The following is a 55,281-nucleotide window of genomic DNA, read 5'->3' on the forward strand; positions in this document are numbered from 1 at the left end:
GAGGACTAAAGCATCTTTTATTCCCCTCTCCTGATAGGAGGAGAGGGGCTAGGGGTGAGGTTGGTTTTATATTACATTCTAAAGTTGTTTATCTATAGTTATCAAAAATTTTAAAGAAGCTTATCATCATATCATTAATAAAGTGATTTTTCATCTAGTTTATAAAATTAGTGATTTTTAAGATATTAATTATTAGTTAGAATAAACTTAGTCTACACAAGAGATATTTAGACTTATCAAATGTAACTGAAGTATCATTCTACTAAAAAAGCAATATATTGACATATTTTTCATGGTAGATCTTGATTTTATAGAAATAATATAATTTGTGACTAATATTAACTTAAACAGAAGTTCTTTGGTGATGGCTATATATGGTTGTTTATTATATTTTTTTGCAGGAATTTCAAAAGTAAAGTCGAAGTTAGCAGAGTAAGTAAGTTTTAAGAGGGTTATTGATTTAATATCGACATTATTTTAAGCAGAGTATTATATGTATTAGTTCTAGTATAAAGTAGACTCTACTTATTTATGACTCAATTAAGGGGGGATATTAGATGAAAATATTTAATAATAGGAGTTTTAGTGTTTTAGAGAAGAGTTTAGATTCATTATCTAAAAATCATGATGCTATATCTAATAATATATCTAATGTAGATACACCTGGATATAAAAGAGAATATGTATCTTTTAGGAGTGAATTAGCCAATTTATTAGAGAATAGAAATGATTTAGCTGTAACTAATAAAAAACATATATCTATTAACTCTAAAGATTTAAGCACCTTTGAGGGGAAGGTTTTGACTGAAGAGAACACTTCTACTCGAAATGATGAGAATAATGTTGATATAGATGCAGAAATGTCCATGTTGGCTAAAAATACTCTAGAATATCAGGCACTAGTACAGAGAATATCTAGTAAGTTCAAAAACTTACAAATGGTTATACAACAAGCGAGGGGGTAGATATAAGTGGGACTATTTAATGGGATAAATATAAGTGCTTCTGGATTGACTGCACAGAGGTTAAGAATGGATCTTATTTCCAGTAATATCGCTAATGTCAATACTACTAAAGCTGAAGATGGAGAACCATATCGCCGTAAAATGCCTGTTTTTGCTGCTAAATTACAAAAAGAGATGGATAAGTTGGGTAAAGGTGATAGTGTTGGCAGTGGTGTAGAGGTGGTTTCTATTAAAGATAGTAAAGAACCATTTAAGTTGATGTATAATCCCAGCCATCCAGAGGCAGACCAAAATGGATATGTAAAGATGCCAAATGTCAACATTGTTTCTGAAATGACTGATATGATTTCAGCTACTAGAGCATACGAAGCTAACGTTACCGCGATGAATTCGGCCAAGGCGATGGCCCAAAGTGCTCTAAAGATTGGTGGCTAAATTTAGAGGGAGGTAGAAATGATGAAGGTTGACAATATAACTAATCAAAGTATTCTAAAATTAGATGCATTCGATAAAGATAATAAAAATAATAAGCGAACTTCTTTTTCCCAAATGTTAAAGGATTCTTTAAAAGATGTAAACAAATTACAAGAGGTCTCTAGTAAGGCAACTGAAGACTTAGCTTTAGGGAAGGTTGATAATATTCATGAGGTGATGATAGCTGGTCAAAAAGCAAAAACTTCATTAGAACTAACAACTGCTATAACAAGGAAGGCGATAGATGCATATAAAGAAGTTATGAGGATACAAGTTTAATGTATTTGTTCAGTGAGATTGGGGTGTAAACATGGTTAAAAATTTATCGCAAATAGGGAAGCAGATGCAAAATTTATGGAATAATTTTGACAAGAAGGCTAAAATAGTAATTGTTGTATCTGTTTTATTTACATTTGTTGGGATGTTATTATTAGCAAATTGGGCTAGTAAACCAGAATATACAGTTTTATTTAATAACTTAACTGTAAAAGATGCTGGTGGTATTGTATCTAAATTAAAAGAAAAACAGGTTTCTTATAAACTTGAAAGTAATGGTACCACAATCTTAGTTCCTAAGAAACAGGTTCACAATTTGCGATTGGATTTAGCTAGCCAAGGATTGCCAACTGGTGGTAGTGTAGGGTTTGAATTATTTGATCGTAATCAGTTAGGGACTACGGACTATGAAATGAAGATTAATCATATGCGTGCCTTATCTGGTGAGTTGACAAGGACTATTCAACAATTAGATAAGGTTATTTATGCTAAAGTCCAGATTACTCCAAGTAAAACTAGCCTTTATACTGATAATGAAGAGCCAGCAAAGGCATCTATAGTAGTAAGATTAAAAGAATACAGTAAACTGACAACTAAAGAGGTTAGAGCAATAGCTAATTTAGTTGCTAGTGGTGTAGAAGGTCTAACTCCTGAAAAAGTAACTATTGTGGATACATCAGGAAACTTGTTATCGGCTATGTTAGATAAAAATAAAGAGAAGTCTGATGTTAGTGATAAATTAGACTTAAAGAAGAAATTGGAAGATGATATAGAAAGAGATTTAAATGTGATGTTAACTAAGGTATTGGGAGTGGACAAGTTCTCACTGACAGTTAATGCAGATTTAAATTTTGATAAGAGAAATATAGAGAGTAAGAGATATCAACCAGTAGTAGGTGATGAGGGTATTGTTCGTAGTGAGCAGACCAAAGAAGAGAAAAGTGTAGGTACTACTATTGATCCAGAAGGTGTGCCAGGAACTACCTCAAATCTACCCCAATATAAAATCAATAATCAACAACAGAACCAGCATGAGAAAGAAGAGAAGATTGTAAACTATGAAATCAATGAAGAGGTAGAAAGATATGTTCAATCCCCAGGAACTATTGAAAGATTATCTGTAGCGGTAAGTGTTGATACAGCTCAAGATGAGTTAAGTGCGGAGAAGAAAGAAGCAATTACTCAACTTATCTCTACTGCAGTAGGTTATGATTCTAATCGAGGAGATCAAATTACTGTTATTGGATATGACTTCAATAATGATTTAGATCTTATGACTCAACAAGAGATTGAAGCAGAAGAAGCCAGAAAGAGAATTTTCTTATTCTCTTTATTAGGTATTGTAGGAATTTTAATTATCTTATTAATTATTATAATGGTTAGAAAGAGAAGGGCTCAGTCTCAAGATGATAATGATCAAGTAGGAGAGAATATCAATTACTTGATTGATGAGGCAGAAGATGAATTTGCTGTATCAGATAATTTGACACCAGAAGAGAGAGAAAGACAGAAATTACAGAATCAATTACGTAATATAATTAGTGAACAACCAGAAGAGATTGCTGGATTAATCAAAAGTTGGTTATCTGATGATTGATAGGAGGGAAGAGAGATGGCGAATTTAACTGGTAAAGAAAAAGCAGCTATATTATTAGTTTCTTTAGGACCTGATGCTTCGGCAGAAGTGTTTAAACATCTAAATGATGATGAGATTGAAGATCTTACTCTAGAGATAGCTAACTTGGACAAAGTTCCAGCAGATGTCAAGGATAGTGTGTTAGATGAATTTCATCAGATGTGTGTTGCCTATGATTATATCAGTCATGGTGGTATGGATTATGCTAGAGAGGTGTTAGAGAAGGCTTTGGGTCAAAACAAAGCTAATGACATTATAGATCGTTTAACTGCCTCCTTACAGGTAAGACCTTTTGATCAATTAAGAAAGACTGACCCTAGTCAGATTCTAAACTTTATCCAAAATGAGCATCCTCAAACTATAGCTTTAGTTTTGGCTTATTTAGATCCTCAACAATCTGCAATTATTATGTCTTCTCTACCTTATGATAAGCAGACAGAGGTAGCTAAGAGGGTTGCTACTATGGAGAGAACTAGCCCTGATGTGATTAAAGAGGTTGAAAGGGTATTAGAACAGAAGCTATCGTCTCTAATGACTAATGAATATACAGTTGCTGGTGGAATTGATTCAATTGTAGATATCTTAAACCTAGCTGACCGATCTACAGAGAAGAAGATATTAGAAGACTTAGATGAACAGAATCCAGCCTTGGCAGAAGAGATTAGGCAGAAGATGTTCGTCTTTGAAGATATCATAGTCTTAACTGATAGAGATATCCAGATTCTATTACGACAAGTTGATACCGATGATTTGGCACTAGCCCTTAAAACAGTAAGTGAAGAAGTTGCTGAAAAGATCTTCAACAACCAATCTAAGAGAGCTGCTGAGATGCTAAAAGAGGATATTGAATACCTAGGTCCTGTAAGAATAAGTGATGTTGAAGAGGCACAACAGAGGATTGTAGGTCAGATCAGAAAATTAGAAGAGGCTGGAGAAATCATCATTAATCGTGGTGGAGAGGATGAGGTCGTTGTCTAATATTATCAAATCACCTCTAGTTAAATCAGGTAAAAAAGTACTTCTTAATAATAATGGAATGGAAGAACTTATAGATAATAAGCAAGATAATGATGATAAGCAGCTTAGTGTAGAAAGAGATAAGTTACTAAGTGAGGCTAGAGAAGAGGCTAGCGAGATTATTAGCCAAGCTCAAGCCCAGGCTAATGAGATATTAATGAAGGCTGAAAAAGAGGCTGCCAATTTAAAATCTCAAACTCAGCAAGAACTGGAAAAGGCAGTTGAACAAGCTAAAGATGAAGGATATCAGCAAGGGTTACAGCTAGGAAGAGAAGAAGGTTTTAAGGAAGGAACTACTCAGTTACAAGGTTTAATAAGTGACTTTGATCAGAAAATAGCTGATTTTAAGCAAAGCTTAGTAGAGAGAGAAACAGAGCTTAAAGAAGATTTACTAAGATTGGCTGTTGCAATCAGTAAGAAGGTGATTGGTAGAGAGTTAAAGCTTGATACTGAATTACTTAAAGGGATAATAGATAGAACTATTAGCTTATTAGATGGAGAGGAAGAGATTTTAATCAGAGTTGCCCCTAGTGATTTAGAAGTCTTAGTTGATTATAAGCAAGAGTTGATATCTTCAAACAATGGTTTAGAGAGAGTTAAGATAGTTAGTGATGAAGGAGTTAAGAATGGTGGCTGTATTATAGAGACTGATTTTGGTGGTTTTGATGCTACAATAGAGTCTCAATTAGCAGAAATTGAGGCTAAATTATTGGAAGTTGATAATGATGAATAATCCATTGTTGAATGTAGATAATCTGGTTAGTAAATTAGAAGGTGTTAATACAATTAAAAGCTTTGGTAAGGTCAAAAGAGTAGTGGGGTTGATTATCGAATCTGAAGGACCTAATGTACATTTAGGTGAGAAGTGCTTGATTCAACCAAAATTTAGTCAAGATTTTATTCAGGCAGAAGTTGTGGGCTTTAAGGATAATACTGTATTGTTGATGCCCTTAGGTGAGATGAATGGAATTGGACCAGGCTGTAAGGTCTTGGCTACTGGTCAACCTTTGATGGTGCAGGTTGGAAATCAGTTATTGGGTCAAGTCTTGGATGGGCTAGGTAATCCTATCTCTGATTTTGAAGCTGATACAAAATTAGATGAGTATCCAGTATATAATACCCCTCCCAATCCACTGACTAGAAAGAGGATTACAGAACCGTTATCTTTAGGAATTAGAAGCCTTGATGGTCTTTTAACCTGTGGTAAAGGTCAAAGGCTGGGTATCTTTGCTGGTAGTGGGGTAGGAAAGAGTACAACTCTAGGAATGATTGCTAGAAATACCAATGCAGATATAAATGTAATTGCTTTAATTGGTGAGCGGGGAAGGGAGCTTAGAGACTTTATTGAACGTGATTTAGGGGCTGAAGGTTTAAAAAAGTCTGTAGTAGTTGTTGCTACTTCTGACCAACCTGCTTTAGTACGATTAAAAGGTGCCTTAGTGGCTACTACTATTGCTGAGTACTTTAGAGATCAAGGAAAAGATGTGATGTTGATGATGGACTCTGTAACTAGATTTGCTATGGCTCAACGTGAGGTAGGTTTGGCTGTAGGGGAACCACCTGCCACTAGAGGCTATACTCCATCAGTTTTCGCTATATTACCTAAGTTGATGGAAAGAGCAGGAACTAATGAACAGGGGACCATTACAGGACTATATACAGTATTAGTAGAAGGTGATGATATGAATGAGCCTATTGCAGATGCTGTTAGAGGTATTTTAGACGGACATATTATCTTATCGAGAAGTTTAGCAGCTAAGAACCATTATCCTGCTGTTGATATCTTAGAGAGTGCCAGTCGTGTTATGGGTGAGATTATTAGTGATGAGCATAAGAGGGCTGCTAGTGAATTAAGAAATGTTCTTGCAACCTATGAAGAAGCAAAAGACTTGGTTACTATAGGTGCTTATGAGGCTGGTAGTGATCCTAAGTTAGATTATGCTCTTGATAAATTAGATGAAGTAAATAGATTTTTACGACAAGGAGTTAATGAGGCTAGTAGCTATGAAGATACAATCAATTGGTTGACAAGTATCTTTGCTGGAGAGTGATCTAATTGAAAAAATTTAATTTCAGGTTACAGTCAATCTTAGATTTAAAGGAGCAAGAAGAGGAGTCTATTAAGAAGGAATTAGCTAACTTAATGCAACAGCGCCAAAAGGTAGAAGATGAGATTAATTCTATTATAAATGATAAGAAGCAAATACAGAAAAAATTAGAAGAATCTGAAGAAAGAGCTATCAATTTAATTAATGCTTTAGAATCTCGTAAGTATCTTAATTACTTACAAGATATGGTAGAAGATTTGACATTGAAGTTAGAGTACTGGGATGAAGAGATAAGTAAATGTCGTAAAAAGTTACTTGCTAAGACCAAAGAGAAGAAGGCTTTAGCTAAATTAAAAGAAAGAAAATATGAAGAGTATTGGAAGAGGTTTTTAGCAGAAGAGCAAAAATTAAATGATGAGCTTGCTACAAATAAATTTAACCGTAAAGATAATAGTTTGGATGGACTTATTTAATACCTTATAGAATGATTATACTTTGATTAAGACTTTATAATTATTACTTGTTCATAGATTATATTAATTTAAAAACCTATTTTGAGTTAGGTCTATTATCTAGATAAATATGAAATTAGGAGGAAGTCATCTATGAAAAAGATACTCCTAGGAATGTTGATGTTATTAATTTTAGCTGGAGCAACATTATTTTTATTAAATTATTTTAAAGTCTTTACATTTGAAACTATTAAAGAGCAGGTGTTAACAAAAGTGAAGAGTATTCCTGTAGTTGCTGAATACATAGTAACTAAGGATAAAAATAAAGGGTTGGAAGAGCAACTGAAGAATTTACAGGATAAATTATCTGAGGTAGAAGGTCAGAATCAAAGTTTATTAGCAGAGCTAAAGGCTCGTGATAGTAAAGTCGCAGGTCAGGAAGATACTATCAGTAATTTACAATCAGATATTGAAAAAATTACTGAAGATACAAGAGATTATAAGGCTAAAGTAAAACGTCTAGCAGATGTATATTCTGAAATGGAAGCAGCCAAATCTGCTGATATACTGCCTAAATTGGATATGAAACTGGTAATTGATATCTTAAATCAGATGGATGAAGAAATAGTAGCAGAAATATTATCTCAAATGGACACAAATATAGCTGCTGATATCTCTACTCAACTATCTTATTGAAAGGAGGTGAGAAGATAAGATGACTGCTATGGTTTCAATGATGAACTTAATGAGTACTAAGCCTACTTCTACACCCAAAAATAGTAGTGTAGAGAAGAATGATAAAAATAATGATTTTGTATCCTCATTACAGAGAAATATTGATAAATCTTCTAACAAAGATTCTAATAACTCTGAGGAAGATAAGGTCAAATTAGATGCAAAAGATATTGAAAAATTAGAAGAAGTAATTGAAAAAGATCCTAAAGAGCTTAGCCAAGAGGAGATAGAAGAGGCAATGACTGCTTTAACTAATATTATCAATCAGCTTAGTAACCTTAAGTTATCAACAGTTGGGAGTAAAGGTGAGAAACTAGAATTAAATCAATCACTTAAAGGTCTAATTAAAGGTTTGAAAGCCTTTAAAGCTGAATTGAAAAAAGTGGATTTAAAAGACTCTAAATTATTTGCTAAAGATGAGTTGCAGGAACTATTGACTAAGCTAAAAGGAAAAGTTGTTAGTGATAGTGATAATGAAAAACATCGAATAATACATCATAGAGCAATCAATCAAGCTAATATAGCTAAATTAAGTAGAGATAATCAAAATAAGGTAGAACGTAATATAAATATAGAAGGAAAAGAGCTAGCTTTAGATGACAAGCAAGGAATTATTAAAGGTGAACAGATCTTTACTGAAAAATTAAAAGATACTCTTGCTAATAGTGAACAGCAGGGAAGTAAAGAGATTGATTTTAGTTCTGTTAAGAACTTTGCTGTTAACAATTCTCAACAAGTAGAAACTACTACTTCTAATAAAGTAACTGTAGGAAATAAAGAGGTCGCCTTTAAGAACATAGTTAACCAAATTCAAGAGCAAGTTGATATGAGTTCTAGCACCAAAGGTAAAAATGTGACTATTGAATTAAGACCAGAAGCTCTAGGAAGGTTGCACCTTAAAGTTACTATTAAGGATGGGGTAGTGTCAGCTAAAATTCTGGCTGAAAATGGTCAAGTAAAGGATTTGCTAGAAGGTAATTTAGCTAAATTGAAGAATAGTTTAGGTCAAAAGAACTTACAAGTAGATAATTTTGATGTTTCTACAGGCCATAATGGCGAAGAGTTAGCCCAAAACTTTAGTGGGAATAGTCAGTTTGGATTCTCTCAAAACAATGCTAAGCAAAGTGGAAGTAGATTTAGCTTAGATATGGAAGATTTAGCTGATCTTGATGAGGAGTTTGTAGTAGATGAGGTTAAAGAGGAGACAGGAGTTATTGAGGATGATGATGTCGACTATGTTGTCTAGGAGGGGAAGAGATGAGTACAGAAGAAGCAACATGGCAAAATGTTAGTGATGTAACACAGACAAATAATACTACTAAGAGTACTAATACTGATAATGGGCTGGGCAAAGATGCTTTTTTAAAACTATTAATTACCCAATTGAAGTATCAAGACCCGATGAAACCAATGGAGGATAAAGAGTTTATTTCTCAAATGGCACAGTTTAGTTCTTTGGAGCAGACTCAAAATTTAAATAAAAATATGGAAAATTTCATGTTATTACAGCAGAGTAATTCGAAGTATCAAGAGATATTACAGTCAGCTAATCTGGTAGGAAAAAAGGTTACAGTCATTAAACCTGCAGAGACTGAGGATGCTGATAATACTGAGGATGCTGATAATACTGAGAGTGCTGAAGGTGCTGAAGGTGAAGAGAGTGAAAATGAAGAAAGTACAATTACTGGAGTGGTAGAAAGAGTAGACTTTTCTGAGGGCACTCCTCAACTAATTATTGATGGTGAGAATTATCCACTAGATAATATTCAAGAGATATTATCCTAGCAGAAGAGGGGGTGCTAGTGTGAATAGAATTTATTCCAACCACCCTTTGCATTTGTCCCAAGATTCCAACTTAAAATCCAGCAAGCTAAATAATAAAAAACAGACCAGTACATTTAAAGATTTATTTAATAATAAAGTCGAAGATAGAACTGATTTAAAACTATCAAAACATGCAAAAAAACGTCTGCAAGCAAGGAGTATAGACTTTACTAAAGATGAAATAAATAAATTAGAAACAGCAATTGATAAGGCCAAAAGCAAAGGTGCTAAGGAATCACTAGTTTTGATTAATAATAATGCGTATATTGTTAGTGTGAACAATAATACAGTAATAACTGCAATGGATAAAGATAGTATGCAAGAAAATTTATTTACCAATATAGATAGTGCAATAGTTATGAAATAACTGGACCCTAATGGGAGGTTATTAATCGTGGAATGATAGAAGCGATTAAAAAGTAGTGTAGAGTTGATAGTGTATAGTGAATAGTTAGAATCAAATAAATATAGATTTCAACTATCAACTATCAACTATCAACTATCAACTAAAAAACAGGAGGTTTTATATATATGTTACGTTCACTGTATGCTGGAGTATCAGGTTTAAAAGCCCATATGAGCAAGATGGATGTTATTGGTAACAATATTGCCAATGTTAATACTGCAGGGTTTAAAGGCAGTAGAGCTACCTTTAAGACAATGTTTAGTCAAACTATTCAAGGGGCATCAGCACCCCAAGAGGGAAGAGGGGGAACAAACCCTCAACAAGTTGGTTTGGGTGTATCATTAGGTAGTATTGATAAGAATATGGGGCAAGGTAACTTACAATATACAGGCATCAATACTGATTTGGCAATAGATGGTGAAGGGTTCTTTATTATGGAATCAGGAACAGGGCCTGTGTATAGTAGAGCAGGAGCTAGTGTTTTTGATAGAGATGGTTATCTGGTCAATTCAACTACTGGTTATAGAATGCAAGGTTGGATGGCAGATGCTAATGGAGATATTAATATTAATGGTAATTTGACAGATCTTAGTTTAAAACAATCAATGCCTGCTCAAGCAACAGACAAAATCCCTTATTCTGGGAACCTAGATGCTGATGCCGTAGTTGGCAAAGCTAAGGCAACTAATGTAACTACTGTGGATGTTTATGATTCTTTGGGAACAACTCATAAAGTACAGTTAGAGTTTACTAAAGAGGCTAATAATGAATGGAGTTATGAGATAACTGATATTGGTGGGGTAGATGATATTAATAATGCTACTTTAAATGGTAATGGAGATTTAACTGGTACTATCACTTTTGATGAGACTAATGGTAATATAGCAACTATTGATGGAAAATCAATCGAAGATATTGAAAATGGTAATGCAGAGTTTCCAGTGTTAAGTTTTACTCCTAGTGGAGGTGGTATCATTCCGACAGATCCTATTTCAGCAAATAGTCCAACTCCAATTACTTTAGATTTTTCTGAAATAAAACAACGTGCTGGTTCTATGGATGCTGATGCAGATACGCCAACAGGATATAAAGCTGGTTCGATTAAAAAGTTTGCTGTTGACAAATCAGGTACAATTACTGGACTTTATGATAATGGTATGAAGCAGACAATTGGTAGAGTGGCAGTGGCTACATTCAACAATCCAGCTGGTTTAACAGAAGAAGGGTCTACTGTATATAGAACTTCTAATAACTCTGGTTTAGCTAGGATAGGTTCACCAGGTGATAATGGGGTTGGTGTTGTATCAGCAGGTAGTCTAGAGATGTCTAATGTAGATTTATCAGGAGAAATGACTGAAATGATTACAACTCAGCGTGGATTCCAAGCCAATTCTAAGATTATCTCTACTGGTGATCAGATATTGGAGCAGTTAGTAAATCTTAAGAGATAAGTTTGGTTGAAATATCTAAATTTATGAGTAAAGGTATTATACCTTTACTCATAAATTGATATATTATGGAACTATAAATTTATTTATTATCTTATACTTGCTTGATAAAGGATGTGAGGGTTATTATAGAGTTAACTAGATTAAATGATTCTAAGTTAGTAATCAATGCAGAGTTAATTGAGACTATAGAGTCCACCCCTGATACTGTGGTTACATTAACTACAAATCATAGATTGGTAGTTAAAGAGGATGTTGAGGAAGTGGTTGAAAAGGCAATTAACTACAAGAGAAAAATAGCCTTTCGACCTGAATAAAAGTGAGGTGACAGAATGGATTTAGCATCAATTGTTGGATTAGCATTAGCGATTATACTGGTTTTAATGGGGATGTTTCAACAGGGGAGCTTGATGATGTTTTTGAACATTCCTTCTATTTTAATTGTAGTTGGAGGAACTTTAGGTGGAATTATTCTAGCTTATTCTTTTAAACAGTTAAAGAATGCTGTAGCATCAATGAAGATAGTATTCTCTGGTCAGAGTAATGAGGCTGGAGATATTATCTCTATTCTAGTAAGCTTTGCAGAGAAAGCAAGAAGAGAAGGATTACTGGCCTTAGAAGAAGAAGTATATGAATTAGATGATGAGTTTCTAAAAAAGGGAGTACAGTTGATAGTTGATGGTACAGACCCACAGCTTGTAAAGAGCATTATGGAGACAGAATTGAACTTTATAGAAGAGCGCCATTCAGTCAACAAAGGGGTCTTTGATACAGGGGCAGAGTTATCTCCAGCCTTTGGTATGATTGGTACTTTGGTAGGACTGATTGGTATGTTAGCTGGTTTAGATGACCCAAGCTCTTTGGGAGCTGGAATGTCGGTAGCTTTAATTACAACGTTGTATGGTTCTTTGATGGCTAATATGTTCTTCCTACCAGTAGGAGCAAAATTAAAGGTAAAAAGTGAACAAGAAATATTATCTAAAGAGGTTATGATTGAAGGGATTTTATCTATTCAAGCTGGAGAGAATCCAAGAATTGTAGAAGAAAAATTAAAAGCCTTCCTATCACCAAGTTCTAGAAGTGGCATCAGTTCTGAAGAAGGAGGGGGTATGAATGCCGAGGGATAAGAAACCTAAGCAAGAGGATAGTGGTGGTGCTGGTTGGTTAGCTACCTATGGTGATATGATGACACTGTTACTCTGCTTTTTCGTACTACTATACTCTTTTTCTAGTATTGATGCTGAGAAATTTCAGATGATGATGGAAGGTCTACAGGGAAAGCTTGGTGTATTGACAGGTGGTAAAACTATAGTAAAAGGTGCACTGATAGATACAGGGTTTGATGCTCAAAATCCAAGCTTTAAAGATTTTGAAAATTTACAAGGTAAGATCAGTAATTATGTTGAACAAGAGGGTTTAGCAGAGGATATTAGTTTAGAAATAACTGATCGGGGTTTGACTATTCACTTTACCGGAAAGGTATTATTTGACTTAGGTCAAGCAGAGATCAAAGATAGTGCTCATCAAATCTTAAATAAGATGTCTAGTTTTATTGAAGGTTTAGATAATAATATAGTAGTAGAAGGACACACTGATAATTGGCCTATTAGTAACTCTAAATATCCATCAAATTGGGAACTATCTACAACAAGAGCTACTAATGTAATTAGATATTTTATTGAAAAAAATGGGATTGATCCTGTTCGTCTATCTGCAGCAGGATACTCTAAATATAAACCATTGGTAGATAATGATACTGAAGATCATAGAGCAAGAAATCGACGAGTAGATTTAATAATATTGAGAATGGATGAAGAGGAGGGGATGAGTAATGAGTGAGGAAAAGGGAGGTAACAATATAATTATAATTATATTGGCTATCTTTATATCTGTCCTATTAGCTAGTGGAGCGTCATATTTTATGTTCACCAAATTTGCATTAGGAAATAATACAAATAATAGAGCACAGACTGATAATACTTCTAAAGAGTTAGGAACGACTACACCAATTGGTCAGTTCTTAGTCAATCTAGCTGATGGTAGAAGATTTATTAAAGTTAATATTGTCTTAGAGGTTAGTAATGATAAAGTAGTTGCTGAGCTTACAGAAAGACAACCACAAATAAGAGATGCAATTATAACAATTTTAAGAGGAAAAGATTATAATCAAATCAATTCTAATGAAGGGGTTAGAAAGTTAAGAACTGAAATTATGAATAAGATAAATCAAAACTTGATTAAAGGTAAAGTAACAAATGTCTTCTTTACTGATTTTGTGGTTCAATAGCTATTATTAATAAAAAATTATAATTTTTACTTGAAAAGTTTTTATTATATAAGAAAGATGATGATTTATGAAGGATTAAATATAATTATATTTAATTCTTTAATGGAGTAGGGGGAGAAATATGTCATCAAATAGAGTGTTATCCCAAAATGAAATAGATTCTTTATTGGAAGCATTATCCTCAGGACAGGTAGAAACAGAAGAGCTAAAAGATAATGGAGCAGAAGTAGTGGAGGTTTATGACTTTAAGCATCCTAATAAGCTATCTAAGGATCAGCTAAGGACTTTAAGAATGGTTTATGAAGGATTTGCTCGATTATTAAGTACTACTATTTCTACCCAATTGAGAACAATGACCAAGTTTGAGTTAGCATCAATTGATCAGTTATCCTATGAGGAGTTTGTAAGTTCTTTACCTCAACCTACAATTTTGTCTGTTTGTGATTTCTATCCTCTTCATGGAGAATTTATTATTGAGATTAACCCTAGAATAGGTTATGCTATTATTGAGCGTCTATTTGGAGGAAATATTGAGGGAACATTAAGTATGGTTAGGGAATTTACTGATATTGAAGAGGTAGTGTTAAAGAAGATTAATAAAAGTATTTTAGATAGTTTTAGTGAAGCATGGGAGAACGTGGTTGATTTAAGACCTAGAGTAAAGGAGCTTGAATCTAATCCACAGTTTACCCAAATTGTTCCTAATAATGACATGGTTATATTAGCTACTTTTGAGGCAGCAATTGGCAAGGTTGATGGACTGATAAATATTAGTATACCCTATATTGTTTTAGAGCCAATTGTATCTAAGTTAAGTGCTCAATACTGGTTTTCATCAGCAAGAAAGGATAAGGCTGTTGAGAGCTTAAATAAGATAAAACAAAGGTTAGGTAAAGCTAAGCTACCAATTGAGGCACAATTAGGTAAAACAAATATTACTGTAGCTCAATTATTACAGTTAGGAGCAGGAGACGTAATTAAGCTTAATACTAAAACGACTGAAGACCTGATAATATATATTAATAATAAGAAGAAATTTTCTGCAAAACCAGGAAAGCGTGGAAGCAAGTTGGCTGTAGAAATTACTTCAGCTATTCCTGAAGATGATTGGGAGGATGAAGACCATGAATGATGCTTTGTCACAAGAAGAAATCAATGCTTTGTTAAATGGTGGTATGGAAGACGAGGTAGATGATAATACTAATAAAACAGATATGGAAGATATATTAACAGATTTAGAGAAAGATGCTTTAGGTGAGGTTGCTAATATTTCTATGGGTTCAGCTGCTACAGCTTTATATGGTTTGTTAAATCAAAAAGTAGAGATTACAACGCCCCGTGTAGAGTTTAGTACAGTAGCAGACTTAGTCGACAGTTATAATAGGCCTTGTATCGTAGTAGATGTTCAATATGTTGAAGGCCTAAAAGGAAGTAATCAATTGATACTTGAGGTCAGTGATGCTGCAATTATTACTGATTTAATGATGGGAGGAGATGGAACTGCCCCTCCTGAGGAGTTAAGTGAGCTTCATGTTAGTGCTGTGGGAGAAGCGATGAATCAGATGATGGGTTCAGCATCTACTTCGATGTCTGACTTTTTCGAAGGAGATAAAATTAATATATCTCCACCTAAGGCAGAACTGTTAGAGTTAAGTAGTGATATTTTTAATCTAGAAGGTGTTAGTGATGATGATACAGTTGTAAAGGTAGTCTTTGATATGCATATTGGTGATTTAATTGATAGTCAAATTATCCAGGTTATGACTATTGAATTTGCCCAAAAGCTAGCAAGTGCATTAATGGGTAGTATGGATACTAGTGGGGAAGATGAAACTCCTGCTCAAGATCAAAAGCAACCTCCTAGTCAAGCACAACAGCCACAGCAAGGAATGAATCAACAAGGCTATCAACAACAAAATCAGCAACAAAGACAACAGCAAATAAACCAACAACAAGCTCCACAGCAGGGTCAACAACCTATGTATCAACAACCAATGTACCAACAACCAATGCAACAGCAGAATGTTGAGGTACAATCCGTAGAGTTTAATGAATTAGGTATGCCACAAGGACAGGGATTAAATAATGATATTAGATTAATTCATGATGTCCCCTTAGAATTGACAGTTCGTTTAGGAAAGACTAGAATGTCTATTAAAGATATTCTAGAATTAGGACCAGGCTCTGTTATTGAATTGGATAGATTGGCAGGAGAAGCAGTAGACTTATTGGTTAATGGGAAATTGATTGCTAAAGGAGAAGTTGTTGTTATTGATGAAAACTTTGGCTTTAGAGTAACTGATATTGTAAGTTCTGCTGAACGCTTAAGTAAATTATAATCTAAGGATTGATAATATGGAGTATGCTTTTGAACTAGTAAAGGTCTTATTTGCATTGTTAATCGTACTAGCTATCTTTTATCTTATAGTTAAATTTATGAAGGATAAAAGAAGTATCTTTAACCAAACAAATCAACTTCAAGTATTAGAGAAGTGTTATTTGAGTACTGACCATATTTTATATCTGGTTAAGGTAGTAGATAAGGTTTGGCTATTATCCTCTACTAAGGAGAAGATCGAATTTATCGAAGAGGTTGATACAATAAATTTAGAACTTCAAGGGAAAGGAGAATCAGCTCTCTTGAAGAATAGTAAGGAATGATTCGATGAAGCAGAGATGGGTGCAAATTTTAATATTAACTTTGATGATACTGATAATAGTACAAAATAATGCTTTTGCTGAAACTAGATTTACTATCCCCAATCTAAAGATTCAAATTGGTGATGGGACAGAAGGTGGGGGACCTCAGGATTTAGCTCTTTCATTAAAGATACTATTATTACTGACAGTATTAACTTTAGCTCCAGCAATTTTGATTTTGGTAACATCCTTTACTAGAATTATTGTTGTCTTATCACTATTAAGAAGAGCTTTAGCAACTCAACAGATGCCACCTAACCAAGTTATAATAGGTTTAGCAATCTTTATGACAATCTATATTATGGCTCCAGTTTGGACACAGATTAATGATCAAGCATTACAGCCATATTTGAATGAGGAAATAAGTCAAAGTGCTGCTTTAGAAAAAGCATTAAATCCATTAAGAGGTTTTATGTTTAAACAGACTCGTGAGAAAGATTTAGCACTCTTTGTTAATATGTCTAAGGTTGATAGACCTGATAATAAGGACGATATTCCAACCTATGTTTTAGTCCCTGCTTTTGTTATCAGTGAGTTAAAGACTGCTTTCCAGATTGGGTTTATGATTTATTTACCATTTATAGTGATCGATATGATAGTAGCAAGTACCTTAATGTCTATGGGAATGATGATGTTACCTCCGGTAATGATTTCATTACCATTTAAGATACTTCTGTTTGTTTTAGTTGATGGCTGGTATTTGGTAATTAAATCTTTGGTAGAGACCTTTCATTAAAGGAGGACTTTAGATGAATCAAACGTTAGTAATTGAGTTAGGGACAAGGGCATTAATTACAGTGATTAAAGTATCGGCACCTATGTTAGGTTTGGGTATGGCTGTGGGGTTATTGGTTAGTATCTTTCAAGCAACTACTCAAATTCAAGAACAGACTTTGACCTTTATTCCTAAGATTTTAGCAGTATTATCTGCTATTATCTTTTTTGGTCCCTGGATGTTAAATGTTTTAGTAGACTTTATGACTGAATTATTTACTAATCTCCCTAATTATATTGGCTGATAGGGGTGAGAAGAGATGCTAGCAGAAGAACTGACAAATCAAGTCTATTATTTTGTATTGATTTTAGCAAGGGTTTTGGGTTTTTTGGTAGTGGCTCCTATCTTTGGAAGTAAATCCTTACCTAATAGGTTAAAGGTAGGATTGGCAGTATTTATTACGATTATTATATTACCGATTACTTCTTTTGCAGGGATGAATGTTCCAGAAGGCTTATTAACTATTTCTTTTCAGATTATAGTTGAGTTATTTATTGGATTTATAATAGGGTTTATCATGCTATTAAATTTTATGGCCCTGCAATTAGCAGGACAGTTTATTGATACAAGAATAGGTTTTGCAATGGCTAGTGTAATTGACCCTCAAAATGGGATGCAAGCCCCTTTAGTTGGTCAGTTTAAGAATATATTGGCTACATTACTTTTTTTGGTTATCAATGGACACCATTATTTGTTAAAAGCATTAACTGATAGTTTTAATATAGTAGGAGTGACTAAATTTCACTGGTCGTCAGAGCTAGTATGGGCCTTATTTAGAATTGTTGGTGATTTATTTCCATTAGGTTTTAGATTAGCTTTACCAGTTATATCTATTCTATTTGTAGTAGATGTAGCCTTTGGTTTAGTAGCTAGAGTTGTTCCTCAAATAAATGTCTTTATGATGGGGATGCCTACTAAGGTGCTTATAGGTCTAATATTTTTAATTATTATTTTACCAAGTTATATAAATACCTTACAAGACCTCTTTAATGGGACAACTGATAGTATCTATAAGATATTAAAACTAATGAGATAGAAAGAGGATAAAAATATGGCATCAGGAGAGAAAACAGAAAAAGCCACCCCCAAGAAGAGAAGTGAGGCTAGAAAAGAGGGACAGGTTGCTAAGAGTAAAGAGTTGAATAGTGCTTTTACTCTCTTATTTAGTTTTTTGATGCTATCTTTTTGGTTTAGATATATGCTTCAAGAGATTATTACTTTTACTAATAAGGTATTTATTAATTATTTTGATATGGAATTATCTATTAATAACTTTCATACTTTGCTTATTGAGGTAATAGTTTTTATTGTAAAGATAGTTGCTCCATTATTATTAGTAGGAGCTTTTGTGGGAGTGGCAGTAAGTTGTGCACAAGTAGGTTTTTTATATACACCTAAAGCTATAGCCCCTAAATTCAGTAAGCTAAACCCCTTAAAGGGTGCTAAGCAGATGTTTTCTAAACGTTCTTTGGTAGAGATGCTGAAATCTATTATGAAGATAATTATTGTTGTTTCAATAGCTTATAGTACTATTAAAAAGGTTGCAAGTAAATTTGCAGTGTTAGTTAATAGTAGTTGGGCGAGTTCATTAAATTTAATAGGAGATACTGCCTATTCTTTAGCTATGAAGATAAGTGCAGTTTTTATTATATTAGGGATACTAGATTTTATGTATCAAAAATGGCAACATGAAGAAGATTTGAAGATGAGTAAAGAAGAGATTAAACAAGAAAGGGAGAATGCTGAGGGTAAGCCAGAAGTCAAATCTAAGCGTAGACAGAAGCAACAAGAGTTGGCTATGAGTAGGATGATGCAGGATATACCTGATGCTTCAGTTGTTATTACTAACCCAACCCATTTTGCTGTAGCTATTAAATTTGATATGGATGAGATGGATGTTCCAATTGTCGTAGCTAAAGGGCAAGATGAATTGGCATTGAGAATTAGAGAGGTTGCTAAAGAAAATAATATTGAGATTGTAGAAGAGAAACCCTTAGCTCGGGCTTTATATAGGATTGTGGATATTGGTGAAGAGATACCTCTTGACTTATACCAAGCAGTAGCTGAAGTTCTAGCTTATGTTTATCAATTAGATCAAGAAAGGAGGTCATAGTAATGGCTACACCTTTAGAAGGAGTACAGAGAAGTAACTTAGGTCAATATAGTGATGTATTATTTGCGATAGCTGTTATTTTAGTAGTAGTAATGTTCATCATTCCATTACCAACATTTCTATTAGACTTATTATTGACCTTAAATATTAGCTTAGGTTTAACGATTTTATTAGTATCAATGTATTTGGTAAATCCTTTAGAGCTATCGGTATTTCCATCATTACTATTGATAGCTACTCTATTTAGATTGGCTTTAAATGTATCGACCACCCGTTTGATTTTGGGACAAGCCAATGCTGGAAAGGTAATTGAAGCTTTTGGGGATTTCGTTGTTGGTGGTAACTATGTAGTAGGTTTTGTTATCTTCGTTATTCTAGTTGTTATCCAGTTTATTGTAATTACTAAAGGTTCTGAGCGTGTGTCTGAGGTAGCAGCTCGCTTTACCTTGGATGCTATGCCTGGTAAACAGATGAGTATCGATGCTGACTTGAGTTCAGGGTTGATTACTGAAGCTGAAGCTAGAAAGAAGAGAGAAGAGATCAGACAGGAGGCTGATTTTTATGGTGCCATGGATGGTGCCAGTAAATTCGTAAAGGGTGATGCTATTGCTGGGATTATTATCACCCTAATCAACGTATTGGGTGGTTTGGTTATTGGAGTTATTCAATTGAAATTACCTATATTGGATGCATTGCAGACTTATACTTTATTAACAGTAGGTGATGGTCTGGTAAGTCAGATTCCTGCCTTATTAATCTCTACTGCAACAGGTATTGTTGTTACTAGAGCAGCATCTGAGGGTAACTTAGGTCAAGACTTTACGAAACAATTATTTAATCAGCCAAAGACATTGATGATGGTTTCTGCTGTAATCCTTCTATTAGGAGTAGCAACACCATTACCAACCTTTCCTTTTTTGTTATTATCTGTAATTCTTGGAGTAACAGGTTATATGATGTATCAGGCTGGTAAAGAGAAGGAAGAAGAGATGGTCTCTGATCAAGAAGAAGAAGAGATAGAAGAATATCGAGAACCAGAGAACTTGTCTCAACTATTACAGGTTGACCCAATGGAGTTAGAGGTTGGTTATAACCTAATTCCTTTAGTTGTTCCTGAACAAGGAGGAGACTTATTAGATAGAGTTTCTATGATTCGACGTCAATGTGCTTTAGAATTAGGTATTATTATTCCTCCGATTCGCATTAGAGATAATATGCAATTAGAGCCAAACTATTATCGAGTTAATTTGAGAGGAATTGAGATCGCTCAACATGACATCAAAGTCGATGGTTATCTAGCTATGGACTCTGGAATGGTTAGCGAAGAGATTAATGGTAGAGAGACAACTGAGCCTGCCTTTGGATTGCCAGCTATTTGGATTGATGAAGATGATAGAGAAAGAGCTGAGATGGCAGGGTATACAGTAGTAGATCCTCCTTCTGTAATGGCAACTCATTTGACAGAATTAATTAAATCTCATGCTTATGAATTATTAGGTAGACAAGAGGTTAAGGAATTGATTGATAATATTAAGGAAGACTACTCTGCAGTTATTGATGAGTTGATTCCAGATCTATTAACAATTGGTCAAGTTCAGAAGGTATTACAGAACTTATTAAAAGAAGGTGTTTCAATTAGGGATTTAGTCTCTATCTTAGAGGTATTAGCTGATCAAGCTAAGAATACACATGATATAGGGATTCTAACTGAATATGTCAGACAAGAAGCCTTATCTAGGCATATTTCTAAGAAATATAAGGGAGATAATAATGAAATGTATGTTATCACCTTGGCGCCAGAGTTAGAAGAAGAAATATCCAATTCTATCCAGCATAGTGATCAAGGTTCATATATTGCTTTAAATCCAAACAAGGCACAGCAGATATTTAATAGTTTATCTGAAAAGATTGAACAAGTGACTACTCAGGGCATTGAGCCGATTGTTCTAACTTCACCGATAGTTAGATATCATTTTAAGCAATTGACTGAGCAGGTAGCACCAAATTTGACAGTATTATCTTTTAATGAGCTAGAGTCATACCTCAATGTTCAAACAGTAGGGATGGTGAGAGTATAGATGAAGATAAAAAAATATCGTGCAGAGACGATGCAAGAAGCTATCTTAAAAGTCAAATCAGATTTAGGAGCTGATGCAATTATTTTGCATACTCGTAAATTTAAACAAGGTGGCTTTTTTGGACTATTTGCCAAAAAGATGGTAGAAGTGATAGCTACAGTTGATCAGGATACTAAAAAGAGAAAAGAAAGTAAGTTAAATGATGGTAAGCAAATTACTGAAAATAATATTCTAAAGTTAGAGTTATCTCAGATGAAGAATATGATGAATGATATGATGGGAGAGATTAAAAGTAAGAATCAACAACCTCTGCATTTAGTGGTAAATCCATCATTAGAAAAGTTAATTGAGGCTTTATGGACTTTGGGGCTAAGTAGAAAGATGTCAAGAGAGCTGGCTGAGGAGATTGCTGATAAGGTAAGTTTGACAGAGTTAGATAATGAAGAGGTTAAGGATATCTTAAGAGAGAAAATCAAAGAAGAACTTATCGATATTCAACCAATTGAATTGGAAGCAGGTAAGACCAAGATTATATCTCTAGTAGGTCCAACAGGAGTTGGTAAGACCACGACTTTAGCAAAGCTAGCAGCAAGATTTTCATTATTTGAGAATAAGAAAGTTGGGTTAATTACTGCTGATACCTATAGGATTGCAGCAGTAGAGCAGTTAAAGACTTATAGTGAGATTATTAATTTGCCTTTAGAGGTTGTCTTTACTCCTCAAGAGTTACTAAATGCGATTGAGGGTTATGAAGGATATGATTTGGTTTTGGTGGATACCGCTGGTAGAAGTCAGAATAATCAGCTTCATATCTCTGAATTGAAAGGATTTATTAATAATGTCCCTATTGATGAGATATATTTAGTATTAAGTGCTACTACTAAAGTAGATGATCTGATGAAGATTATAGAAGTCTATAATGAAATTGATTTGGATAAATTGATTATTACTAAACTTGATGAAACTAACTCTTGGGGTACCATACTAGAGGCTACTGCCAAGGCTAAAAAACCTTTATCCTATATAACTGTTGGTCAAGATGTGCCAGAGGATATTAAATTGCCAGAATCTGAACAATTAATAGAAGATATATTAAAGGGGCTAAAGCTATGAATGACCAAGCATCCAAGCTAAGAAATCTAGTAGAAAAAATGAAGGTAGAAAAGGATAAAGGAAAAAAAGAAAGAAATACAAGAGGTAAAGGTGCTTATATTTATACTGTTACTAGTGGCAAAGGTGGGGTAGGCAAATCCAACTTCACTGCTAATTTAGCTTTAGCCTTGAATGCATTGGAAAAAAAGGTAATAGTTTTTGATGCTGATTTAGGTATGGCTAATCTGGATGTTATTTTGGGTGTAACCCCTACCTATAATTTAGAGCATGTAATTCAAGGGCGTAAGAACTTAGAAGAAGTTATTGTTGAAGGTCCTAATGGGCTATCATTAATTCCTGGAGGTTCAGGGATACAAGAGCTAGCTAACTTATCCCAATATCAAATTAATAATTTAATCAGTGATTTTGTTAGAGTTGGAGAAGAATTTGATATTATTTTGATTGATACAGGGGCGGGGCTAGCCCATAATGTAGTTAATTTTATTTTAGGTGCCGATGAAGCTATTGTTATCTCTACTCCTGAGCCTACTTCTATAACTGATGCTTATGGAGTTGTTAAGGTGATTAGTAAACATGATAAAGAAGCCAATATTAAACTTGTCATTAACCAAGCTGAGAATGAAAAAGAAGGAGAGAGAATAGCTAACCGCTTAATTAAGACTGCTTCTGACTTTCTTGAACTAGATATTGAACTGTTAGGGGTTATACCTAAAGATAATGCTGTAGTAAAATCTGTAATGAGTCGTAGCCCATTTCTCTTGGAATTTCCAAGAGCTAAGGCTTCTAAAAGTATTAATCTGACTGCTGCTAAGCTAATAGATACAGAAGTTTCTCAAGAAACTAAAGGAATTAGGGGATTATTTAATAAACTTTTAGGGATTTAATTGGGACTTGAGTAGGAGGTGCTAGGGTTTGAAGAGAAACGCCCAAGTAGTAAAGAGATTTGACCTTAATAGAAAATTGGATATTAATCAGAGGGTTGATGTTATTGTTCCTTTTGGAAATTATGAAGGAGAATATTCATCACAGATAGCTGATGTTAAAAATAGTTCTATTTTTGCTATAAATACACCTTTCTCAGAAGGTAGGGTTATTAATATAGCACTTGGAACTAAAATAGATGTTATGCTCAGAGAGAACACAGGGGTATATAAAATACCAGTAAAGGTTATTAAAAGGGAAGTTGAAGTCACACCTTTATTAATAGTAGAATTGATTGGAGAGGTCAGCAAGATACAAGAAAGGCAGTTCTTTAGATTAGATATCTATCAAGAGACAGAATTTAGAGTGATTGCTGATAATGCTGATTCAATTGACATAGATAATTATAATGAAGAGAATGACTCTTATGATGACTTAATAACATCTGATAAGGCTAATATGTATAAAAATGCTATCATCCAAGATGTTAGTGCTAGTGGGCTGAAAATGGTTACTAGAGATAGGTCTGTGGTTGAAGGACAGGTTTTAGAGATAGATTTTAGTTTTACTAACCTCTCTTTTGATAAAATCTTAGCGAAAGTGGTTAGGGTTTTTGCAGAGTTTAAGCAAGGAGTTAAGAGGTATAATATAGGAGTGGAATTTTTCCATCAAAGTACAAGTCAGCGTGATAAAGTTATGCAATGGTTATTTGCTAAACAGCGTGAACTAAGAAAAAAAGGTTTAATTTAGATATTAAATGATTATAGAGGTGAGAGTTGATGAATCATATTGATGATAAGTTGGCCAAATTAGGTCCTATACAGCTTGATGCATTAAGAGAGGTTGCTAGTATTGGTGCAGGAAATGCTGCTACCTCACTGTCGGAGATGCTAAATGACAAGATTCAGATGAAAGTTCCCAAGGTAAGCATCTTGCCTATAGATTTAGTTCCAGAGATTATGGGAGGGGCGGATAACCTCATAGCTGCTATTTTGGTAAGAATAATGGGAGATATTAATGGAGGTGTTTTATTTACATTAGGAAATAATAGTGCAAATAAACTAATTTCCCTATTAATTGGTGAAGAGGTCAATATTGAAGAGAATATAGGAGACCTAGAAGAGTCAGCACTTAAAGAAGTAGCTAATATATTGACAGGATCTAATTTGAATGCATTTTCTCAGATGCTTGATATTAAAATAATGCCTGATGTTCCAGCTTTAGCCCATGATATGGCTGGTGCTATTTTAGAGGTCGCATTTATAGAACTAGGTCAGATAGGAGACTATGCATTGGTAATTGAAACAGAGATTTTAGGGGATTTAGAAGTTAATGGTCAGTTCTTTGTAATTCCCAATCCTGAGTCTTTAGATTTTATGCTAAAGAGGCTAGGTGTTGATGTTGATTAGTAATAAGATTAGAGTAAGGATGGCTGACCTTAAAGTGGGAAAAGAGAGTGATGTTTTGATTACATCAGGTTTAGGTTCTTGTGTGGGATTGACTTTATATGATAGTATCAGTAAAATTGGTGGAATGGCTCATGTTATGTTGCCAGAGTTTCCATCTAATCGTAAACAGGGTAAGCCTGAAAAATATGCAGATACAGCAATAGATATTTTGATTGAAGAATTGAAAAAAGCAGGGGCTAATATTAGAAATTTAGAGGCTAAGATGGCTGGAGGAGCACAAATGTTTAATTTTTCAACTTCTAATGATAGAATTAGGATAGGTGCTCGTAATATTGAAGCTGTAGAGACTATTCTTAAGAAGAAAAGGATTAAAATAATTGGTGCTGAAGTAGGAGAAAATTACGGGAGAACGATGGAATTATATAATGATACAGGAAAAGTAATTATTAAGACAGTAAAACAAGATGATAGGATATTGTAATAATTCTGAGTCTGAGTTCAAGTATAAGTATGAGTATAACTTATACTCATACTTATACTTAAGTTATTAACTAAAAGGTAGTTTAGTATATTGCATTTATATTATAATTAATTAATAAAGGAGGGGATTATAAATAGTGAGTTCCCTTACCAAACAATTTATGATATTATTTGCTATTGTAGCTATTATTATAGTTTTAATGGTATCAACAATTATGCATTTAGATTTGATAACTATTATTAAAAGGATATTTATTGGATCGGCAGTTTTTAGTATAATAGGTGGGATAATAGGTCAATTAATAAATTCGAATTTAGATGATACTACAGAAGAAGAGATGGAGAGTTCAATCAATCAGGTAGCATCTAATGCAGAAAGTAATAATTCTAAAAATGAAGAGTTAGATAGTATGTCACCTTTAGAATTTGAAAGTATAGATAAGAAGAATATGAATATTATCAATGAGGATTCAGAGAAATTGGCAAAGGTTATCAAAGGTATAAAGCAGGAATAGTAGGAGGAATCCTTAAATGAATAAATTAGATAACTTAAAAGAAGATCTATTATGGAAAAAATATAAAAAGAGTAATTGTAAAAAGTCTAAAGAGGAGCTTATTCTAAGCTATACCCCTTTAGTAAAACATGTTGCAGGAAGAGTCATTACAAAAATACCTGATGGATTTACTTTTGACGATTTATTAAATTATGGTTTTTTGGGATTGATTGATGCTATGGATAGATTTGATATTAATAGAGGGATTAAGTTCTCTACCTATGCCGTTCCAAGAATAAGAGGTGCTATTTATGATGAGATTAGAAAGCTGGATTGGGTTCCTCAATCAATTAGAAGAAAGTCAAAAGAGCTTACTAATACTTATCGCCAATTACAGAAAAAGTTAGGGAGAAATCCTGATGATGAAGAGGTAAGAACAGAGTTGGGGTTGAATTTGGAAGAGTTTAATAAATTATTAGCTGAAGTTAATATTCCAGAGAATATCTCTTTAGAATCCTTCTTTAACCTTAAAGGTGGAGATAAGCTAGAATTAAGGGATTTAATTAGCGACTCTGCTGATAAAGAGCCTGATAATGTCTTTTTTTATGATCAGATGAAGGTTATTTTAGGTGAGGCGATAGATAAATTACCTGAAAAAGAAAAATTGGTTGTTTCCCTTTATTATTATGAAGATTTAACTTTGACAGAGATAGGAGAGATTATGGATTTAACAACTGCTCGTATTTCGCAGTTGCATACTAAAGCTATTTTCCGATTAAGGGGATATCTTAGCAGAAAGAAGGATTTATTATTTGCTTAATTTAATAGGGAGGAGGGGTTAAATGTGACAATCATTGAAAAGATTGAAATTGAAGCAAAGAATAAAGAGATTGCATTGGAAAAGGCTTATAAGGCATTTAATGAAAAAGTAGATGAAGAGATTACTTTAGAGGATATTTCTATAAAATTACTTGAAGAGAAGAAGAAAATTTTTGGGTTATTTGGTGGTTTAAATTCATATCAAGCTACTTTAGAGTTAACAGAGGAAGTTGAAAGCAAAGATGGTGAATTTAAAATTGATATATCTGATGAGGGAATATTTCTAATAGTAAAGCAGCCTGTAGGTAATGGTAGACAAGTAAAGATGGATACTATTGAAGAGACTTTGGAGAAGAAGGAAATAGTTGAAGTGGATTATGCTGCAGTTAGTGAAGCTTTAACCTTGAATGGAGAGAAGGTTAAGATAGCTGATAGAAAAACTGAATTAGACCGTGATGCTACTTTAGAATTTGAATTAAGTAATGATAAAATGAAAGCTTATATAAGCCATACTCCACCCCTTGGAGGAAGAGAATTTACATTAGAAGATGTAATGGAAGAGTTGAATAAGGAAGGTATAATATTTGGTATAAAAAGAGAGGAGTTTGCTGAAGCCTTTAATTCTAAAAAGCCACTAGAGGATTTCTTAATAGCAGTTGGACAAGAGCCTGTTTGTGGGAAAGATGGCAGAATCAATTTTGAATTTGATATTAATAGTTCTGAAAAGAAAGTCAATCTGTTAGATGATGGTAGTGCAGATTTTCGTAACTTAGGTAGAATTATTAATGTTGAAGCAGGAGACGTATTAGCTACTAAAACTTTAGCACTAGAGGGTAAACCAGGCAAAAATGTAATAGGTGATGAGGTGCCCCCTCCGCCTGTTAAAGATATAGACATACCTGTAGGTCAAAATGTACAATTAAGTGAAGATGGTATGTCATTAACTGCAGAAATTGAAGGTCAAGTAGTTTATAATCACAATTCTATCAGTGTCTTAGATGTTTATACAGTCAAAGGAGATGTTGATTTATCAACTGGAAATATTGATTTTACAGGTAGTGTCATAGTAAATGGAAATGTTAATGATGGCATGGAGATTAAAGCCCAAGGAAATGTTTTGGTAGAAGGTAGTGTTTATGGAGGACATATAGAAGCTGATGGTCAAATTGTTATTAAAAAAGGCTTTATTGGTGCAATTAAAGGGACTGTAAGAGCAAAAGGAGACATTAATATTAAGTTTGTTGAAAATGGAGTAGTTATAACTGAAGGCGACTTAGTAGTGCAAGATGCTATTATGCATAGTAATGTTGATGCTGGTAATAAGGTGGTTGTAGAGGAGAAGAAGGGATTAATTGTTGGCGGTAAGGTAAGGGCCACTAAAGAGATAGTAGCTAAGAACATCGGTTCTAATTTAGCTACCCCAACAGAGGTTTCTGTAGGAATAACTCCTGGCACAAGAGATGAGTATAATACTAAGAATAATCTCTTTAAAGATAAGCAAGATAAATTAGATCAAGTTATTAAGAATATAAAGTTATTAAAGGATCAGCGTGAAAAAAATGATGGTCATCTTTCAGCCAATAAGCAGGATTTGTTGAATCAGTTAACTAGAATGAGGTTTGCACTTGCTGCTGAGATTGAAGAGATAAAAAAGGATAGAAAGAATTTAAAAGCTAAGTTAGAAGAGGGTAAGAATGGAAAAATTAAGGTTCAAGATACTATTTATACAGGGGTAATTATAAATATGGGAACTTCTGTAAAAAGAATAGATGAGGTTGCTAAATTTGTTCAGTATTATTTAGATGATGATCAAATTAAGTCAAAACCTTACTCTTAAAGGAGGTGGGGCTTGTGGTAGAGCCTATCAATCCTAAGACTATACTTTCTCGATCCCTAGATATTAGTAAGCTAGAGCAGAGTAGAAAAGCTAAGCCAAATATTTATCAAAATCAATTACAGCAGGAATTAAACCAAAAGGATATTAAAAAGCAGGAGAGAGTAAATAAATCTGAAAAGACAGAGCATAAGAAGATTAAAAAAGAGGATGATAAGAAAGAAGAAAGAAAAAAGAGAAATAGAAAGAGAAGAATAGAAAATAATGAAGATGAAGAAACTCAAAAAGAAACTAAGCAATTAAATACAACAGGACGATATATTGATATTAAGGTATAAATGGGGGTAATAGACTTGGAATACATTTTGTTTATTGTAGGTTTAGTAGTAATTATAATCTCTTTATTTTTAACCTATCGTTCTCAACAGGATAATGATGATTATTATTTAGCAAATGAGATGTTATCAGAGATTAGAAATTTAAAAGAAGAGCTAGAAGGTGAAATTAATGCACTAGTAGGAAGCAATGATTTTGGTCAGATGCTCAACCATAAATTAGATAATGGTAGATATAAAGAAGAAATAATCATATTAAAAGATAGAGTTGAAAAACTAATTGATAAAGTTGATAATATTGATGTTAAATTAGATAAGTTAGATGAAAATATTGATAATATCAATCTAGTAAGTGATCAAATAAAGACTAAACCTACACTTAACCCTACTAATCAGAATCCTGCTTATCAACAGATAAAGAAGTTCAAGGCAGAAGGTTTAGGTATGGCAGAGATAGCAAAAAAGATGAATATGGGAAGTCGTGAAGTAGAATTAATTTATAAATTTAATAATCGGAGGGAGAATTAATGTTACGCCATACTCTGTTAGGAATAGGGATTACACTTGTGATTATAGCATTAGTATTATCTTTAGATGTAGATTTCTTTGCTTTGGATTTACAAAAAGAGAATATAATTACTGAAAAAGAGATTATAAAGGAAGCTAGAAGGTTAGGGATGACCTTTCCTGGAGAAAGTTATAGTCATGAGGATATTAATTTAAAGAAGAACTTTAATTTAGCAGAATCTTTAGCTTCATTAGAAAAGGATAATAATGAGACTAAAATCAAGGGTGAAGAATCAAAAGATAAAGGCATATTACTTCAAAATAATAATGAAGTTCAAAATGATAACTTAAAAGTAGGAGCAAGTAAGTCAACAGGGTTAGCTTCAGAACTTTCAACAAAGAATAAAGGTGAAACAGATCCAGTGATAGAAGAAGATGTAGAAAAGGTACAAGAAGATAATGATGCTACTCAGGAGAAATTCAAAGAAGAATTGACTAGACAATTAAAAGAACAATTGAAAGAAGAGTTAAAAAAAGAGATAAAAGAAGAGTTAGAGCAGGAGAATAAAAAGATTTTAGTAACTATTCCTAAGGGAATATCTAGTAGAGAGGTAGCCACTTTATTGATTCATCAAGGGGTAATTGAAGACAGACACCAATTTATTGTAGTAGCTGATAAGTTAAACCTTGAAACTAAGATTAAAGCAGGTACTTATTCCTTTCAGCTACCAATATCAGCTAAAGAGGTATTATTACAATTAACTTCAAATAATTGAATGATTTAATTATTTTGGGACATCATAATGATGTCTTTATTTTTTTGAACTTGCTCAGTCTTAACCTTAAGCTTAATCTAAATTATAACTTTAATCTCAAACTCTTTGTTGAATTTAAAAATAATTAAAAAACTTGTTGATATTATTTTTTTAATGTGGTATACTGTTTAATGGTGTTAGAAGAACATCAATCACACACACTTTTGGACTTTGCTAAAGGTGCCCTTAGGGTTTTAGCAAGGGAAGAAGAGAGTGGAGGATTAAAAACCGAGAGGAGGTGCCGCAGTAATGGGTGTAGTAAGTATGAAACAACTATTAGAATCTGGAGTTCATTTCGGACATCAAACTAAGAGATGGAATCCAAAGATGAAACAATACATCTTTACAGAAAGAAATGGGATCTACATAGTAGATCTACAGCAAACAGTTAAATTAGCTGAAGATGCTTATAACTTTGTTCGTGAATTAGCAACTGAAGGTAAAACAGTTCTTTTCGTAGGAACTAAGAAGCAAGCTAAAGAAACTATTAAGCAAGAAGCTGAAAGATGTGGAATGCCTTACGTTAATGAACGTTGGTTAGGTGGTATGTTAACTAACTTCAAAACTATTCGTAAACGTATTGATCGTTTAGAAGAGTTAGAACAAATGGAAGAAGATGGAATCTTTGAAGTCTTACCTAAGAAAGAAGTAATGCAGTTAGAGAAAGAAAGAACTAAATTAGTTCGTAACTTAGGTGGAATTAGAGATATGAATGGTCTTCCTGATGTGCTATTTGTTGTTGACCCTCGTAGAGAGGAAATTGCGGTAGCAGAGGCTAAGAAATTAGGTATCCCAGTAGTAGCTATTGTAGATACAAACTGTGATCCTGATGATATTGATTATGTAATTCCAGGGAATGATGATGCTATTAGAGCTGTTAAGTTATTAACTGGAGTTATCGCTGATGCAGTTGTAGAATCTCAAGAAGGCGAACAAGCTGAAATTGAAGAGGAAGCAACTACAGAAGACCAACAATAAGAATAATAAATAAAGGGCGTGTAATGAGGATGTGAATCGTCCTTATGAAGCGCCTTTTTTTTAAATAATCTTTTTCATAAATTATAAGGAGGTTCGATAATGGCAATTACTACAGCTGATATAAAAAAGTTAAGAGAAATGACAAATGCTGGAATTTTAGATTGTAAAAAAGCTTTACAAGAGACAGATGGAGATATGGATAAAGCTGTTGAATATTTAAGAGAAAAAGGTATTGCTTCTGCAGATAAGAAAGCTGGAAGAACTGCTGCTGAAGGTTTAGTAGCTTTTAAAACAGCAGATAATACAGCTACTATTTTAGAGGTTAACTGTGAAACTGATTTCGTTGCTAGAAACGAAAACTTTAAAGCAGTTGTTGATGCTTTAGCAAATCATGTATTAACAGAAAAGCCTGCTAACATAGAAGAAGCTCTTACTCAAACATTAGCTTCAGAAGGTAAAACAGTAGATAAATATTTAAAAGAGTCTATTGCTAAGATTGGAGAGAATATCTCTTTTAGACGTTTTGAAATCTTTGAAAAAAATGATGAGGAAACTTTTGGTACATACTTACACATGGGTGGTAACATTGGCGTTTTAGTTCAACTTCAAGGTGGAAATGAAGATGTAGCTAGAGATATTGCTATGCATATTGCTGCTGTAAACCCAAATTATCTATCAAAAGATGATGTTCCTAGTGAAGATCTTGATAAGGAGAGAGAAATTCTTACAAAGCAAGCTCTTGCAGAAGGAAAACCAGAACATATAGTAGAAAAGATGGTTGAAGGTAGACTAGGTAAATTTTATACATTAAATTGTTTATTAGAGCAAGAGTTTGTTAAAGATTCAGATATTACTATCCAACAATTAGTTGATCAAAACGATGCTAGTGTTGTAAACTATGTTCGTTATGAAGTTGGAGAAGGTATTGAGGTAGAAGAGACAGATTTTGCAGCAGAAGTAATGGGTGAAGTTAATAAATAATACTTATCTAAAAAAGAGGACACTCTCGTGTTCTCTTTTTTTAAAGTCAGCTAGCTTTCTAATTTTTATTGTCTATTTATTTTGCTAGGATTTAATCTTAAGTGCTAAGCTTAAAACCAGTGTGATAAAGTTAATAGGTAGTCAAATATAATATATTAGTACTTAATAATAATTATTAGATTAGTATATTAAATTTTTTAATCATAAAAAGGGATTTAGGGTACATTATAGAAATATAAAAGGGACTGGGGAGGTAGATTAATGTCAAGAGCAAAGTTTTCTAGAGTAATTATCAAGTTAAGTGGGGCTGCTTTAGCTGGTGAGCAAGATTATGGAATTGATCCTCAATTTATTAATTCAATAGCTAAAGAGATTAAAAATGTACTAACTACTGGTGTTGAAATAGCAATAGTGGTAGGTGGAGGTAATATATTTAGAGGTATTGCAGGAAGTGCTAAAGGAATGGATAGGGGAACTGCTGATTATATGGGAATGTTGGCTACGGTAATTAACTCTTTAGCCCTCCAAGATGCTTTAGAGAAGTTAGGTATTGATACTAGGGTACAGACTGCTATCGAAATGCGACAAGTTGCAGAGCCTTATATTAGACGTAGAGCAATGAGGCATTTAGAAAAGGGAAGAATAGTTATCTTTGCTGCAGGAACTGGTAACCCGTTCTTCTCTACTGACACAACAGCTGCTTTAAGAGCAGCAGAAATTAATGCCGATGCTATTTTAATGGCTAAAAATGTAGATGGAGTATATGATTCAGATCCAGTTAAGAATCCAAATGCTATTAAATACAAAGAATTAGAATATATTGATGTATTAAATAAAGGGTTAGGTGTGATGGACTCCACAGCTGTATCTTTGTGTATGGATAATAATATTCCATTAATAGTCTTTGGGGTAAAAGAGATGAATAATATTAAAAGAGCTGTATTGGGCGAAGAAGTAGGTACTTTTGTAAGATAATATATAAACATTTAGATAAAGGGAGGTTATACATATGATTAAAGAGGTTGCTAATCAGACTAAAAAAGACATGGATAAGGTGATTGAAAGTACTAAGCAAGAGTTTTCAAAAATACAGACAGGAAGAGCTAAGGCATCTTTATTAGATGGTATTAAGGCTGAATATTATGGTGCTCTTACACCAATCAATCAGATGGCAAAAATCTCTGCACCAGAGCCAAGACAATTACTAGTAGCTCCTTTTGATAAGACTGTAATAGGTGATATTGAGAAGGCTATTTTAAAGTCTGATTTGGGATTAAATCCTAATAATGATGGTGACTTGATTAGAATTAATATTCCTCAGTTAACTGAAGAGAGAAGAAAAAAGCTAGTTAAGGTTGTTAAACAGAAAGCAGAAGATGGTAAGATTTCTATTAGAAATATTCGTCGTCAAGCAAATAGTGATTTAGAAGAACTAGAGAAAGAAGGCGAGATTTCTGAAGATAATTATCGTCGTGGTCTAGATAATATCCAGGAAATAACTGATGAATATATTGCGAAAATAGATTCCTTGCTAGAGAATAAAACTTCAGATATAATGGAAGTATAATTATGAAAAATGTTATTGCCTTAAATTATAATTCTGCCAAGGAGTTATTGATGAGGGATAACTATAAAATTCAAACTCGACATACTAGGCCTCCTAGAAAGTTGGTTGGTTTAGGTGAGTTGAGAGTAGTTGGACAAAGGTTAATTGATAAAGAAATTGTGGAGTTAATAATCAGTAATGAAGATTATTATTTAGGGGTAGATGATAAATCATAACCCCGATTACTAAACCCCCTCTATATGGTTGAGAGGGGGTTATTTCGTAAATATAGGAGGATTATTAATGTGGGGTATTGTTGATAAGGCATTAAATAAATTCAAAACTAACAGTACTAAAGATAACAATACTTTTGAAGATTTATTATCAGAAATTAAGAAGAAAGAAGTACCTACACATGTAGCATTTATAATGGATGGTAATGGTCGTTGGGCAAAAGAGAGAGGTCTTCCTAGAAGCCTGGGACACCAAGCAGGGGTAAAGACCTTAAAAGAGATCACAAAAATATCTAAAAACTTAGGAATTAAATATATTACTACCTATGCTTTCTCTACAGAGAATTGGAAGCGACCTGAAAAAGAGGTTAATTTTTTAATGAAGTTATTTGAAAAAGTATTCTTAGAAGAACTTGATGAATTAGATCAAGAGGGGGTTAGGCTTAACATTATTGGATATAAGAACAGGCTACCTCAAGGGGTTAAAGAGAAAGTAGAACAGGCTATGGAGAGAACTAAGGATAATGATATATTAACTCTTAATATTGCTTTAGATTATGGTGGTAGAAGTGAAATTATCGAATCAGTTAGAGACATTGCAAAAAGCCTTATGGATGGTAAGATAGATCTTTTAGATATTGATGAGCAGTTAATATCTCAGGGCTTATATACTAATCAACAACCTGATCCTGACTTATTAATCAGACCTGGTGGAGAGAAGAGGGTTAGTAATTTCTTATTATGGCAACTTGCTTATACAGAACTACAGTTTACAGATATATATTGGCCTGATTTTAATAAAGAGGCTTTTTTAGAAGTTATAAAGGATTATCAAGAAAGGGAAAGAAGGTTTGGCGGACTTAAGAAAAAGTAGGTGATATTAATGTTGAAAACAAGGATTTTGAGTGCAGTAATAGCTATTCCTGTATTGATTATTATCTTAAAAATAGGTAACATTCCCTTTTTATTATTGAATCTATTGGTTGTTGGATTAGGGATGGACGAATATTTTAAGTTGGCAAAAGCTAAAGGAGTAAAGGTGAATAGGTTTTTAGGAATCCTTATTGGTCTAATTTTAGTTCTTCTTACATATCTAAATAGTAACAATTTATCAGTTGTATATGGATTCTTAATCTTATCTTTTTTAGTAATTTTATTAAAACAAGTGATTATTGGGGTAGATAATTCTGCTATTTTTACAACAGCTATTACTTTTTTTGGAGTCTTTTATGTTGCTGGTCTATTCAGCCATTTGATACTCTTATATAACTTAGAGTCTAGTGATGGTAGAGATATTGGTTCTTTGTTTGTTTGGTTGCCGATTTTAGCAACATGGATAACCGATACGGGAGCATATTTTACAGGAATGAACTTTGGTAAAAATCCTTTGGCTCCTAAAATCAGTCCCAAAAAGACTATAGAGGGAGCAGTTGGTGGCTTGGCCTTTAGTATAGTTCTTACTATGATTATTAGTATATATTTAGGTTTTGGATATTTCCATGGAATGGTATTAGGACTTCTAATTGCTCTTTTTGCTCAATTAGGTGATTTATGTGAATCGGTCTTCAAACGTGATGCTAATATTAAAGATTCTGGAGACATCATACCAGGGCATGGAGGGATATTAGATCGAATTGATAGCTTGTTATTTACTTTGCCTATTGTCTACTATTATTTACAATGGGTTGTATTGAAGTAAGAGGGGGCAGGTATGAAGAAGATTTATAAGTTGTCTTTAGGATTGGTCTTGCTATTGATTGTTAGTATCTTTTTCTTAAAGTATGCATTAAGCTACCTTCTTCCTTTTGTGATAGCAGTTATTGTGGCTAGTTTAATTGATCCTGTTGTAGAATTATTTGAACAAAGAGCTAATCTACCTAGGGGTCTTTCAATAGTTATTGTTTTATCTATAATAATAATCTTTATAAGCTTAATATTAACAATCAGCTTTTCTAGATTATTTGTTGAACTAAATAATTTGCTCAATAATTTACCAGATTATCAGAGCTTTGGCAAGCAACTAGATTGGATATCAGAGCGAAATCAACAATTAAGTAGAGTGATAGAAGAGTTGGAGATTCCAGAATCCTTTAAAGAGAGTATCAATAACAATTTTCAATACTTTTATGATAAAATAAAAGAGTTTATCCAATTGACTAGCTCCAATCTATTAGGGATAGTTAAAAAACTACCTAATTTTGCAACTGTTTTACTAATCAGTTTAATAGCTACCTTCTTTATTAGTAGAGATAAGGAGCTTATTGTAGAGGCTCTTTTAAAACCTTTTCCTAATAAATGGCGCCATAAGATAGAGCAGGTTCAAAGAGATATAATGAAAGCAGGTATTGGTTTTATTAGAGCGCAAATGCTTTTGATTACTATTACAACTTTGATTTCTATTATAGGGCTAAGCATTCTTGGCAGTAGTTACTCAATTGTGGTAGGATTAACTGGTGGGCTTTTAGATTTTATTCCTGTTATTGGTCCTAGTTTGATCTTTGTTCCTTGGGCAATTTATAATTTGATAGTAGGAAATGTTAGTTTTGCTATTGGACTCTTTATATTATATGGTATAATGGGAGCTACACGCCAAATATTAGAAGCGAAGATAGTAGGTCGAAGTATTGGTATCCATCCATTAGCTATTTTAGTTGCTATGTATTTAGGGGTTCAATTATTGGGGATTGCTGGGTTTTTTATCGGTCCAGCTTCATTGGTAGTTTTAAAAGCGGTATTTCAAGCAGGATTTATTTCAATTATTATTGATTAGTAGGGGGATGTTCTATGAAGAAGATAGCGATTTTGGGCTCAACAGGCTCTATTGGGCAACAAACGTTAGAAGTAGTTGAAGAATTAACTGGTCAGTTTAAGGTGGTGGCACTTACAGCTAATAGTAGTGTAGAAATTTTGGCTAAGCAGATTAACAAATTCAAACCTAAATATGCAGTTTTAATGAATGACTCTTTATTAAATGAGTTAAAATATAAGCTAAGTTATACTAAAACTCAAATATTAACGGGATTAGAGGGATTGATTAAAGTTGCTACATTAGATGAAGTTGACCTGCTTGTTAATGCTGTAGTTGGTGCTATTGGAGTAAAGCCTACTTTGGCAGCAATTAGAGCAGGTAAGGATATAGCTTTGGCCAATAAAGAGACATTGGTTACAGCAGGGGCCATTGTAATGAAAGAGGTTCAAGAGAATAATGTTAAGATATTACCTATAGATAGTGAACACAATGCTATTTTTCAAGCTTTGCAAGGAGAAGATAGAACAGGAGTTAAGAAGATTATCTTAACGGCTTCTGGAGGGCCTTTTAGAACTATATCGGCTGATAAGTTGGCAGAAGTCACAGTAGAAGAGGCTCTTAATCATCCTAATTGGGATATGGGTGGGAAAATTACTATCGATTCCGCTACTTTAATGAATAAAGGTTTAGAGGTTATTGAGGCTAAGTGGTTATTTGATCTAGACTATGATCAGATAGATGTTGTAGTTCATCCACAGAGTATAATTCATTCCTTAGTAGAGTATAAAGATCATTCAATACTTGCTGAATTAGGTCTTCCAGATATGAAAGTTCCAATTCAATATGCATTGACCTATCCACGCAGAAATAGTAATAATTTAGAGAGCCTTAATTTAGCTAAGGTTGGAGAGTTGAATTTTGAAGAGCCTAGAAAAGATCTTTTCCCATGCTTAAATTATGCCTATGAGGCTGGAAGAAGAGGTGGAACAATGCCAGCAGTTTTAAATGCTGCTAATGAGATTGCTGTTAGTAAATTTTTAGACGGAAAGATAAAATTTATGGATATTCCTAAATTGATTAAAAGGGTTATGTCTGCTCATGAGGTTGTAGATAATCCAACTCTAGATCAGATTATAGAAGCAGACACTTGGGCTAGAACAGAGGCCCAGAAGGAAGGTGAGAAAGCTTGTTAACAACTATTGTTTCATTCATAATTGTTTTAGGGATTTTGGTCTTTTTCCATGAGTTGGGACATTTTATGGTGGCTAAATATGTAGGGGTTCAGGTAGAAGAGTTTGCTATTGGAATGGGCCCTAAACTTCTTGGCAAACAGTATGGAGAGACTTTATACTCGATTAGATTGCTACCCTTAGGTGGTTATTGTAAAATGACCGGGGAGATGCCTGTTGATGATGAAGATATTAATCAAGAAGAGGTAGAGCTTTATCAAAAAGCATTTAGAGAAGAAAGGTGTTTGTTTCAAAAGAGTGTTTGGCAACGTTTTTGGGTTATCTTTATGGGACCAGTTATGAACTTCTTATTAGCAGCACTCTTTTTTACTTTGATTTTCAGTATTTATGGTGTTGAAGTAAATACTTCTCATAGTACAGTAATCGGTCAAGTATTCCCTGAACAACCTGCTTATAAGGCTGGATTAAGAGATGGAGACAAGGTAGTATCAGTTAATAATCAAGAAGTAAATACTTGGGAAGAATTAGCTGGGATGATAAATAAGAATCCTAATCAAGAGATTACTCTACAGGTAGAGAGAGGCAATCAAACCTTTAATTTAAATGTCGTTCCTAGACTTGATGAGAATAGAGAGGTTGGTGTTATTGGAATTATTCCTGTCTATAATAGAAAATCTGTTAACCTCTTTAAAGCTATTTGGCTAGGCATTCAAAGAACTGGTATATATATATATGGGATTATATTAGGTTTGTGGAAGATGATAACTGGTCAGATGGCTAGTGATGTTAGTGGACCAGTCAAGATAGCCCAGTTTGTTGGGGATGCAGCTCGTGCAGGTATGTTAAGGCTCATGCAGTTTTCTGCATTGATTAGTATAAATCTAGGCATAATGAACCTACTACCTATACCTGCTTTAGATGGAGGAAGATTGGTCTTTTTGGGATGGGAATTGATTACAGGCAAACCTGTTGATCCTGAGAAGGAAGGAATGGTTCACTTAGTAGGTTTTGTATTACTAATGGTTTTGTTTGTTGTAATTATGATTAAAGATATAAGATCGATAATATAAGTTTAGGCTTGAGTTTAAGGTTGAACTCAATTAATTTTTGCTTAGGCTCAGGCTTTATACTTAAACTTAAACTCAGTTGAGGTGATAGATATGGCTAAACAAAAGAATAGACGTGGTAGCAAATGGTTAGATCCAAATAGAGTTACAGGGCGTAGAGCCAAAAGGTATTGTAAATTATGTGGAACAGAGGCTACACAGGTTAGAATTTTAAAGAATGAGAATATTTGTGAGAATTGTGTGAAAGAGCTGGAGAAGAAGAAAGATGGATATTATGCATGCAAAGCATGTGGTAAGGTAGCTCCTAAGCAGGTACAAGAGAATAAAGGATATTGTAAAGATTGTGTATGCCGTGCTTGCGGTAAAGCAGATCCTAAGTTTGTACAAAAGCATGGATTTTGTGAAACTTGCTTTGAAATTATGGGTACAAATTGTCGTAAATGTGGTAAAGAGGCTTATGCTCAAGTCCAGAGAAATGATGGACTTTGTGATAAATGTGCAGGAAAAGAGTGAACAGTGAAGAGTGAATAGTGAATAGAAGAAATAAGGAAAGAATTTGATAATAGTTATTGTTGTACTCATTACTTATTACTAGTCACTCATTACTGAACTTAAAGGAGTGATACTATGTTTGATAGGCATGTAACTTTAGAATCTTTGATTACTGATAGTGTTGCTAAAAAACATTTACCAAAGGCTGGTTATGCTCATATAGTGGCAGCTACAGAATATGCTTTTGAGTTAGCAATTGAGAGGAAGGTCTGTGTAGATTTAGCTACTAAAGCCACCTTATTACATGATATAGGTCATACTAATTGGGAAAGGCATGGTGAATGGGATTTTGAATCCTACAATGAATTCGATATTCATACTATTAAAGGTGCTGAGCGGGCTCATGAACTGCTAATTTTAAAAGGAGAAGACCTTGGCAAAGCAAGAGAGATTGCTTTAGCTATATTATTTCACAGTGGTTCCAGTCCTGTTAGTAAGAATGTCAAGTTAACACCTTTACAGAAATTAGTATCTGATGCTGATGATATGGATGAACAGGAAGATGGAGCTCATCATAAGGTCAAAATTGATTTTAGCGAGGCGGTACAAAGAATTAGGAGATTAGATATGTTAGTACATCCTTATAGAAAAGAGTGCAATGATGATTGTGAAAATTGCGATAGCTTAAAGTAGGTGAAATTAATGGTAAGAAGAGAGTCAAGAGCAGTAAAGATGGGAAGTATACAGATTGGCGGAGATGCACCTATCTCCGTTCAATCTATGACAAATACAGATACAAGAGATGTAAATGAAACCGTTGCTCAGATTAAGAGGTTAGAAGAGGCGGGTTGTGAATTGATTAGAGTGGCCATTCCAGATATGGAGGCTGCATCAAAGGTAAGTCAAATTAAAAATCAGATTAAGATACCTCTCATTGCTGATATACACTTTGACTATAGGTTAGCTCTAGAGGTATTAGAACAGGGAATTGATGGCTTGAGAATCAACCCTGGGAATATAGGTAATGAAGAGAAGATTAAATTAGTAGCTCAAAAAGCTTTGGAGAAGAAGGTGCCAATTCGAGTAGGGGTAAATGCAGGTTCATTAGAGCAAGAATTACTTAAAAAATATGGACATCCAACTGCTGAGGCCATGGTAGAGAGTGCTTTAAAGCATGTAAGTTTATTAGAAAGATTTGGATTTTATGATATTATAATTTCTCTTAAAGCATCTAATGTTATGAAGACTTTAGAGGCTTATCAATTAATAGCTAAAGAGGTTGATTATCCACTACATATTGGAATTACTGAAGCTGGAACTATTAAATCTGGTACTATTAAGTCTGCCGTAGGAATAGGAGCGATCTTGTCACAAGGTTTAGGAGATACTATTAGAGTCTCTTTGACTGGAGATCCTGTTGAAGAGATAGAGGTTGCTTATAGTATACTTAAGTCTTTGGATTTAAGAAGGGGTGGAGTAAATATTATCTCTTGCCCAACTTGTGGACGGACTGAGATTAACTTAGTTGAAATTGCAAATCAGGTAGAAGACAAAATCAAGGGGTTAGATAAAGATATTGAAGTTGCCATTATGGGTTGTGTAGTAAATGGTCCTGGAGAGGCTCGTGAAGCTGATTTAGGAATTGCTGGTGGCAAAGATGTAGGATTAATCTTTAAAAAGGGAGAGGTTATCAAAAGAGTACCGGCAGCAGAGCTAGTAGATGAATTAATGAAAGAGATAGAGAATTTAGATTGATTAATATATACCAATCTATTATGTTAGTCAAACTGAGATAATATCGGATTATGGACATATTGCGACACTTTAAGTTTTAGCTACGGGTTTTAACCCGTAGTGTAACATATCACCATCACCACAGGTTGAAACCTGTGGCTAGTAAATTTATCATTTTTTATAGAATTTTAAGATAGACTTAGGATAATAGAGGAGGATTTTGGTTATGAAGATGTCACAAATGTATATACCAACATTGAAAGAAACACCAGCTGATGCTGAGGTTATTAGTCACCAATTGATGTTAAGAGCTGGTCTAATGAGGAAATTAAGTTCAGGAATCTATACATATTTACCTTTAGGATATCGTGTTATTAGAAAATTTGAGGATATTGTTCGAGAAGAGTTAAATAAGGCTGGAGCCCAAGAGTTATTATTACCAGCTTTACAGCCAGCAGAGTTATGGGAAGAGTCTGGTAGATTTCAAAATTATGGCCCAGAATTGATGAGATTAAAGGATAGACACGGCAGGGACTTTTGTTTAGGACCAACACATGAAGAGGTAATTACTGATTTAGTACGTGATGAGGTTAGATCTTATAAAGAGTTACCTTTAAATCTCTATCAAATTCAAAGTAAGTATCGAGATGAAATTAGGCCTCGTTTTGGAGTTTTACGTGGTCGAGAGTTTATTATGAAAGATGCTTATAGCTTTGATGTTGATGAAGATGGTTTACAAGAAAGTTATCAAAAAATGTATGATGCTTATTGTAATATTTATAGTAGATGCGGTTTGAAATATAGACCTGTAGAGGCAGATACTGGAACAATTGGTGGAAGCGACTCCCATGAATTTATGGTATTAGCTGATGCTGGGGAGGATATTGTAGTTTATTGTGAAGAGTGTGATTATGCAGCTAATCTAGAGTTGGCTAAATCTAAGAGTGAGACTCCTCAAAGTATTGAAGATACTAAAGAATTAGAAGTTGTTGATACTCCAGAGCTTAGTACAATTGAAGAGTTGGTAGCAGAATTAGATTTACCAGTAGAAAAGATGATTAAAGCTGTATTATACCAAGGAAAAGATGAAATAATATTAGCATTAGTAAGAGGTGATTACCAGGTTAATGATATTAAATTGGGGAATTTACTAGATATAGTTAATCTGGAACTTGTGACTGATGAGGCTTATGAGAATTTAAATACAGTTAAAGGGTTTACTGGTCCAGTTAATCTGAATGATGTTAGAATTATTGCTGATGAATTGGTAATGGAAGTGGTTAATGGTGTGGCTGGAGCAAATCAAGTTGATAAACACTATATCAATGTTAATCCACAGCGTGATTTTGAAGTAGTAGAGGTTGCCGATATTCGAGAGGTAAAAGAGGGAGAACAGTGCATCCACTGTGGTGGGCACTTAAGTTTAACTCCAGGTATTGAAGTAGGTCAAGTGTTTAAACTTGGTACTAAATATAGTGAGCCTTTAGGTGCTACTTTCCTAGATGAGAATGGTAAGAGTAAGCCGATGGTAATGGGATGTTATGGAATTGGAATTACTCGAACTGTAGCAGCAGCAATTGAGCAGAATTATGATGAATATGGAATTGTTTGGCCTAAAGCTTTAGCTCCTTTTCTAGTAGAAATTTTGGTTTTGGGTAAGAATGATGAAGTAAATGAAAAAGCCGAACAAATTTATCATGAATTAACTTCAGAGGGAATAGATGTATTATTAGACGATAGAAAAGAAAGAGCTGGTGTTAAATTTAATGATGCTGACTTAATTGGATGCCCAATTAGAATTACTGTTGGAGGACGTTCATTAAAAGAGGGTAGATTAGAAGTTAAGATTAGAAAGAATGGTGAAGAACTAAAGGTTGAAATTGATCAGTATTTATCTCAAATTAAAGAATTGATTGCTCAGCTGGATTAATCTTTTAGGAGGAAATATTTGATGAAAATTACTGCTGTTATCCCAGCATATAATGAAGAAAAGACGATTAAAGAGGTAGCTAGTATAGTTAAAGGGCATAGGTTAGTAGATGAGGTGATTGTTGTCAGCGATGGCTCAACAGATAATACTGTTAAAGTAGCTACTACAGTAGGGGTTAAGGTGATTGACTTAGCCACTAACAAAGGTAAGGGGGCTGCTATGAAAGCGGGGGTTGAACAAAGTCAAGCTGATATAATTCTCTTCTTAGATGCCGATTTATTAGGGTTAAAGAAAGAACATATTGATAGATTATTAATCCCTGTAATTACAGAAGATGTTGAAACGACTATAGGTATCTTTGCAGAAGGTAGAATGTTTACTGATTTGGCTCAGAAGATAGCACCTTTTCTATCGGGACAACGAGCAGTAAAAAGGAGTATATTAAATAATATACCTGATTTGGATATGACCCGCTTTGGTGTGGAGATGGCATTAACTCAATATATTAAAGTAAATAATATTAAGTTGAGAGAAGTTGTTTTAGAAGATTTATCCCATGTAATGAAAGAAGAAAAGCGGGGATTTATCAAAGGTTTTATGTCAAGGCTAAAGATGTATTGGGAGATTTTAAAGAATCTTTCTAGTACTAGAAAGATTAGGTAATATCTCTATTGACAACTTATTATAATGATTAATTTATAATGTTGGTTATTAATAACCAACATTATAAATTTTTAGGGATGTGGTAAGTCAGTGTCAGAAAAAGAGATTGTATTAAGGTTGGTTTTAGCATGTGTCTTAGGTGGGGCAATTGGTTTTGAGCGGGAAAGAAATGCTCGACCAGCTGGTTTTAGGACTAATATTTTAGTATCTTTAGGTTCGACTTTAGCTATGATTGTCTCTATTAAATTATTTCTAGAATTTAATCATATACGACCTGTAGATCCAGGCAGAATTGCAGCTCAAGTTATCAGTGGTGTTGGTTTTTTAGGAGCTGGTACAATAATCAGAGAGGGCTTTTCTGTCAAAGGTTTAACAACATCAGCAGGGCTATGGGCTGTAGCTGGTATTGGTTTATCTTTAGGGGCAGGATTTTATTTAAGTGCTTTGGTGGCAACTTTATTGGTTATCTTAACTTTAACTTTATTGAGTAAAGTAGAGAAGACTATCTCAAATGTTCATAGGAAATATTTGATTAGGGTCAAAGCTTTTGATCAACCAGGCCCTTTGGGAAAGATTGGTTCCGTTTTAGGAGAACATGATATTGTTATTAGGGATATAAGTATAGAACATTGCTATAATGAACCAAATTTATATATAAATTTTAGAGTTAAGAAACCAAAACAGATAGAGGTAAATTATTTATTTGTATTATTAACGGAGATAGCGGGTATAATTGAGGTGCAGATTAAAGAGTTAGATTGAAGGAGAGATAAAGATGCCGAGAGTATTAATTAAGGCTGAAGATACTAATGTTTTTAAAGAGAAACTAAAAGAAAAATTGGACATTTCTGAAGGATTACTAGATACAATTAAGATTGGAAGAGTGGAAGTTAATCTAACAGATAATTATTGTAAAGTTGACCTTAAGGTTCCTGAAAGTATCGATTTAGATCCTGTAGTGAAAGATATAGGTGATGGAGTATTTGCTGAGGGTGAATTTTTATATACCCTCAATTATTATGACCCTGACTTACCTCTGGAATTGATTTTAAAGAATTATTGGGAAGAGATAATTCAAAAAATAAGAGAAGAGGTTCCACAGACCAATGGTTGGTTATCTTTATCCCGCTGGAATTTGGAAAATGATATTTTAATTGTTGAGGTTAAGAATAAAGTAGCTATTGAGGTTTTAAATACTAAAAAATGTGATAATATCTTACAGAAGATTATTGAAGAAGAGTATGGAAAGAGGGTTAAAGTTGACTTTGCATTAGGTGATTTTTCAGAAGAATTGTCAGAGATGGAAGATGAGATGGCTAAAGAGAAGGATGAATATATGAATAGTCTGGTGCAAAGTATTAGTAATATTGAAAAGAGTTCTAATAATTCAAATGGTTCATCCTATAACTATAAAGGTAGGTCTAAAAGTAGCAATGATCCTAATGTCTGGTTAGGTAGAAAGTTTAATGGTGATCCTATTGCTATTTCTGAGATTGTTGGAGAAGATAATAATATTATCTTACAAGGTAAGATATTTGAAATAGATATTAGAGAGTTAAAGAGTGGTAGAAATTTAGTAATCTTCTCAATTAGTGATCAAAGTGATTCTATTACTATTAAGGTCTTTGAAAACAAAGGGGATAATTTATCAGAGAAGATAAGTAAGGGTAAATGGGTTAAGGTTAGAGGTAGAGTGCAACATGATAAGTATGATCAAGAGTTATCAATGATGGCTAATGATGTTATCCCAATTACCGTTGAAGGTAAAGAAGATGAAGCAGAGGAGAAGCGAATTGAACTTCATCTCCATACTAAGATGAGTGCTATGGATGCTATAGTCGATGTTAAAACTGTTGTTAAGCGGGCTATTGAGTGGGGGCATCCTGCTATCGCTATTACTGACCATGGAGTTGTTCAGAGCTTCCCTGATGCCTATAATGCTGCAAAAGGTGAAGATATTAAGGTTATTTATGGTTTAGAGGCTTATTTAGTAGATGATGGTGAACCGATTATCATTAATCCAGTTGCTAAAAGTTTAGATGAAGAGACTTATGTAGTTTTTGACTTAGAGACCACTGGTTTTAATCCTCATAATAATGAGATTATAGAGATTGGTGCAGCCAAAGTTCAAAATGGTGAGATTATAGACATATACCAAACTTTTGTAAATCCTGAAGAAAGTATTCCAGCTAAGATTACAGAATTAACAGGGATTAATGATCAGATGGTAGCTGATGCTCCTAAATTGGCAGAGGTAATAGATGACTTTTTAGAGTTTATCGATGGGACTACAATAGTTGCTCATAATCTTTCTTTTGATTTGAGTTTTATTGAGGACAAGCTAAGAAGATTAGATAAGGCAGACTCAAGCAATTCGGCAATGGATACATTAAATTTAGCTAGGGCACTTGTGCCAGATTTAAAAAGCTATAAGCTAAATAAATTAGCTAATTATTTTAATAAGGATTTGGAGAATCACCATAGGGCTAGTGATGATGCTAAAGTTACTGCTGAGATATTATTAGAATTAATTGAGCTAATGAAAGAAGAGGAGATTGCTAACTTAACAGAGATTAATCAATTGACAAGTGAAATTGATTATAAACGAATTTATCCACATCACACTACTATCTTGGTTAAAAATCAAAAAGGTCTTAAGAATCTTTATAAACTTGTCTCTAAATCTCATATTGACAATTTTTATAAAAAGCCTCGTATTTTAAAAAGTGATTTATTGGAGAAGCGAGAAGGACTAATTGTTGGTTCAGCCTGTGAGGCAGGATTATTATATAAAGAGATTTTACGTGGAAAGCCTGATAATGAACTAGAAAAATTGGCTAAGTTCTATGATTACTTAGAAATTCAACCGATAGGTAATAATAAATTCTTATTGGAAAAAGGAGAGGTTAACTCTTTAGAAGAGTTACGGAATATTAATCGTAAAATTTATGAGTTAGGTAAAAAATTAGGAAAACCAGTAGTTGCAGCTGGAGATGTTCACTTCTTAGACCCAGAAGATAGTATCTATCGTCAGATTTTGATGGAGGGTCAAGGTTTTAGTGATGCGGCAGATCAAGCCCCTTTATATTTTAGAACTACAAATGAGATGCTAGCAGAATTTGATTACTTTGGAGAAGATATAGCCAAAGAGTTGGTTATTTATAATCCTCAAAGGATAGCAGATATGGTGGAAGATGTTGAAATTATCCCTGATAAATTATTTACTCCAACTATAGAAGGTGCTGATCAAGAGGTTAGAGAGATGGCTTATAGTAGGGCTAAAGAATGGTATGGGGAGCAATTACCTGAGTTAGTAGAGCAGAGATTGGAAAGAGAGTTGAACTCTATTATCGGTAATGGCTATGCTGTTATCTATTTGACATCCCAGAAACTTGTAAAAAAATCCTTAGATGATGGCTATTTGGTAGGTTCTCGTGGTTCTGTTGGTTCTTCTTTTGCAGCTACTATGACAGGAATTACTGAAGTTAACCCATTGCCACCTCATTATAGGTGTTCTGAATGTAAACATTCAGAGTTTATTACAGATGGTTCAGTGGGTGTGGGGGCTGACTTAGAAGATAAGACTTGTCCAGAATGTGGAGTACCATTGATTAAAGATGGTTTCGATATTCCTTTTGAAGTATTCTTAGGGTTTAAGGGGGATAAAGTACCAGATATCGATCTTAACTTCTCTGGAGAGTATCAACCAGAAGTTCACAAGTATACAGAGACTCTTTTTGGTAAAGACTATGTATATAGGGCAGGTACTATTTCTACCATTGCTGAACGAACAGCTTATGGCTTTGTCAAAGGTCATGCTGAGGACAATGCTCTGATATTAAGAAAGGCTGAAATTAATCGTTTGGCTTCTGGATGTACTGGAGTCAAAAGGACAACTGGACAGCATCCAGGAGGTCAGATTGTAGTACCTAGTGATATGGAAATTTATGATTTTACTCCAATCCAAAAACCAGCTAATGATATGGATACCGATACTTTAACAACTCATTTTGATTTCCACTCTATCCATGATAATTTATTAAAGCTGGATATACTTGGGCACGATGATCCGACCAGTATTAGGATGTTACAGGATATTACAGGAGTTGATCCAAAAGATATTCCTTTAGATGATCCCAAAACTATGGCTATCTTCTCTAGTGTTGAGCCTTTAGGAGTGACAAAAGAAGAGATTGGAGTTAAGATAGGGACTTTAGGTATTCCTGAATTTGGTACTAGTTTTGTACGGGGGATGCTCCGTGAAACTCTGCCAACAACCTTTGCCGAATTGATCCGTATTAGTGGTCTTTCTCATGGTACCGATGTATGGCTGAATAATGCTCAAGACTTTATTAAGGCTGGAGTAGCTGAATTATCTGAGGTTATTTCGGTACGTGATGATATTATGAACTACTTAATTCATAAAGGTATAGAGCCTTCCGATGCCTTTTGGATGATGGAGCATGTCCGTAAAGGTAGAGGATTGACAGAGGAAGAAGAGCAGGTGATGAAAGAACATAATGTTCCAGATTGGTATATTGAGTCCTGTAAACGAATTAAATATATGTTCCCAAAAGCTCATGCAGCTGCTTATGTAATGATGGCCTTTAGAATTGCTTACTGCAAAGTCCATTACCCTGAAGCTTTTTATAATACGTACTTTACAATCAAAGCTGATGATTTTGATGCTCAGATTGTATTACAGGGTAGGGAGTTTGTTGAGAAGAAGATTCAAGAGATTAAAATGAAGGGTAATGATGCAACAGCTAAAGATAAGAATACACTAACTGTACTTGAAATTGTTGTTGAAGCAATGGCTAGAGGTATTAAGTTTACCCAGGTAGATGTCTATAGGTCAAAGGCTAAGGAGTTTCAAATTACTGAAGATGGTTTATTACCACCATTTATTAGTTTGCAAGGATTGGGACAGAGTGCTGCTGAAAACTTGGTTACATCCCGCAAAGAAGGAGAGTTTACTTCTATTGAGGATTTGAGTAATCGAGCTGGTTTAAGTAAGACTGTAATTGAAGTTATGAAGGAGCATGGTTCTTTAGAAGGTTGGCCTGAAACCAATCAATTATCCCTCTTTGGGTAAATTAGTTGCAAATTCATTGATAATATGCTAAAATGTAGTATGCATATTAATCGATAGTCAGTAGGTAAAAGAGTGGGTTTTGACCCACTCTTTAGTTATGTAATAGTCTTGAATGTAATAAAATAAACTTATATTAAGAATATTTTTTAAAAAATCTTGGTAAGATAAAGTGAAACTTAGTGAAGTAATGTTCTTTATCACTGAGCTTAGTTGAACTTACTCTGTGAGCAAAGTGAAGCTTAACGAGGTGGTTTTTCACTAAAATTAGTTGAACTTATTCTGTAAATTTACTCTATAAGCAAAATATATTTTATAAAATTTTAGATTTTTACTTGTTAATATCATCTAACTCTACTTAACGGTAGCTTTAATCTGATAGCTGGATGATTATAAGAGATACAGTCTATTGATGACAATTATTTTTGATTTATAATAGATTACAATCACCAAATGATGAGTACTATTAATAAGCACCTGCAGATTATAAGAAAGAGAGGAGATTTTTATGGGGAAAAAGACAGAAGAGTTGATAGCAGAGGTTGCTGAGCCTCTTGTAGAAGAAAGAGAATTGGAATTAGTAGATGTAGAATATAAGAAAGAAGGAGAAAATTGGATTTTGAGAGTCTTTATAGACAAAGAAGGTGGAGTATCCTTAGATGATTGTCAGGCAATAAGCAGAAGTTTAAGTGATACACTAGATGCTAATGATCCAATTGAAAATTCTTACCTATTAGAAGTTTCATCCCCAGGGATTGACCGACCTTTAAAGACTGAAAGAGATTTCAAGAGATTTACAGGTAAGTTAATAGATGTATCTACATATGCTCCAATTAATGGTGAAAAGAAGTTGACAGGAGAATTATTAGGTTTAGAGGATGATGAGGTTAAGATAAAGATAGATGATCAAGAGGTTATAATTCCAAGAGATAAGATTGCTCAGACTAGATTAGCGATTGAGTTTTAGGTATTATTAAGGAGGAATTTTAAAATGAATATTGAGTTAATTCAGGCATTAGAAGATATTGAAAAGGATAAGGGTATTCCTAAACTTACTTTATTAGATGCAATTGAAGCAGCTTTAAAATCAGCTTATAAACGTGACTTTGGTGCTACTGGTAATGTTGATGTTGAGATTGACCAAAGTACTGGAGAAGTAAATGTTTACTCTAAAAAGATTGTTGTAGAGGAAGTTTTAAATCCTGAACAAGAGATCTTATTAGAGGATGCAATTAAAAAGAACCCTAATTATTCCATAGGTGATCAAATTGAAATTGAGGTTACTCCAGGTAACTTTGGTAGAATAGCTGCTCAAACGGCTAAACAGGTGGTTATTCAAAGGATTCGTGAAGCTGAACGTGATATTATCTTTGAAGAGTTTGTAAATCGAGAAGGGGATATCTTAACTGGGCTTGTTCAACGACAGCATAAAAATAATGTTATTATCGATTTAGGTAAAACTGAAGCAGTTTTGATTCCAACTGAACAGATTCAAAATGAAAGATATCACCAAGGTGATAGAATCAAAGTATATATTGTTGAAGTAAATCAGACTTCAAAAGGTCCTAATATCTTAGTTTCTAGAACCCATCCTGGTTTATTAAAGAGATTATTTGAGTTAGAAGTTCCTGAGATACATGATGGTGTTGTTGAAATTAAATCAGTAGCCAGAGAGGCAGGGCATCGTTCTAAGATAGCTGTACATTCTACTCAAGAGGATGTAGATCCAGTTGGAGCTTGTGTAGGTCCTAACGGTTCAAGAGTTAGAGCTATTGTAGATGAATTAAGTGGGGAGAAGGTAGATATTGTACAATGGAATGAGGAGCCTAAGAAATTTATAGCTAATGCATTAAGTCCAGCAGAAGTTTTAAAAGTAGAAGTTAATGAAGAAGTTAATGTAGCAAAGGTTGTTGTACCAGACTATCAATTGTCACTAGCAATTGGTAAAGAAGGACAGAATGCTAGGTTAGCTGCTAAGTTAACTGGTTGGAAGATAGATATTAAAAGTGAATCACAACTTTCATAAATAGATAGTGTGTTTAAAAAAAGTTTAAGGTAAGAAGACAGAAAATTTCATAATTATTATTAAACTATTAGTTAGTGATTAATATGAAGTTTGCTGTTTTAAGAATTTAATAGTGGAGGTGTCCGGATAATGGGTATTAGAATTTATAAATTAGCTGAACAATTGGAACTGTCAAATAAGGAATTGATTAAGATGTTACAGGATTTGGGCGTTGATGTGACAAGTCATATGAGTACGATAACAGAAGAGACTGCAGAATTAATAATGGATATGGTTTTAGGTGAAGATGAAAGTTCAGAAGAAGTTGATGATAGCAAGGTGCTTAAAGTAGAAGGATCTATGACTGTAAAGGAGCTATCAGAAGAGATAGATGTTGATCCAAGTACTTTAATGGCTAACTTAATCGGTTTAGGAATTATGGCTACTATCAACCAAGAATTGACTTCAGATCAACTGGAAGTAGTAGCAGCAGAGTATGGTTATGTGGTCGAAGAGGAGCAAGAGGAAGAAGAGGATAATCTTTTTGGCTTAGTCAATGATATAGAAGATAAGCAAAAGGATTTAAAATCAAGACCTCCTGTTATCACTGTAATGGGTCATGTTGACCATGGTAAGACAACTTTATTAGATGCTATTCGAAAAACTGAGGTAACTGCAAGTGAAGCTGGTGGGATTACTCAGCATATTGGTGCTTATCAAGTAAAAGTAAATGGACAGAAGATTACATTTTTAGATACACCAGGTCATGAAGCTTTTACTTCTATGAGAGCTCGTGGAGCACAAGCAACTGATATAGCTATTTTAGTGGTTGCTGCAGATGATGGAATTATGCCACAGACTATTGAGGCTATTAATCATGCCAAGTCGGCTGGAGTTCCAATTATAGTAGCTATTAATAAGATGGATCGTCCAAATGCACAACCAGATAGAGTTAAGCAGGAATTAATGAATCATGGTCTAATCCCTGAGGATTGGGGTGGAGATACAGTCTGTGTTCCAGTCTCTGCACTTAAAGGGGAAAATTTAGATGATTTATTAGAGATGATCCTATTAACAGCTGAGATGGAAGAATTAAAGGCTAATCCAACTAGACCTGCTAACGGTATTATTGTTGAAGCTGAGTTGGATAGAGGTCGTGGTCCAGTAGCCACTATCTTAATTAAGAATGGTACCTTAAAAGTTGGAGATGCTATTGTTGCAGGCTTGGCATCTGGTAGAGTTAGAGCTATGATTAATGATCAAGGTGAGAGAGTTGAAGAAGCAGGACCTGCTACACCAGTAGAGGTACTAGGACTATCGGATGTACCTAATGCGGGAGATCTGTTAGAAGTAGTAGCAGATGATCAAAGTGCAAGGGATATTGCTCAAAAAAGACAGAATAAGAGAAGAGAAGATGAATTATCTAGAAATACAACGGTTAATTTAGAAGACTTATTTAGTCAAATTCAGCAAGGAGAAGTTAAAGAGTTAAATATCGTTGTTAAGGCTGATGTACAAGGTTCTGTAGAAGCAGTTAGACAATCTCTACAAAAATTAAGTACTGACGAAGTTGAAGTAAAGATGCTTCATGGTGGTGTTGGAGGTATTACAGAAACTGATGTTATGTTAGCAGCTGCTTCTAATGCAATCATCATCGGATTTAATGTTCGCCCTGGAGTAAATGCACGTAAGGTTGCTGAGAAAGAAAATGTAGATGTTAGAACTTATAGAGTTATCTATAAGGCAATTGATGATGTTAAGAGTGCTATGGAAGGATTATTGGATCCAGATTATAAAGAGATAGTATTAGGTCAAGTAGAGGTAAGACAGACCTTTAAAGTACCTAAAATTGGAACTATTGCTGGTGCTTATGTAACTAATGGTACTGTTAACAGAAATGCAAAGGTAAGGTTACTTAGGGATGGAACTATTATTCACGAAGGTGAGATTGGATCACTAAAAAGGTTCCAAGATGATGTTAAGGAAGTAGCTGAAGGATATGAATGTGGAATCGGTATTGAAGGGTATAATGACCTTAAAGAAGGCGACATTATGGAGATTTATGACTTTGAAGAAGTAAAAAGAACATTATAAGGGCAGTGACAAGAGATGAGCAACTATATAGATGGTGAAAAAGAATTATTAGCCACAGGTTTCAACCTGTGGTGTTTTATAGAACCTACGGGTTAAAACCCGCAGCTAATCAAAATATTAAATCTTTAGTGCCATATATATAATAACTAGTAAAGATAAATTATTAGTCACTTGTCACCAGTCACTATTTGATAGGAGTTGATAGATATGTCTGGTCATCGTCCAGAGCGTCTTGCAGAATTAATTAAAAAAGAAGTAAGTGATTTATTACAAAAAGATATCAAAGACCCGCGTATAGGGTTTGTTACTGTAACTGATGTCGAGGTATCTGGAGATTTAAGGCATGCTAAGATCTTTGTAAGTATCTTAAATGGAGATAAAGAGGAGACTATGGCAGGTTTAGAAGCCACTACAGGATTTGTTCGTAAAGAGTTAGGTAAGCGAATTAGATTACGCCATATTCCTGAAGTTATCTTTAGATATGATACTACAATTGAGACAGGAACTAGAGTCTTTAAGATTTTAGAAGATATAAATAAGGATAAAAAAGATGGGAACGATCAGCTTGAAGAATAAGATCGATGAGATTATTAACTTAATTAGAAAGAATAACAAATTTCTAATTACAAGTCATGTCAGTCCAGATGGTGATAACTTGGGTTCAGTTATTGCATTAAAGTTAGCTTTAGAACAGATAGGTAAAAAAGCAGTAGTGATAATAGATGATACTTTGCCAAGCTCCTTTTCCTTTCTACCTGCTATCGATAAAATCAATTCTTATGAAAATGATATGAAGGCCGAGTTTGATTTATGTTTTATATTAGATTGTAGTGATTTCAAACGTATTGGTAGAGTTGAGCAGTTACTTGATGATAAGGCGGTTATTAATATTGATCATCATGGTGATAATCCTTGCTTTGGTGATTATAATCTATTGGGTGATGTTGCAGCTACAGCAGAGCTAGTCTATCAATTAGTATCACAAATTGAAGAGGTAAAGATAGATAAGGATATTGCTACTGCTATAGCTACAGGGTTAATTACCGACACTGGTTCTTTTCGTTATTCTAATACAACAGCTCAGACTCATCAGATTATGTCAGAATTATTGACCTATAATGTCAACACAGCTAAGATCTGTAAAGAGGTTTTTGATACATATTCCCAGGCAAGTTTAAAATTAAAAGGTAAAGTATTAGAAAACCTTGAGGTTGATGATTTAGGTAAAGTAGCTTGGGTAAAGGTAAGTCAAGATTTATTAAAGGATACAGGAGCTACTTTAGAGGATGCTGATGGTCTTGTAGATTATCCAAGGAGCTTAGCTGGTGTGGAGGTAGGAGTTTTATTTAAAGAGGTTGAAGATAAGACTATTAGAGTTAGTTTAAGGTCTAATTATTATTTCTCTGTTGACAAGATAGCCCATCACTTTGGTGGTGGAGGTCATCAAAAGGCAGCAGGTTGTACTATTAATGATAATTTAACTAAAGCAGAAGAGGAAGTAATTTCCATAATCAAAAAAGAACTAAGTAAGGTGAACTAGTATGAAGGGAATTATTAATATCTTAAAACCTCCAGGGATGACATCTTTTGATGTTATCTTCTGTTGTAGAAAACTATTTGGGATAAAAAAGATTGGTCATGCTGGTACTTTAGATCCTGGTGCGGCAGGAGTCTTAACAATTTGTATAGGACGAGCTACTAAAGTCGTTCCCTTTTTAACAGAAACTCACAAAGATTATCGAGCAGAGATGGAATTTGGTACTGAAACTACTACCCTTGATGCTTTTGGTGAAGTTACTAATCGTGTTGAAGACTTTAGCATTAGTGAAGAAGAAGTCAGAGGGGTTTTAGAAGAGTTCAAGGGGGAGATGGAGCAGATTCCTCCAATGTATTCAGCTATCAGGTATAAAGGAAAGAGGCTCTATGAATTAGCACGGCAGGGAAAAAAAGTTGAACGAAAGCCTAGAAGAATCACTATTTATGATTTAGAGATGGTGGAATTTGATGGTAAGAAATTAACTATAGATGTGGAATGTTCTAAAGGGACTTACATTAGAACATTATGTGCTGATATCGGTAAAAGGTTAGAAGTGGGTGCTTATATGTCCTTTTTAGTTAGAACTAAAGTAGGAGAATTTTCTCTAGATAAAGCAGTGACCTTAGAAGAACTTGAATTTTTGGTTTCAAAGAATAGAATTGGTGAAGTTCTTGAACCATTAGATAAAGCTTTAGAACATTTAAGAGCGATTCAAGTTAAATCTGAATTTGATAAACCTATCAGTAATGGTGTATCTATAGAGTGGGACTACTTAGTAACGGATTTAAATTATAAAGTAGCAGTTGGAGATAAATTTAGAGTCTATAATTCTAAGGGTGAGTTTATAGGTGTTTATGCCTATCATCAGAAAGATATCTTTAAACCTGAAAGAATATTTGTTTAGATATATAGAACATGAAAAAGAACTTAAATTAATTTAGCAACGCCCTGAGGTAATTTATCCGAAGAAGTACTCTTGGGGTGCGAATTAATGCGAATCACACGAATTAGGATATTAATAGATTAAAT

General features: G+C 33.9%; 59 protein-coding genes. All 59 read left to right on the forward strand.

The features are described from left to right. Positions 1-557: 557 nt before the first annotated feature. The 59 genes from flgB (at position 558) to truB (ending at position 55,156) form a co-directional block, all read left to right on the forward strand. A complete protein-coding gene (gene flgB, locus ACTCDL_RS00980) occupies positions 558-965 on the forward strand; it encodes a flagellar basal body rod protein FlgB (RefSeq protein WP_463173349.1) in 408 nt (135 codons plus the stop codon). Between the two features lie 6 nt (positions 966-971). Continuing rightward, positions 972-1,400, forward strand: a complete 429-nt coding sequence (gene flgC / locus ACTCDL_RS00985; RefSeq protein WP_463173350.1) for a flagellar basal body rod protein FlgC — start codon at positions 972-974, stop codon at positions 1,398-1,400. Positions 1,401-1,421: 21 nt separating this feature from the next. Then, positions 1,422-1,718 carry a flagellar hook-basal body complex protein FliE gene (fliE, locus tag ACTCDL_RS00990; protein ID WP_463173351.1) on the forward strand — a complete coding sequence of 99 codons (297 nt, stop codon included), beginning with the start codon at positions 1,422-1,424 and terminating at the stop codon, positions 1,716-1,718. Between the two features lie 31 nt (positions 1,719-1,749). After that, on the forward strand, positions 1,750-3,312 hold the full coding sequence (gene fliF / locus ACTCDL_RS00995; protein WP_463173352.1) for a flagellar basal-body MS-ring/collar protein FliF: 1,563 nt from the start codon (positions 1,750-1,752) through the stop codon (positions 3,310-3,312). Between the two features lie 15 nt (positions 3,313-3,327). Continuing rightward, positions 3,328-4,329: a flagellar motor switch protein FliG gene (fliG, locus tag ACTCDL_RS01000; RefSeq protein ID WP_463173353.1), complete on the forward strand. Its 1,002-nt coding sequence runs from the start codon at positions 3,328-3,330 to the stop codon at positions 4,327-4,329. Beyond that, positions 4,322-5,101: a FliH/SctL family protein gene (locus ACTCDL_RS01005; RefSeq protein ID WP_463173354.1), complete on the forward strand. Its 780-nt coding sequence runs from the start codon at positions 4,322-4,324 to the stop codon at positions 5,099-5,101. Before fliG ends, ACTCDL_RS01005 begins: the two co-directional genes overlap by 8 nt. Further along, complete coding sequence (gene fliI, locus ACTCDL_RS01010; protein WP_463173355.1) at positions 5,094-6,419, forward strand: flagellar protein export ATPase FliI; 1,326 nt, start codon at positions 5,094-5,096, stop codon at positions 6,417-6,419. The genes ACTCDL_RS01005 and fliI overlap by 8 nt, the downstream gene beginning before the upstream one ends. Positions 6,420-6,424: 5 nt before the next feature. Continuing rightward, positions 6,425-6,889 (forward strand): flagellar export protein FliJ, encoded by a 465-nt coding sequence (gene fliJ / locus ACTCDL_RS01015; protein ID WP_463173356.1) that lies wholly within the window; start codon positions 6,425-6,427, stop codon positions 6,887-6,889. Positions 6,890-7,021: 132 nt separating this feature from the next. After that, on the forward strand, positions 7,022-7,564 hold the full coding sequence (locus tag ACTCDL_RS01020; protein ID WP_463173357.1) for a MotE family protein: 543 nt from the start codon (positions 7,022-7,024) through the stop codon (positions 7,562-7,564). A 19-nt stretch (positions 7,565-7,583) separates the two neighbouring features. After that, complete coding sequence (locus ACTCDL_RS01025; RefSeq protein WP_463173358.1) at positions 7,584-8,849, forward strand: flagellar hook-length control protein FliK; 1,266 nt, start codon at positions 7,584-7,586, stop codon at positions 8,847-8,849. An 11-nt stretch (positions 8,850-8,860) separates the two neighbouring features. Then, positions 8,861-9,388, forward strand: coding sequence for a flagellar hook capping FlgD N-terminal domain-containing protein (locus ACTCDL_RS01030; protein WP_463173359.1), 528 nt, complete (start codon positions 8,861-8,863; stop codon positions 9,386-9,388). Between the two features lie 19 nt (positions 9,389-9,407). Next, positions 9,408-9,794, forward strand: coding sequence for a TIGR02530 family flagellar biosynthesis protein (locus ACTCDL_RS01035; RefSeq protein ID WP_463173360.1), 387 nt, complete (start codon positions 9,408-9,410; stop codon positions 9,792-9,794). 164 nt (positions 9,795-9,958) lie between these two features. Then, positions 9,959-11,284 (forward strand): flagellar hook protein FlgE, encoded by a 1,326-nt coding sequence (locus ACTCDL_RS01040; protein ID WP_463173361.1) that lies wholly within the window; start codon positions 9,959-9,961, stop codon positions 11,282-11,284. A 122-nt stretch (positions 11,285-11,406) separates the two neighbouring features. After that, on the forward strand, positions 11,407-11,598 hold the full coding sequence (locus ACTCDL_RS01045; protein WP_463173430.1) for a flagellar FlbD family protein: 192 nt from the start codon (positions 11,407-11,409) through the stop codon (positions 11,596-11,598). A gap of 15 nt (positions 11,599-11,613) precedes the next feature. After that, positions 11,614-12,408 carry a motility protein A gene (locus ACTCDL_RS01050; protein WP_463173362.1) on the forward strand — a complete coding sequence of 265 codons (795 nt, stop codon included), beginning with the start codon at positions 11,614-11,616 and terminating at the stop codon, positions 12,406-12,408. Continuing rightward, a complete protein-coding gene (locus ACTCDL_RS01055) occupies positions 12,395-13,120 on the forward strand; it encodes an OmpA/MotB family protein (protein ID WP_463173363.1) in 726 nt (241 codons plus the stop codon). The genes ACTCDL_RS01050 and ACTCDL_RS01055 overlap by 14 nt, the downstream gene beginning before the upstream one ends. Further along, positions 13,113-13,568: a flagellar basal body-associated FliL family protein gene (locus tag ACTCDL_RS01060; RefSeq protein WP_463173364.1), complete on the forward strand. Its 456-nt coding sequence runs from the start codon at positions 13,113-13,115 to the stop codon at positions 13,566-13,568. Before ACTCDL_RS01055 ends, ACTCDL_RS01060 begins: the two co-directional genes overlap by 8 nt. Before the next feature lie 121 nt (positions 13,569-13,689). Next, positions 13,690-14,700 carry a flagellar motor switch protein FliM gene (gene fliM / locus ACTCDL_RS01065; RefSeq protein ID WP_463173365.1) on the forward strand — a complete coding sequence of 337 codons (1,011 nt, stop codon included), beginning with the start codon at positions 13,690-13,692 and terminating at the stop codon, positions 14,698-14,700. Beyond that, a complete protein-coding gene (gene fliY / locus ACTCDL_RS01070) occupies positions 14,684-15,907 on the forward strand; it encodes a flagellar motor switch phosphatase FliY (RefSeq protein WP_463173366.1) in 1,224 nt (407 codons plus the stop codon). The genes fliM and fliY overlap by 17 nt, the downstream gene beginning before the upstream one ends. 16 nt (positions 15,908-15,923) lie before the next feature. After that, the gene (locus tag ACTCDL_RS01075) at positions 15,924-16,229 is read left to right on the forward strand and encodes a flagellar biosynthetic protein FliO (protein ID WP_463173367.1); all 306 of its coding nucleotides are present in this window, start codon (positions 15,924-15,926) and stop codon (positions 16,227-16,229) included. Between the two features lie 4 nt (positions 16,230-16,233). Then, positions 16,234-17,004, forward strand: coding sequence for a flagellar type III secretion system pore protein FliP (fliP, locus tag ACTCDL_RS01080; RefSeq protein ID WP_463173368.1), 771 nt, complete (start codon positions 16,234-16,236; stop codon positions 17,002-17,004). 13 nt (positions 17,005-17,017) lie between these two features. Next, on the forward strand, positions 17,018-17,287 hold the full coding sequence (gene fliQ / locus ACTCDL_RS01085; protein WP_463173369.1) for a flagellar biosynthesis protein FliQ: 270 nt from the start codon (positions 17,018-17,020) through the stop codon (positions 17,285-17,287). 15 nt (positions 17,288-17,302) lie between these two features. Next, positions 17,303-18,079, forward strand: coding sequence for a flagellar biosynthetic protein FliR (gene fliR / locus ACTCDL_RS01090; RefSeq protein WP_463173370.1), 777 nt, complete (start codon positions 17,303-17,305; stop codon positions 18,077-18,079). Positions 18,080-18,094: 15 nt separating this feature from the next. Then, positions 18,095-19,156 carry a flagellar biosynthesis protein FlhB gene (gene flhB, locus ACTCDL_RS01095; RefSeq protein WP_463173371.1) on the forward strand — a complete coding sequence of 354 codons (1,062 nt, stop codon included), beginning with the start codon at positions 18,095-18,097 and terminating at the stop codon, positions 19,154-19,156. Positions 19,157-19,158: 2 nt separating this feature from the next. Further along, positions 19,159-21,234: a flagellar biosynthesis protein FlhA gene (gene flhA, locus ACTCDL_RS01100; protein WP_463173372.1), complete on the forward strand. Its 2,076-nt coding sequence runs from the start codon at positions 19,159-19,161 to the stop codon at positions 21,232-21,234. After that, positions 21,235-22,347: a flagellar biosynthesis protein FlhF gene (flhF, locus tag ACTCDL_RS01105; protein WP_463173373.1), complete on the forward strand. Its 1,113-nt coding sequence runs from the start codon at positions 21,235-21,237 to the stop codon at positions 22,345-22,347. Then, positions 22,344-23,231, forward strand: coding sequence for a MinD/ParA family protein (locus ACTCDL_RS01110; RefSeq protein ID WP_463173374.1), 888 nt, complete (start codon positions 22,344-22,346; stop codon positions 23,229-23,231). The genes flhF and ACTCDL_RS01110 overlap by 4 nt, the downstream gene beginning before the upstream one ends. A gap of 28 nt (positions 23,232-23,259) precedes the next feature. Further along, complete coding sequence (locus ACTCDL_RS01115; RefSeq protein WP_463173375.1) at positions 23,260-24,018, forward strand: flagellar brake protein; 759 nt, start codon at positions 23,260-23,262, stop codon at positions 24,016-24,018. A gap of 29 nt (positions 24,019-24,047) precedes the next feature. Then, a complete protein-coding gene (locus tag ACTCDL_RS01120) occupies positions 24,048-24,677 on the forward strand; it encodes a chemotaxis protein CheC (RefSeq protein WP_463173376.1) in 630 nt (209 codons plus the stop codon). Continuing rightward, positions 24,667-25,158, forward strand: a complete 492-nt coding sequence (locus tag ACTCDL_RS01125; protein WP_463173377.1) for a chemotaxis protein CheD — start codon at positions 24,667-24,669, stop codon at positions 25,156-25,158. Before ACTCDL_RS01120 ends, ACTCDL_RS01125 begins: the two co-directional genes overlap by 11 nt. Before the next feature lie 160 nt (positions 25,159-25,318). After that, positions 25,319-25,672, forward strand: a complete 354-nt coding sequence (locus ACTCDL_RS01130) for a hypothetical protein (protein ID WP_463173378.1) — start codon at positions 25,319-25,321, stop codon at positions 25,670-25,672. Positions 25,673-25,688: 16 nt separating this feature from the next. Next, entirely contained in the window at positions 25,689-26,471 is a 783-nt protein-coding gene (locus ACTCDL_RS01135; RefSeq protein ID WP_463173379.1) for a FliA/WhiG family RNA polymerase sigma factor, read from the forward strand. Positions 26,472-26,495: 24 nt separating this feature from the next. Further along, positions 26,496-28,307: a DUF342 domain-containing protein gene (locus tag ACTCDL_RS01140; protein WP_463173380.1), complete on the forward strand. Its 1,812-nt coding sequence runs from the start codon at positions 26,496-26,498 to the stop codon at positions 28,305-28,307. 14 nt (positions 28,308-28,321) lie between these two features. Further along, entirely contained in the window at positions 28,322-28,642 is a 321-nt protein-coding gene (locus ACTCDL_RS01145; RefSeq protein ID WP_463173381.1) for a hypothetical protein, read from the forward strand. Positions 28,643-28,657: 15 nt separating this feature from the next. After that, positions 28,658-29,167: a hypothetical protein gene (locus ACTCDL_RS01150; RefSeq protein ID WP_463173383.1), complete on the forward strand. Its 510-nt coding sequence runs from the start codon at positions 28,658-28,660 to the stop codon at positions 29,165-29,167. Further along, positions 29,167-29,922, forward strand: coding sequence for a hypothetical protein (locus tag ACTCDL_RS01155; RefSeq protein WP_463173385.1), 756 nt, complete (start codon positions 29,167-29,169; stop codon positions 29,920-29,922). Before ACTCDL_RS01150 ends, ACTCDL_RS01155 begins: the two co-directional genes overlap by 1 nt. Positions 29,923-30,210: 288 nt before the next feature. Continuing rightward, positions 30,211-30,939: a 30S ribosomal protein S2 gene (rpsB, locus tag ACTCDL_RS01160; RefSeq protein WP_463173388.1), complete on the forward strand. Its 729-nt coding sequence runs from the start codon at positions 30,211-30,213 to the stop codon at positions 30,937-30,939. 99 nt (positions 30,940-31,038) lie between these two features. Further along, the gene (gene tsf / locus ACTCDL_RS01165) at positions 31,039-31,920 is read left to right on the forward strand and encodes a translation elongation factor Ts (protein WP_463173390.1); all 882 of its coding nucleotides are present in this window, start codon (positions 31,039-31,041) and stop codon (positions 31,918-31,920) included. 261 nt (positions 31,921-32,181) lie between these two features. Then, positions 32,182-32,895, forward strand: a complete 714-nt coding sequence (gene pyrH / locus ACTCDL_RS01170) for a UMP kinase (protein WP_463173392.1) — start codon at positions 32,182-32,184, stop codon at positions 32,893-32,895. Positions 32,896-32,929: 34 nt separating this feature from the next. Continuing rightward, positions 32,930-33,487 (forward strand): ribosome recycling factor, encoded by a 558-nt coding sequence (gene frr, locus ACTCDL_RS01175; RefSeq protein ID WP_463173394.1) that lies wholly within the window; start codon positions 32,930-32,932, stop codon positions 33,485-33,487. Between the two features lie 2 nt (positions 33,488-33,489). Then, positions 33,490-33,702, forward strand: a complete 213-nt coding sequence (locus ACTCDL_RS01180; RefSeq protein ID WP_463173396.1) for a hypothetical protein — start codon at positions 33,490-33,492, stop codon at positions 33,700-33,702. A 67-nt stretch (positions 33,703-33,769) separates the two neighbouring features. Further along, positions 33,770-34,573, forward strand: coding sequence for an isoprenyl transferase (locus ACTCDL_RS01185; protein ID WP_463173398.1), 804 nt, complete (start codon positions 33,770-33,772; stop codon positions 34,571-34,573). Positions 34,574-34,582: 9 nt separating this feature from the next. Continuing rightward, a complete protein-coding gene (locus ACTCDL_RS01190; RefSeq protein WP_463173400.1) occupies positions 34,583-35,398 on the forward strand; it encodes a phosphatidate cytidylyltransferase in 816 nt (271 codons plus the stop codon). A gap of 12 nt (positions 35,399-35,410) precedes the next feature. Further along, positions 35,411-36,469: a sporulation integral membrane protein YtvI gene (gene ytvI, locus ACTCDL_RS01195; protein ID WP_463173403.1), complete on the forward strand. Its 1,059-nt coding sequence runs from the start codon at positions 35,411-35,413 to the stop codon at positions 36,467-36,469. Between the two features lie 14 nt (positions 36,470-36,483). Further along, on the forward strand, positions 36,484-37,641 hold the full coding sequence (locus ACTCDL_RS01200; RefSeq protein WP_463173405.1) for a 1-deoxy-D-xylulose-5-phosphate reductoisomerase: 1,158 nt from the start codon (positions 36,484-36,486) through the stop codon (positions 37,639-37,641). Further along, positions 37,635-38,708 carry an RIP metalloprotease RseP gene (rseP, locus tag ACTCDL_RS01205; RefSeq protein ID WP_463173407.1) on the forward strand — a complete coding sequence of 358 codons (1,074 nt, stop codon included), beginning with the start codon at positions 37,635-37,637 and terminating at the stop codon, positions 38,706-38,708. The genes ACTCDL_RS01200 and rseP overlap by 7 nt, the downstream gene beginning before the upstream one ends. 90 nt (positions 38,709-38,798) lie before the next feature. Beyond that, entirely contained in the window at positions 38,799-39,218 is a 420-nt protein-coding gene (locus tag ACTCDL_RS01210; RefSeq protein ID WP_463173409.1) for a hypothetical protein, read from the forward strand. A 114-nt stretch (positions 39,219-39,332) separates the two neighbouring features. Further along, entirely contained in the window at positions 39,333-39,890 is a 558-nt protein-coding gene (locus ACTCDL_RS01215) for an HD domain-containing protein (protein ID WP_463173411.1), read from the forward strand. A 9-nt stretch (positions 39,891-39,899) separates the two neighbouring features. Then, complete coding sequence (gene ispG / locus ACTCDL_RS01220; RefSeq protein WP_463173414.1) at positions 39,900-40,952, forward strand: flavodoxin-dependent (E)-4-hydroxy-3-methylbut-2-enyl-diphosphate synthase; 1,053 nt, start codon at positions 39,900-39,902, stop codon at positions 40,950-40,952. A gap of 205 nt (positions 40,953-41,157) precedes the next feature. Next, positions 41,158-42,861, forward strand: a complete 1,704-nt coding sequence (locus tag ACTCDL_RS01225) for a proline--tRNA ligase (protein WP_463173416.1) — start codon at positions 41,158-41,160, stop codon at positions 42,859-42,861. A gap of 21 nt (positions 42,862-42,882) precedes the next feature. Further along, positions 42,883-43,524: a glycosyltransferase family 2 protein gene (locus ACTCDL_RS01230; protein WP_463173417.1), complete on the forward strand. Its 642-nt coding sequence runs from the start codon at positions 42,883-42,885 to the stop codon at positions 43,522-43,524. A 90-nt stretch (positions 43,525-43,614) separates the two neighbouring features. After that, complete coding sequence (locus ACTCDL_RS01235; protein WP_463173419.1) at positions 43,615-44,286, forward strand: MgtC/SapB family protein; 672 nt, start codon at positions 43,615-43,617, stop codon at positions 44,284-44,286. 13 nt (positions 44,287-44,299) lie between these two features. Then, positions 44,300-48,619, forward strand: coding sequence for a PolC-type DNA polymerase III (locus ACTCDL_RS01240; RefSeq protein WP_463173420.1), 4,320 nt, complete (start codon positions 44,300-44,302; stop codon positions 48,617-48,619). Positions 48,620-49,124: 505 nt separating this feature from the next. After that, entirely contained in the window at positions 49,125-49,583 is a 459-nt protein-coding gene (rimP, locus tag ACTCDL_RS01245; protein WP_463173421.1) for a ribosome maturation factor RimP, read from the forward strand. A gap of 24 nt (positions 49,584-49,607) precedes the next feature. Next, complete coding sequence (nusA, locus tag ACTCDL_RS01250) at positions 49,608-50,642, forward strand: transcription termination factor NusA (RefSeq protein ID WP_463173423.1); 1,035 nt, start codon at positions 49,608-49,610, stop codon at positions 50,640-50,642. Between the two features lie 129 nt (positions 50,643-50,771). Next, positions 50,772-52,715: a translation initiation factor IF-2 gene (gene infB, locus ACTCDL_RS01255; protein WP_463173425.1), complete on the forward strand. Its 1,944-nt coding sequence runs from the start codon at positions 50,772-50,774 to the stop codon at positions 52,713-52,715. 207 nt (positions 52,716-52,922) lie between these two features. Continuing rightward, entirely contained in the window at positions 52,923-53,291 is a 369-nt protein-coding gene (gene rbfA, locus ACTCDL_RS01260) for a 30S ribosome-binding factor RbfA (RefSeq protein WP_463173426.1), read from the forward strand. Next, positions 53,266-54,255, forward strand: coding sequence for a DHH family phosphoesterase (locus ACTCDL_RS01265; protein WP_463173428.1), 990 nt, complete (start codon positions 53,266-53,268; stop codon positions 54,253-54,255). Before rbfA ends, ACTCDL_RS01265 begins: the two co-directional genes overlap by 26 nt. Position 54,256: 1 nt before the next feature. Beyond that, positions 54,257-55,156 carry a tRNA pseudouridine(55) synthase TruB gene (gene truB, locus ACTCDL_RS01270; RefSeq protein ID WP_463173429.1) on the forward strand — a complete coding sequence of 300 codons (900 nt, stop codon included), beginning with the start codon at positions 54,257-54,259 and terminating at the stop codon, positions 55,154-55,156. Positions 55,157-55,281: the final 125 nt, after the last annotated feature.

The sequence above is a fragment of the Orenia sp. genome (assembly GCF_055140805.1).

What these genes read in the sequence shown, in the direction of transcription:
- fliR (WP_463173370.1), top strand. Translation starts at nt 17,303, where the DNA reads ATGCTAGCAGAAGAACTGACAAATCAAGTCTATTATTTTGTATTGATT.
- ACTCDL_RS01200 (WP_463173405.1), top strand. Translation starts at nt 36,484, where the DNA reads ATGAAGAAGATAGCGATTTTGGGCTCAACAGGCTCTATTGGGCAACAA.
- flgB (WP_463173349.1), top strand. Translation starts at nt 558, where the DNA reads ATGAAAATATTTAATAATAGGAGTTTTAGTGTTTTAGAGAAGAGTTTA.
- ACTCDL_RS01020 (WP_463173357.1), top strand. Translation starts at nt 7,022, where the DNA reads ATGAAAAAGATACTCCTAGGAATGTTGATGTTATTAATTTTAGCTGGA.
- fliG (WP_463173353.1), top strand. Translation starts at nt 3,328, where the DNA reads ATGGCGAATTTAACTGGTAAAGAAAAAGCAGCTATATTATTAGTTTCT.
- ACTCDL_RS01130 (WP_463173378.1), top strand. Translation starts at nt 25,319, where the DNA reads ATGATATTATTTGCTATTGTAGCTATTATTATAGTTTTAATGGTATCA.
- ACTCDL_RS01230 (WP_463173417.1), top strand. Translation starts at nt 42,883, where the DNA reads ATGAAAATTACTGCTGTTATCCCAGCATATAATGAAGAAAAGACGATT.
- infB (WP_463173425.1), top strand. Translation starts at nt 50,772, where the DNA reads ATGGGTATTAGAATTTATAAATTAGCTGAACAATTGGAACTGTCAAAT.
- fliI (WP_463173355.1), top strand. Translation starts at nt 5,094, where the DNA reads ATGAATAATCCATTGTTGAATGTAGATAATCTGGTTAGTAAATTAGAA.
- pyrH (WP_463173392.1), top strand. Translation starts at nt 32,182, where the DNA reads ATGTCAAGAGCAAAGTTTTCTAGAGTAATTATCAAGTTAAGTGGGGCT.
- truB (WP_463173429.1), top strand. Translation starts at nt 54,257, where the DNA reads ATGAAGGGAATTATTAATATCTTAAAACCTCCAGGGATGACATCTTTT.
- flhA (WP_463173372.1), top strand. Translation starts at nt 19,159, where the DNA reads ATGGCTACACCTTTAGAAGGAGTACAGAGAAGTAACTTAGGTCAATAT.
- ACTCDL_RS01135 (WP_463173379.1), top strand. Translation starts at nt 25,689, where the DNA reads ATGAATAAATTAGATAACTTAAAAGAAGATCTATTATGGAAAAAATAT.
- flhF (WP_463173373.1), top strand. Translation starts at nt 21,235, where the DNA reads ATGAAGATAAAAAAATATCGTGCAGAGACGATGCAAGAAGCTATCTTA.
- ACTCDL_RS01075 (WP_463173367.1), top strand. Translation starts at nt 15,924, where the DNA reads ATGGAGTATGCTTTTGAACTAGTAAAGGTCTTATTTGCATTGTTAATC.
- rimP (WP_463173421.1), top strand. Translation starts at nt 49,125, where the DNA reads ATGGGGAAAAAGACAGAAGAGTTGATAGCAGAGGTTGCTGAGCCTCTT.
- rpsB (WP_463173388.1), top strand. Translation starts at nt 30,211, where the DNA reads ATGGGTGTAGTAAGTATGAAACAACTATTAGAATCTGGAGTTCATTTC.
- ACTCDL_RS01215 (WP_463173411.1), top strand. Translation starts at nt 39,333, where the DNA reads ATGTTTGATAGGCATGTAACTTTAGAATCTTTGATTACTGATAGTGTT.
- ACTCDL_RS01120 (WP_463173376.1), top strand. Translation starts at nt 24,048, where the DNA reads ATGAATCATATTGATGATAAGTTGGCCAAATTAGGTCCTATACAGCTT.
- ACTCDL_RS01185 (WP_463173398.1), top strand. Translation starts at nt 33,770, where the DNA reads ATGTGGGGTATTGTTGATAAGGCATTAAATAAATTCAAAACTAACAGT.
- ACTCDL_RS01110 (WP_463173374.1), top strand. Translation starts at nt 22,344, where the DNA reads ATGAATGACCAAGCATCCAAGCTAAGAAATCTAGTAGAAAAAATGAAG.
- ytvI (WP_463173403.1), top strand. Translation starts at nt 35,411, where the DNA reads ATGAAGAAGATTTATAAGTTGTCTTTAGGATTGGTCTTGCTATTGATT.
- ACTCDL_RS01210 (WP_463173409.1), top strand. Translation starts at nt 38,799, where the DNA reads ATGGCTAAACAAAAGAATAGACGTGGTAGCAAATGGTTAGATCCAAAT.
- fliF (WP_463173352.1), top strand. Translation starts at nt 1,750, where the DNA reads ATGGTTAAAAATTTATCGCAAATAGGGAAGCAGATGCAAAATTTATGG.
- fliY (WP_463173366.1), top strand. Translation starts at nt 14,684, where the DNA reads ATGAAGACCATGAATGATGCTTTGTCACAAGAAGAAATCAATGCTTTG.
- ACTCDL_RS01050 (WP_463173362.1), top strand. Translation starts at nt 11,614, where the DNA reads ATGGATTTAGCATCAATTGTTGGATTAGCATTAGCGATTATACTGGTT.
- ACTCDL_RS01225 (WP_463173416.1), top strand. Translation starts at nt 41,158, where the DNA reads ATGAAGATGTCACAAATGTATATACCAACATTGAAAGAAACACCAGCT.
- ACTCDL_RS01155 (WP_463173385.1), top strand. Translation starts at nt 29,167, where the DNA reads ATGTTACGCCATACTCTGTTAGGAATAGGGATTACACTTGTGATTATA.
- fliP (WP_463173368.1), top strand. Translation starts at nt 16,234, where the DNA reads ATGAAGCAGAGATGGGTGCAAATTTTAATATTAACTTTGATGATACTG.
- ACTCDL_RS01125 (WP_463173377.1), top strand. Translation starts at nt 24,667, where the DNA reads ATGTTGATTAGTAATAAGATTAGAGTAAGGATGGCTGACCTTAAAGTG.
- frr (WP_463173394.1), top strand. Translation starts at nt 32,930, where the DNA reads ATGATTAAAGAGGTTGCTAATCAGACTAAAAAAGACATGGATAAGGTG.
- ACTCDL_RS01025 (WP_463173358.1), top strand. Translation starts at nt 7,584, where the DNA reads ATGACTGCTATGGTTTCAATGATGAACTTAATGAGTACTAAGCCTACT.
- fliE (WP_463173351.1), top strand. Translation starts at nt 1,422, where the DNA reads ATGAAGGTTGACAATATAACTAATCAAAGTATTCTAAAATTAGATGCA.
- ACTCDL_RS01265 (WP_463173428.1), top strand. Translation starts at nt 53,266, where the DNA reads ATGGGAACGATCAGCTTGAAGAATAAGATCGATGAGATTATTAACTTA.
- ACTCDL_RS01240 (WP_463173420.1), top strand. Translation starts at nt 44,300, where the DNA reads ATGCCGAGAGTATTAATTAAGGCTGAAGATACTAATGTTTTTAAAGAG.
- nusA (WP_463173423.1), top strand. Translation starts at nt 49,608, where the DNA reads ATGAATATTGAGTTAATTCAGGCATTAGAAGATATTGAAAAGGATAAG.
- ACTCDL_RS01060 (WP_463173364.1), top strand. Translation starts at nt 13,113, where the DNA reads ATGAGTGAGGAAAAGGGAGGTAACAATATAATTATAATTATATTGGCT.
- ACTCDL_RS01055 (WP_463173363.1), top strand. Translation starts at nt 12,395, where the DNA reads ATGCCGAGGGATAAGAAACCTAAGCAAGAGGATAGTGGTGGTGCTGGT.
- ACTCDL_RS01180 (WP_463173396.1), top strand. Translation starts at nt 33,490, where the DNA reads ATGAAAAATGTTATTGCCTTAAATTATAATTCTGCCAAGGAGTTATTG.
- fliM (WP_463173365.1), top strand. Translation starts at nt 13,690, where the DNA reads ATGTCATCAAATAGAGTGTTATCCCAAAATGAAATAGATTCTTTATTG.
- tsf (WP_463173390.1), top strand. Translation starts at nt 31,039, where the DNA reads ATGGCAATTACTACAGCTGATATAAAAAAGTTAAGAGAAATGACAAAT.
- ACTCDL_RS01030 (WP_463173359.1), top strand. Translation starts at nt 8,861, where the DNA reads ATGAGTACAGAAGAAGCAACATGGCAAAATGTTAGTGATGTAACACAG.
- ACTCDL_RS01040 (WP_463173361.1), top strand. Translation starts at nt 9,959, where the DNA reads ATGTTACGTTCACTGTATGCTGGAGTATCAGGTTTAAAAGCCCATATG.
- ispG (WP_463173414.1), top strand. Translation starts at nt 39,900, where the DNA reads ATGGTAAGAAGAGAGTCAAGAGCAGTAAAGATGGGAAGTATACAGATT.
- flhB (WP_463173371.1), top strand. Translation starts at nt 18,095, where the DNA reads ATGGCATCAGGAGAGAAAACAGAAAAAGCCACCCCCAAGAAGAGAAGT.
- rbfA (WP_463173426.1), top strand. Translation starts at nt 52,923, where the DNA reads ATGTCTGGTCATCGTCCAGAGCGTCTTGCAGAATTAATTAAAAAAGAA.
- fliQ (WP_463173369.1), top strand. Translation starts at nt 17,018, where the DNA reads ATGAATCAAACGTTAGTAATTGAGTTAGGGACAAGGGCATTAATTACA.
- ACTCDL_RS01190 (WP_463173400.1), top strand. Translation starts at nt 34,583, where the DNA reads ATGTTGAAAACAAGGATTTTGAGTGCAGTAATAGCTATTCCTGTATTG.